Annotated in this window: 47 protein-coding genes (1 of these 47 running past the window's edge); 23 read left to right on the plus strand and 24 right to left on the minus strand. The window is 59.6% G+C overall.

Going from position 1 to position 57,671, the window contains the following annotated elements; genetic code table 11:
* From BUE38_RS11965 to BUE38_RS12020, 12 genes are all read right to left on the minus strand, one after another.
* Positions 1-1,748: BapA/Bap/LapF family prefix-like domain-containing protein (locus BUE38_RS11965; protein WP_143166298.1), on the minus strand; the 1,748-nt coding region annotated here is incomplete at its 3' end.
* A 320-nt stretch (positions 1,749-2,068) separates the two neighbouring features.
* On the minus strand, positions 2,069-4,663 hold the full coding sequence (locus tag BUE38_RS11970; RefSeq protein ID WP_143166299.1) for an Ig-like domain-containing protein: 2,595 nt from the start codon (positions 4,661-4,663) through the stop codon (positions 2,069-2,071).
* Positions 4,615-6,816, minus strand: coding sequence for a BapA/Bap/LapF family prefix-like domain-containing protein (locus BUE38_RS11975; protein ID WP_073435466.1), 2,202 nt, complete (start codon positions 6,814-6,816; stop codon positions 4,615-4,617). The genes BUE38_RS11970 and BUE38_RS11975 overlap by 49 nt, the downstream gene beginning before the upstream one ends.
* Before the next feature lie 532 nt (positions 6,817-7,348).
* A complete protein-coding gene (locus BUE38_RS11980; RefSeq protein ID WP_073435467.1) occupies positions 7,349-7,873 on the minus strand; it encodes a gamma carbonic anhydrase family protein in 525 nt (174 codons plus the stop codon).
* A 98-nt stretch (positions 7,874-7,971) separates the two neighbouring features.
* Entirely contained in the window at positions 7,972-8,982 is a 1,011-nt protein-coding gene (ltaE, locus tag BUE38_RS11985; protein ID WP_073435468.1) for a low-specificity L-threonine aldolase, read from the minus strand.
* A 134-nt stretch (positions 8,983-9,116) separates the two neighbouring features.
* Positions 9,117-12,203: an FAD-binding and (Fe-S)-binding domain-containing protein gene (locus BUE38_RS11990; RefSeq protein ID WP_084541911.1), complete on the minus strand. Its 3,087-nt coding sequence runs from the start codon at positions 12,201-12,203 to the stop codon at positions 9,117-9,119.
* A gap of 10 nt (positions 12,204-12,213) precedes the next feature.
* Entirely contained in the window at positions 12,214-13,428 is a 1,215-nt protein-coding gene (locus BUE38_RS11995; protein ID WP_073435469.1) for a pyridoxal-phosphate-dependent aminotransferase family protein, read from the minus strand.
* A 193-nt stretch (positions 13,429-13,621) separates the two neighbouring features.
* Positions 13,622-14,809, minus strand: coding sequence for a CaiB/BaiF CoA transferase family protein (locus BUE38_RS12000; protein WP_073435470.1), 1,188 nt, complete (start codon positions 14,807-14,809; stop codon positions 13,622-13,624).
* A 26-nt stretch (positions 14,810-14,835) separates the two neighbouring features.
* Positions 14,836-15,630, minus strand: coding sequence for an enoyl-CoA hydratase/isomerase family protein (locus tag BUE38_RS12005; RefSeq protein ID WP_073435471.1), 795 nt, complete (start codon positions 15,628-15,630; stop codon positions 14,836-14,838).
* A 103-nt stretch (positions 15,631-15,733) separates the two neighbouring features.
* The gene (locus BUE38_RS12010; protein WP_073435472.1) at positions 15,734-17,020 is read right to left on the minus strand and encodes a TRAP transporter large permease; all 1,287 of its coding nucleotides are present in this window, start codon (positions 17,018-17,020) and stop codon (positions 15,734-15,736) included.
* Between the two features lie 15 nt (positions 17,021-17,035).
* Positions 17,036-17,614: a TRAP transporter small permease gene (locus BUE38_RS12015; protein WP_143166301.1), complete on the minus strand. Its 579-nt coding sequence runs from the start codon at positions 17,612-17,614 to the stop codon at positions 17,036-17,038.
* A gap of 110 nt (positions 17,615-17,724) precedes the next feature.
* The gene (locus tag BUE38_RS12020) at positions 17,725-18,699 is read right to left on the minus strand and encodes a TRAP transporter substrate-binding protein (RefSeq protein WP_073435473.1); all 975 of its coding nucleotides are present in this window, start codon (positions 18,697-18,699) and stop codon (positions 17,725-17,727) included.
* Between the two features lie 499 nt (positions 18,700-19,198).
* Here BUE38_RS12020 and BUE38_RS12025 point away from each other — a divergent pair, with 499 nt between their 5' ends.
* Positions 19,199-20,236, plus strand: coding sequence for an Rpn family recombination-promoting nuclease/putative transposase (locus BUE38_RS12025; protein ID WP_073435661.1), 1,038 nt, complete (start codon positions 19,199-19,201; stop codon positions 20,234-20,236).
* Between the two features lie 112 nt (positions 20,237-20,348).
* On the opposite strand, the gene BUE38_RS12030 is transcribed toward BUE38_RS12025, so the two are convergent.
* Complete coding sequence (locus tag BUE38_RS12030; protein ID WP_073435474.1) at positions 20,349-20,810, minus strand: GlcG/HbpS family heme-binding protein; 462 nt, start codon at positions 20,808-20,810, stop codon at positions 20,349-20,351.
* Between the two features lie 259 nt (positions 20,811-21,069).
* On the opposite strand from BUE38_RS12030, the gene BUE38_RS12035 reads away from it, so the two are divergent.
* Positions 21,070-21,726: a GntR family transcriptional regulator gene (locus BUE38_RS12035; protein WP_073435475.1), complete on the plus strand. Its 657-nt coding sequence runs from the start codon at positions 21,070-21,072 to the stop codon at positions 21,724-21,726.
* Positions 21,727-21,735: 9 nt separating this feature from the next.
* Here BUE38_RS12035 and glcC read toward each other — a convergent pair whose 3' ends face one another.
* Positions 21,736-22,506 (minus strand): transcriptional regulator GlcC, encoded by a 771-nt coding sequence (gene glcC, locus BUE38_RS12040; protein WP_073435476.1) that lies wholly within the window; start codon positions 22,504-22,506, stop codon positions 21,736-21,738.
* Between the two features lie 372 nt (positions 22,507-22,878).
* On the opposite strand from glcC, the gene glcD reads away from it, so the two are divergent.
* The 5 genes from glcD (at position 22,879) to BUE38_RS12065 (ending at position 28,096) form a co-directional block, all read left to right on the plus strand.
* On the plus strand, positions 22,879-24,378 hold the full coding sequence (gene glcD, locus BUE38_RS12045; RefSeq protein ID WP_073435477.1) for a glycolate oxidase subunit GlcD: 1,500 nt from the start codon (positions 22,879-22,881) through the stop codon (positions 24,376-24,378).
* A 9-nt stretch (positions 24,379-24,387) separates the two neighbouring features.
* A complete protein-coding gene (gene glcE, locus BUE38_RS12050; protein ID WP_073435478.1) occupies positions 24,388-25,491 on the plus strand; it encodes a glycolate oxidase subunit GlcE in 1,104 nt (367 codons plus the stop codon).
* A 120-nt stretch (positions 25,492-25,611) separates the two neighbouring features.
* A complete protein-coding gene (glcF, locus tag BUE38_RS12055) occupies positions 25,612-26,847 on the plus strand; it encodes a glycolate oxidase subunit GlcF (RefSeq protein ID WP_073435479.1) in 1,236 nt (411 codons plus the stop codon).
* Between the two features lie 132 nt (positions 26,848-26,979).
* Positions 26,980-27,381 (plus strand): heme-binding protein, encoded by a 402-nt coding sequence (locus BUE38_RS12060; RefSeq protein WP_073435480.1) that lies wholly within the window; start codon positions 26,980-26,982, stop codon positions 27,379-27,381.
* Between the two features lie 385 nt (positions 27,382-27,766).
* Positions 27,767-28,096 carry a YegP family protein gene (locus BUE38_RS12065; RefSeq protein ID WP_073435481.1) on the plus strand — a complete coding sequence of 110 codons (330 nt, stop codon included), beginning with the start codon at positions 27,767-27,769 and terminating at the stop codon, positions 28,094-28,096.
* 2 nt (positions 28,097-28,098) lie between these two features.
* On the opposite strand, the gene BUE38_RS12070 is transcribed toward BUE38_RS12065, so the two are convergent.
* Both BUE38_RS12070 and BUE38_RS12075 read right to left on the minus strand, forming a co-directional pair.
* Entirely contained in the window at positions 28,099-29,055 is a 957-nt protein-coding gene (locus tag BUE38_RS12070; protein WP_073435482.1) for a 5'-nucleotidase, read from the minus strand.
* Positions 29,056-29,104: 49 nt separating this feature from the next.
* Entirely contained in the window at positions 29,105-30,010 is a 906-nt protein-coding gene (locus BUE38_RS12075; protein WP_073435483.1) for a LysR substrate-binding domain-containing protein, read from the minus strand.
* A 197-nt stretch (positions 30,011-30,207) separates the two neighbouring features.
* Here BUE38_RS12075 and betC point away from each other — a divergent pair, with 197 nt between their 5' ends.
* From betC to BUE38_RS12105, 6 genes are all read left to right on the plus strand, one after another.
* On the plus strand, positions 30,208-31,725 hold the full coding sequence (gene betC / locus BUE38_RS12080) for a choline-sulfatase (RefSeq protein WP_073435484.1): 1,518 nt from the start codon (positions 30,208-30,210) through the stop codon (positions 31,723-31,725).
* A gap of 213 nt (positions 31,726-31,938) precedes the next feature.
* Positions 31,939-34,002, plus strand: coding sequence for a choline BCCT transporter BetT (betT, locus tag BUE38_RS12085; RefSeq protein ID WP_073435485.1), 2,064 nt, complete (start codon positions 31,939-31,941; stop codon positions 34,000-34,002).
* Positions 34,003-34,307: 305 nt separating this feature from the next.
* Positions 34,308-35,213, plus strand: coding sequence for a DMT family transporter (locus BUE38_RS12090; RefSeq protein ID WP_073435486.1), 906 nt, complete (start codon positions 34,308-34,310; stop codon positions 35,211-35,213).
* Between the two features lie 145 nt (positions 35,214-35,358).
* Complete coding sequence (locus BUE38_RS12095) at positions 35,359-36,933, plus strand: carbon-nitrogen hydrolase family protein (protein WP_073435487.1); 1,575 nt, start codon at positions 35,359-35,361, stop codon at positions 36,931-36,933.
* Positions 36,934-36,936: 3 nt separating this feature from the next.
* On the plus strand, positions 36,937-37,749 hold the full coding sequence (locus BUE38_RS12100) for a M90 family metallopeptidase (protein WP_073435488.1): 813 nt from the start codon (positions 36,937-36,939) through the stop codon (positions 37,747-37,749).
* A 37-nt stretch (positions 37,750-37,786) separates the two neighbouring features.
* A complete protein-coding gene (locus BUE38_RS12105; protein ID WP_073435489.1) occupies positions 37,787-38,548 on the plus strand; it encodes a TVP38/TMEM64 family protein in 762 nt (253 codons plus the stop codon).
* A 134-nt stretch (positions 38,549-38,682) separates the two neighbouring features.
* Here the strand turns inward: BUE38_RS12105 and BUE38_RS12110 are convergent, their stop codons facing one another.
* Entirely contained in the window at positions 38,683-40,008 is a 1,326-nt protein-coding gene (locus BUE38_RS12110) for a glycosyltransferase (RefSeq protein ID WP_073435490.1), read from the minus strand.
* A gap of 214 nt (positions 40,009-40,222) precedes the next feature.
* Entirely contained in the window at positions 40,223-41,131 is a 909-nt protein-coding gene (locus BUE38_RS12115; protein WP_073435491.1) for a LysR family transcriptional regulator, read from the minus strand.
* Positions 41,132-41,309: 178 nt separating this feature from the next.
* On the opposite strand from BUE38_RS12115, the gene BUE38_RS12120 reads away from it, so the two are divergent.
* A complete protein-coding gene (locus tag BUE38_RS12120) occupies positions 41,310-42,389 on the plus strand; it encodes a tartrate dehydrogenase (RefSeq protein WP_073435492.1) in 1,080 nt (359 codons plus the stop codon).
* Between the two features lie 272 nt (positions 42,390-42,661).
* On the opposite strand, the gene BUE38_RS12125 is transcribed toward BUE38_RS12120, so the two are convergent.
* On the minus strand, positions 42,662-43,585 hold the full coding sequence (locus BUE38_RS12125; protein ID WP_234986937.1) for a class I SAM-dependent methyltransferase: 924 nt from the start codon (positions 43,583-43,585) through the stop codon (positions 42,662-42,664).
* 163 nt (positions 43,586-43,748) lie between these two features.
* Between BUE38_RS12125 and BUE38_RS12130 the strand changes: the two genes are divergently transcribed.
* From BUE38_RS12130 to msrA, 8 genes are all read left to right on the plus strand, one after another.
* Positions 43,749-44,768 carry an SMP-30/gluconolactonase/LRE family protein gene (locus tag BUE38_RS12130; RefSeq protein WP_073435493.1) on the plus strand — a complete coding sequence of 340 codons (1,020 nt, stop codon included), beginning with the start codon at positions 43,749-43,751 and terminating at the stop codon, positions 44,766-44,768.
* Between the two features lie 277 nt (positions 44,769-45,045).
* Positions 45,046-46,053, plus strand: a complete 1,008-nt coding sequence (locus BUE38_RS12135; protein ID WP_073435494.1) for a succinylglutamate desuccinylase — start codon at positions 45,046-45,048, stop codon at positions 46,051-46,053.
* 245 nt (positions 46,054-46,298) lie between these two features.
* Positions 46,299-47,069, plus strand: coding sequence for an ABC transporter ATP-binding protein (locus tag BUE38_RS12140; RefSeq protein WP_073435495.1), 771 nt, complete (start codon positions 46,299-46,301; stop codon positions 47,067-47,069).
* A 20-nt stretch (positions 47,070-47,089) separates the two neighbouring features.
* A complete protein-coding gene (locus BUE38_RS12145; protein WP_073435496.1) occupies positions 47,090-47,797 on the plus strand; it encodes an ABC transporter permease in 708 nt (235 codons plus the stop codon).
* On the plus strand, positions 47,797-48,525 hold the full coding sequence (locus BUE38_RS12150; protein WP_073435497.1) for an ABC transporter permease: 729 nt from the start codon (positions 47,797-47,799) through the stop codon (positions 48,523-48,525). The genes BUE38_RS12145 and BUE38_RS12150 overlap by 1 nt, the downstream gene beginning before the upstream one ends.
* A 160-nt stretch (positions 48,526-48,685) precedes the next feature.
* Positions 48,686-49,456: a transporter substrate-binding domain-containing protein gene (locus BUE38_RS12155; RefSeq protein ID WP_073435498.1), complete on the plus strand. Its 771-nt coding sequence runs from the start codon at positions 48,686-48,688 to the stop codon at positions 49,454-49,456.
* Between the two features lie 274 nt (positions 49,457-49,730).
* Entirely contained in the window at positions 49,731-50,177 is a 447-nt protein-coding gene (gene msrB, locus BUE38_RS12160) for a peptide-methionine (R)-S-oxide reductase MsrB (protein ID WP_073435499.1), read from the plus strand.
* A 2-nt stretch (positions 50,178-50,179) separates the two neighbouring features.
* Entirely contained in the window at positions 50,180-50,680 is a 501-nt protein-coding gene (gene msrA / locus BUE38_RS12165) for a peptide-methionine (S)-S-oxide reductase MsrA (protein ID WP_073435500.1), read from the plus strand.
* Between the two features lie 18 nt (positions 50,681-50,698).
* On the opposite strand, the gene cadR is transcribed toward msrA, so the two are convergent.
* Positions 50,699-51,148 carry a Cd(II)/Pb(II)-responsive transcriptional regulator gene (gene cadR / locus BUE38_RS12170; RefSeq protein ID WP_073435501.1) on the minus strand — a complete coding sequence of 150 codons (450 nt, stop codon included), beginning with the start codon at positions 51,146-51,148 and terminating at the stop codon, positions 50,699-50,701.
* A gap of 116 nt (positions 51,149-51,264) precedes the next feature.
* Here cadR and BUE38_RS12175 point away from each other — a divergent pair, with 116 nt between their 5' ends.
* On the plus strand, positions 51,265-53,439 hold the full coding sequence (locus BUE38_RS12175; protein WP_073435502.1) for a heavy metal translocating P-type ATPase: 2,175 nt from the start codon (positions 51,265-51,267) through the stop codon (positions 53,437-53,439).
* A 38-nt stretch (positions 53,440-53,477) separates the two neighbouring features.
* On the opposite strand, the gene BUE38_RS12180 is transcribed toward BUE38_RS12175, so the two are convergent.
* The 4 genes from BUE38_RS12180 to BUE38_RS12195 form a co-directional block, all read right to left on the minus strand.
* Positions 53,478-54,215 (minus strand): glutamine amidotransferase-related protein, encoded by a 738-nt coding sequence (locus tag BUE38_RS12180; protein ID WP_073435503.1) that lies wholly within the window; start codon positions 54,213-54,215, stop codon positions 53,478-53,480.
* Positions 54,216-54,306: 91 nt separating this feature from the next.
* Positions 54,307-55,485: an iron-containing alcohol dehydrogenase gene (locus tag BUE38_RS12185; protein ID WP_073435504.1), complete on the minus strand. Its 1,179-nt coding sequence runs from the start codon at positions 55,483-55,485 to the stop codon at positions 54,307-54,309.
* Between the two features lie 7 nt (positions 55,486-55,492).
* On the minus strand, positions 55,493-56,878 hold the full coding sequence (locus BUE38_RS12190; RefSeq protein ID WP_073435505.1) for an aldehyde dehydrogenase family protein: 1,386 nt from the start codon (positions 56,876-56,878) through the stop codon (positions 55,493-55,495).
* A gap of 293 nt (positions 56,879-57,171) precedes the next feature.
* Positions 57,172-57,671: the 3' portion of a glutamine synthetase family protein gene (locus tag BUE38_RS12195; RefSeq protein WP_073435506.1), read on the minus strand. 880 nt of this gene lie beyond the right edge of the window; 500 of the gene's 1,380 nt are visible here — the last part of the coding sequence; its start codon lies off the right edge, out of view; it ends in the stop codon at positions 57,172-57,174.

A 57,671-nucleotide genomic window follows, 5' to 3' on the forward strand; every position in this document is an offset into this window, starting at 1 on the left:
GCGGCGTTGATGAGATCGTCACCGGCAACCGGAGCGATGGTCACGGTCGGCGTGGAGGTCTCCACCGTCACCTTACGTTCAGTCTCTGCGGTGTTGCCGGACTCGTTGGTGACAATGGCCACAATGTCGGTTTCGCTATCGATCCCGTTCCAGACCTCCGCCGGAACCTCCACCGACCAGTTGCCGCCCTCATCGGTCAGCGTCTTGAGCTCCACCCTTCCGATCCTGACCACCACTTCGCAACCTGACGACTCTGATGAGGTGCCATCAACGCTAACGCTATCCGCTGCTTCAGTGGCATTGATGACATCATCCCCGGTGACCGGATTGACGGATATTGCGATATCGCCAGTGACGATGGTGACTGGATGATCGATAGTTGCTGTATCACCGTCCGCCTCAGTCACCTCAACGATGATGCTGTCGATTCCCGCCGCATCATCCAATACATCCTCAGGTACCTCCACTGCCCACTTACCACCACCATCTGCAGTAGTCGGAAATTCCTTTCCATCCACCACCACCACCACCTCGGCATCAGGCGTGGTGCTGCCATCAATGATGACTCCCCCCATCGCTTCGTCCGTATCGATGATATCGTCTCCGGTGATCGGATTGACGATAATGTGAGGACCACTCGTCTCCACGATGATCGTACGCTCGGCCTCAGCGGTGTTGCCAGTCTCATTGGTCATGACGACCACGATGTCGGTCTCACCATCGAGACCATTCCAGACCTGCGCCGGGACATCCACCGACCAGTTGCCGTTCTCGTCAGTCTGGGTCTTGAACTCCTCACCACCAATCCTGACCACCACCTCACAACCAGCTCCCTGCGCAGAGGAAGTTCCCTCCAGAGTGACACCGGCTACCGCTTCACTCACATTGACAACATCATCTCCGGTGACCGGGTTGATGAAGACATGAACTTCGTCAATATCAGTGTTCACTTTCACCGTACGATCATCCTGGGCGGTGTTGCCGGACTCATCGGTAACAACGGCCACGACTATGATGTCACCTTCAATTCCATTCCAGGTGTCCGTCGGCACTTCCACCGACCAATTGCCGTTCCTATCAGTCGTGGTGGAGAACTCACTGCTGTTCACCGTGATCACCACCTTGCATCCTGTCGGTTCCGATGAGCTACCTTCAATGGTGACACCACCAGAGATGTCCTCCCTTACGATGACATCATCACCAGTGACTGGGTGGATAACGATGCTGGGACCTTCTCTGTCATCATGATGGTTTTCTCTGTCACGCTTCCCATGGTCATGAGACTCGTCCGCAGCGACCACACCTCCCAGCAGAGCCGCTGCCATTCCTGCGCCCAACAAGGGAGCAAGAATCCCACCGTCATCATCGCTGTACAGGAGCGGATCGATGCTCGATAGAAGTTCCACATTACCCAACAACTCAACAGCATCACTTTGCCCCGCGGATACCAAGTCCTGAAAAATGACATGCACAACCGGACGGCTGTCATCTTCCGACTCGCCGAAAACCAGCTCGCTATGGTTGCCTTTCTCATCTTCCTCAAAGAACCTGGCACAACGAATGATGCCTCCACCCTTCATCTGGATAACCAGGTCATCACCCATCCGGCTATAACTCATGATATCCGCATGATTTCCTGGCAGATACACGACGCTGGACTCGGTGATATCCAGATGAATGCTGGCATCAGGTTCAATTACCTGATGGGCATGCTGCTCACGCGATATTATCTCTATTTTCCTTTCCATGGCGGCAACACTCCTTCAAACATCATCTTTAAAACATCCACAACCCAATAAACAGAAAACCCTGACACTCACAAAAAGCACTAGAAAGCTATAAAAACCCCATCAACATGACCCGCACCACCACATTGAATAAATAAAACAAAATTGTCACCAACAACTCAATAGAATTTAAATAAATATCATCCAATGATGGAAATGGCACAAAAAAAAGGTCGCCAAAGCGACCCTGATTCATCTCTAGAATCATTGATATTATCCACTATCCTGACGATAGGCGTCTCCGCCTATCGTCGACTCGATTACCAGTGCTTTGTGCAGAATCAAACAACCAGTTGGTGATTAGCCAGCAGGGTAGCCAGATCCGTCTGCACATCGGAGAGAGTCACGAGTGTGGTCATCTCGTGAGCTTTACCGGCACCATCGCGATCAATGGCGATCTCGGTGTCATTGCCCTTCACCGTAACCTTGAGGAACTCGGCCAGTGCCTCCACATCCGGCTTGCCTTCGGCGGAGTAGCTCGTATCGGCCAGCAGCTCACGCAGGTCGATGCGATCCGCATCGGCACCACTACCCACCGTAAAGCCAGCGACCCGATCAGCGCCATTGCCACCGGTAGCATCGGCGGCATTCAACAAGTGGTAGGTCAGCAGATCGCCTCCGCCATTGCCTATGGTAAAGTGATCGTTGTCAGCAGTACCAGCCAGGTGGTCATTGCCTGCAGAGCCCGATACAGCATTGTCGTCCATGGCCACTGCCGCCAGGGCTTCGAGTCCACCCGAAGTGCCTGCCTCGGTCGTCACGTTGTGCTGGTCAGCTGCCACATCATCATGATAAGTCCATCGGAAATCATCAACCGACATACCCCATTTTTCATCAGTAGCATTAATCCGAATATGGTCTATCGCCACCCCCTCCTGTGCCTCGTATGAAAACTTCTGAACGGGTAGATTGTCTTCCGGTTCACCAGTATTATTACCGTCCAGCCTGACGCGATCGATTTCATGTCCATCAGCGTCATAAATTTCGACATAACAGTCACGGTCCACAGCAGCATAAAGGAATGAAACCGAATTTACCTGGCGGCCAAAACTGAACTCGCCAATAGCCCCTCCATCAACATGAGTGACGAGATCGCCAGTACCCTCGCCCCAGTAATACCCAGTTCCTGATATATTAAACACATACTGTTCTTTTACAGCAGTGCCTTCCTCGATAACACCATTCTGGATACCAGTCATCGTCAACCCTGACTTAAGGGTATAGGAGTCTCCGGCTACCATATCTATGACACTCGGGTCCTCTTCATCCCAAGTGCCTTGAAAGTCCTCTCCCACGGAGACGATTCCGGAATGCCCCTGAACGCTGACATCAACGAAACTGCGCGCGGTATTACCAGAGGCATCACTTACATTGGCGGTGAGCCTGTGGGTACCATTTTCCAGCTCCTCTGCATACGCTTTCGGTATATCCAGAGACCAACTGCCATCCGCCGCCACCTTACCGGTATATTTCCAACCATTCAGTATGACATAGATATTCTCACCACCGGCCAGACCAGTGGTCGTCCCACTGATGGTCACCGCCTCTGTAAGCTCGGCAGCATCGATGATCCCATTTTCTGCGACAGGGTCGATGGTGATGGTCGGTGCCGTCGTATCCACCACGATGTCATGGTCAACACTGACCAGGTCGCCAATGCCATCGACGCTGGTAACAATGGTATATTTACCATTCTGGAGGGCCTGCACATCAGCCGCGGGGACTGACAGCACCCAGCCGCCATTGGCCCCGATCTCGACGGTATAGGCCTTACCATTGAGCTCGATATTCAGGATCTGTCCGGCTTCCAGCCCACCGCTGGTGCCGCTGATCTCCAGGCCCTCGCCGTGTTCCGCAGCATTGATGATATCGTCCCCGGCGACCGTGCTGATGGTCAGAGCGGGAGTCTCCACGGTGATGGAACGACTCGCATCAGCGGTATTGCCTGCCTCATCGCTGGCGACTGCCTTGACTACAACCTCGCCATAGACATTGTCCCAGACTGTCGCGGGAACATTCACCGACCACTTGCCATCATCGCCGACGGTGACATTGTAATCCTCCCCTCCGATACTGAGGACAACCTTGCTGCCTGCCGTGGCGATACCGGTGATGGCAATGCCAGCCGCCACTTCCGCGGCGCTGATCACACCATCTCCAGAGATGGCGTCGATAGCGACGGTCGGTACTCCGGTATCCACAGTAATCAGATGATCCAGGCTTTCGGTATTGCCGGCCTCATCGGTGGCGATCACCTCGACATTGACCTCACCATCGAGGGCGTTCAGCACACCCGGCAGCACATTCACCGACCAGTGGCCAGTCTCGTCGGCCACCACTACCAGTTCCTCGCCTGCCAGCTTGACCACGATGCTGCTGCCTGCCGTCGCGGTTCCGTTGATGGTCACTCCCGCCAGCGCTTCGGTCGCATTGATGAGATCGTCACCGGCAACGGTATCGATGGTCAGATTCGGCAAGCCCACGTCCACATGGATCAGGTGATCCAGGCTTTCGGTATTGCCGGCCTCATCGGTGGCAATCACCTCGACATTGACCTCGCCATCAAGGGCGTTCAGCACATCCGGCAACACTGTCACCGACCAGTGTCCCTGCTCATCGGCAACGGCCAACAGCTCCTCACCCGCCAGCTTGACCACGATGCTGCTACCAGCTGTCGCGGTACCTGTGATGGCCACACCGGCCAGCGCCTCCACCGCGTTGATGACATCATCAGCGGCAACGGTATCGATGGTCAGCAGCGGGCCATCCAGGTCCACCTTGATCTGATGATCAATACTGTTGGTATTGCCGGACTTGTCGGTGGCGATCACCTCGACCGAGATATCACCATCCAGCAACTCCAGTTGCTCCGGCAACACCTCACCGACCAGTGGCCCTTGTCATCGGCCACCGTCACCAACTCGTCATCACCCAGCTTGACCACGATTTCAGCACCCGCGGTCGCAGTGCCCGAAATGGGCACTCCCGTCAGGGCTTCCACCGCGTTGATGACATCATCAACCGCGACCGTATCAATGGTCAGCAGCGGGCCATCCAGATCCACCTTGATCTGATGATCAATACTGTTGGTATTGCCGGACTTGTCGGTGGCGGTCACCTCGACCGAGATATCACCATCCAGCAACTCCAGTTGCTCCGGCAACACCTTCACCGACCAGTGGCCCTTGTCATCGGCCACCGTCACCAACTCGTCATCACCCAGCTTGACCACGATTTCGGCACCGGCTGATGCAGTACCCGATATGGGCACACCCGTCGCGGCCTCAAGCGCGTTGACAATATCATCCCCGGCCACAATATCGAGGGTCAGCAACGGCTTACCTGTATCCACGGTGACCGCGTGGTCGACCTCGGTGACATTGCCGGACTCATTGGTCATGACGACCACGACATCGGTTGCCCCGTCGAGGCCATTCCAGACCTCCGCAGGAACATCCACCGACCAGTCGCCGTTCTCGTCGGTCTGGGTCTTGAACTCTTCACCACCAATTCTCACCACCACCTCACAGCCAGCTCCCGGCGCCGAGGAAGAACCATCGATGGTGACACCGGCTTTCGCCTCACCTGCATTGACAACATCATCGCCGGTGATCGGGTTGACAGTCACCTCGGGACCCTTGGTATCCACTGTCACTGTATGATCCACGGCCCCAGTGTTGCCAGTCTCGTTGGTCATGACGACCACGATGTTGGCCTCACCGTCGAGACCATTCCAGACCTCCGCCGGAACATCCACCGACCAGTCGCCATTCTCGTCGGTTAGGGTCTTGAACTCTTCACCACCAATTCTGACCACCACCTCACAACCAGCTCCCGGCGCCGAGGAGGAACCGTCGATGGTGACGCCATCAGCCGCCTCTCTTGCGTTAACGGCATCATCGCCAGTGATCGGGTTGACGGTGATCGTCATATCGTCGGTGCCGATGATGACCGGATGGTCGATTGCTGCAGTGTCTCCGTCCGGCTCGGTCACGATCACTGTGATGCTGTCCGCGCCACCGGCCTCATCCAGCACCTCGGCAGGAACTTCCACCGCCCACTCGCCGTTGTCACCGGCAGTCGCCGGGAACTCCTGGCCGTCCACCACTACCACCACGTCAGCCCCCGGTGTGGTGGTACCATCGATGGTCACGCCGTCAGCCGCTTCCTTGTTGGTGATGACGTCATCGCCAGTGATCGGATTGACGGTAATCGGCACCTCGTCAGTGCCGATGATAACGGGGTGATCAATCTCTGCCTTGTCCCCGTCCGGCTCGGTGACGATCACCTTGATTCTGTCTGCACCACCCGCCCCATCCAGCACCTCAGCGGGCACTTCCACCGCCCATTTACCGTTGTCATCGGCGATGGCCGGGAATTCCTTGCCGTCCACCACTACCACCACGTCGGCACCTGGTGTGGTGGTGCCATCGATGGTCACGCCATCGGCCGCTTCCTTGTTGGTGATGACGTCATCGCCAGTGATCGGATTGACCACGATGCTGGGGGTATCCGACTCTCTGTCGTGGTCATTGTCGTCCTTGTTATTGTTGTGGATCGCAATGGCTGCACCGCCAATGGCAGCGGTCGCAATGCCTGCCCCCACCAGTGTTGCCAAGAGACCACCGGCAGCCCCCGCACTCTTGGCAAGCAGCGAATCCGTATTGGCCATAGGCTCGAACTCTGCCGCCAATTCGGTTGCTCCTCCCTGGGCACTCGCGTCTGCCATCGCCGCTTCGTCAAAGGCAACATGCACGGGCTGCTTGCCCGCTTCGCTGAGCACCAGTTCGCTGTGCTTGCCCGCAGCATCCTCCAGGAAGAATTCGGAGTAATCAATGGTACTGCCATCCTTCATATGCAGGACCAGATCATCACCCACCCGCTCGTAGCTCATGATATCTGCAGGGCTGGCCTGCATCTGTACAACGCTGGACTCAGTGAGTTTCAAGGAACTATTGGCGCTATTGCCAAGACTGACCGTCTTCTGGGTCTGGTGCTCACGCGAGATAATCTCAATTGCCTTATTCATGGGGGATATCATTCCTTTGACTTAAGTATATTTACCCAAAAACCAGATATCACAGCATGCAACAAAAGAGAATTCATTACCTCCTTGCACCACTTTCAACATGAATGAATTATTTTCCATCCATGTGAAACAAGGCAACCAGGAAGAACTCTTCTTTCTCAGCCGAGTCTTCCACAACAGGAGAACAATAAAAGTAGGAATATTCCCACCCGGGAGTAGGGAAAATCTCATTATCAAAACAGCAAAAAACAACATAAGATAAATATTATCAACTCAACAGCGCACCTATCGCACCTAAAAAATCACTTCACGCTTAAAAACACTTTCCAACAAATACCAAAAAAACAATATTGTGCAGACACAAGCCAAACCACATTGATTACCAGGATAAAGGCTTACACAGGAACGAAGGCAACAGACAGCAGTAATGGCCTGACAGCTCGCAATCAGGGGTCAAGGGGCTACTGCATAGTGAAGAGACAAACCGAATATCGGCCACCACCATCGGGTAGTGGCCGGTCCAGAGAAACGATCAGCCAATTCTGGCCAGCCGACTGCGATGTAGCCTGGCCTTCTCCACGTACCCTTCAGCATTGGCCTTGAGCGCTGCGACAGCCTTGTCATCCAGTTGTCGGACCACCTTTGCCGGTGCACCGATGATCAGACTGTTGTCGGGAAACTCGGCTCCTTCCTTGACCAGAGCCCCCGCCCCTACCAGACAATTACGACCGATCACCGCACCATTGAGGATCACCGCCTGAATACCGACAAGGCTATCGTCACCGATGGTACAGCCATGCAGCATGGCCTGATGCCCTACGGTGACGCCCTGCCCGATAGACAAGGGGTATCCGGGATCGGCGTGCAGTACCGCGCCGTCCTGGATATTGCTGCGCTGTTGAATCTCGATACTCTCGGTGTCGCCACGCACCACCGCCTGGTACCAGATGCTGGCATCCTCGAATATGCGAACCCGACCGATGACTTCTGCACTCTCGGCAACCAGCACGCTACGGTGAATCTGTGGGGAATGATTACCCAGTCGATAGATGGCCATCCTATGCTCCTTCCATTCACACTCACTGATCAGTTGGAGTATGGCTGCTTTGGCGCACACCTGCTCAGGGGAAACACTGAATAAACCGCAGCGCCCCCTCAGGTGGTTGCCTCGCACCATGCACCGATCTCACTGGCCACTCGACGTACATCGGCTTCACCGATATCGAGATGGGTCACCATCCGGGTACGTGGGCGTACCGCCACCAGGATGTCACGCTCTGCCAGCCAGGCCTCCAGGGGCGCGCAATTTGGCTGGGGCACATTGATGTAGACCATGTTGGTCGCCTGCCCCTCCACCGAGATCCCCGGGACACGTGCCAGCCACTCTCCCAGCAGACGTGCATGACGGTGGTCATCGGCCAGACGCTCGACATGGTGATCGAGCGCATAGCGGCAGGCGGCGGCCAGCAACCCGGACTGACGCATCCCACCACCGAGCGTCTTGCGCCAGCGCCGTGCGCTGGTGATGAAGCGCTCGCCTCCCAGCAGTATGGCACCCACCGGGGCCCCCAATCCCTTGGAGAAACACAGTGTGACCGAGTCGAAACCGGCGCACAGCTCTGCCAGCGACTTGCCTGTGGCCACCAAAGCATTGAACAGTCGCGCCCCATCCAGATGACTGGAGAGACCACGCTCAGCGGCAAGCCCCGTCACCGTACTGATGTAGTCCTGTGGCATGACCTTGCCATGAAAGGTGTTCTCCAGCGTGATCAACCGCGTACGGGCATGATGAATATCATCGGCCTTGATCGCCCCGGCGATATCCTCCAGCGCCATTCGTCCCAGGCTGTCCTGGCACAGCGGCTGGGGCTGAATACCGCCCAGCACGGCGGCACCACCACCTTCATCGTGGTAGATATGTGACAACTGCCCAGCAATGTACTCATCACCACGCCCACAGTGCACCAGCAACGCGGTCAGATTGCTCTGGGTGGCGGTGGGGAAGAAGGCCGCGGCAGCGAAGCCGGCGCGATCCGCCACATCGGCCTCCAGCGCCCGTACACTCGGGTCATCGCCCCAGACATCATCTCCCACCGGCGCAATGGCCATTGCCTCGAGCATGGCCTCGGTGGGCCGGGTCACGGTATCGCTGCGTAGATCGATCATGCCATCGGTTCTCCCTGGTCTTGTAACACTGGTCTTGTGACAGAGACGGGTTGTCGTGGCTGACAGCATAATCCGCAAGCATCAGTCTTTTCCATGGAGCGACAATCCGAGTACATCGTCAAGATCACCTGCGTTTACACCAATGCCCGAGCCAGCAACTGCACCACATGCTCAGCCTCGCGCTGGGCGCCATCCTTGATCTGATGGCGGCAACTGGTGCCATCGGCAACGATCAGGGCGCCTTCTTCCGCCCGACGGACTGCTGGCAACAACGCGACTTCCGCCATCTGCATTGACGCTTCGTAATGCTCGCGCTCGTACCCGAAACTGCCGGCCATGCCACAACAGGAAGCATTGATGGTCTCGACCTCCAGATCAGGAATCCACGACAGCACCTGCTCCACCGGTCGCAGCGCGTCAAAAGCCTTTTGATGACAATGACCATGCAACAGCACTTTCGACTGCGGCAGCGCCTTGAGCTTCAGCTCAAGGCGTCCGGCCTCCCGCTCTCGCACGAGGAACTCCTCCAGCAGCAGACAGGCCTCGGCCAGCTTGCGGGCGGGCTCACCCAGCCCGTAGCCGAGAAACTCGTCACGCAGGGTCAATAGGCAGGAAGGTTCCAGCCCGACCACCGCAGCCCCGCGCTCGACGTATGGCATCAGCACTTCGAGGGTACGTTCTGCCTCGTCACGAGCACGGTCTACCTGCCCAGCCGCCAGCCAGGTACGACCACAGCACAGCGGCCGTCGGTCCGGCCCACGGGACAGCACCACCCGATATCCGGCCGCTTCCAGCACCCGATGCGCCGCCTCGGCGTTAGTGCCCTCCATATAGTTGTTGAAGGTATCGACGAACAGCACCACCTCGGGAAGCCCCGCCTGGTCAATGCCGGTCGCCTCCCGAGACGTTCTCGAAGACGTTTTCAAAGACAAGGCCCGCCGAAGATAGTCGTCGCTCACCACCGGCAGCGCTCGGGCGTCCGCCAGGCCCAACTGCCGTTTGATGGGCCTGGCCAGCCAGGGGAGACGTTCGACCATCCGGGTCAGCGGTGCGAGGCGCTTGAGGGTCGACGCCAGACGCGGCAGCTCGGCCACCAGGCGCTCGCGCAGAGCCACACCATCACGTGCCACGCGAGCCGCTCGCGCCTCGATCTTGATCCGCGCCATATCCACCCCGGTCGGACAATCGCGCTTGCAGCCCTTGCAGGACACGCACAGATCCAGCGCCTCCTTGACCTCATCACTGGCCAGGCCATCACGACCCAACTGCCCTGACAGCACCAGCCGCAGGGTATTGGCACGCCCCCGCGTCAGATGCTTCTCGTCACCACTGATGCGGTAGCTGGGACACATGGTGCCGGCATCGAACTTGCGACAGTGGCCATTGTTGTTGCACATCTCCACCGCACTGGCGAGGCCACCGGTGGTGTCGGTCCCGGTGCCGGGTGCGCTCTGCTCCCCGGTCAGGGGATCCCGAGTGACGTTCCATGGCGACCAGTCCAGTACCGGGGCAAGAGGGATGGTCTGATACTGCTTCGGAAAGCGGAACAGACGATCATCATCCATCTTCGGCGTGTCGACGATCTTGCCCGGGTTCATCAAATTATCGGGGTCGAACAGCCCCTTGATCTCGCGGAAGGCCTCATTGATGGCACCGCCAAACTGCCAGGCCACCCATTCACCACGGCAGATGCCATCACCGTGCTCACCGGAATAGGCCCCCTTGTATTCCCGCACCAGAGCCGCCGCTTCCTCGGCGATGACACGCATTTTCTCGGCGCCGTCACGACGCATATCGAGAATCGGCCGCACATGCAGTGTGCCGACGCTGGCGTGGGCATACCAGGTGCCTTCGGTGCCATGGCGGTGGAACACCTCGGTCAACTTGTCGGTATATTCGGCAAGGTGCTCCAGCGGAACCGCACAGTCCTCGATAAAGGACACCGGCTTGCCGTTGCCCTTCATGCTCATCATGATATTCAAGCCCGCCTTGCGCACATCCCACAGTGCCTTCTGTGCTCGAGCCTCCGGCATGTCCACCACCGAGCCAGGTAACCCCAGATCGGCCATCAGCTCGTTGAGACGCGCCAGGCGGTCGAGTAGTGCGCTGCGATCCGCGCCGGAGAATTCCACCAGCAACACGGCGGCAGGTCGCCCGATCAGCGCAGTCTCGATCACCGGGCGGAAGGACGGATTCTCCAGCGCCAGTTCGATCATGGTGTGATCGACCAGCTCCACCGCGGTCGGGGCCAGGCTCACGATATGCTGGGTCATGTCCATGGCCTGGTAGAAGGTCGGGAAGTTCACCACCCCCAATATCTTGTGTTCCGGTAAGGGCGACAGCTTCAGCTTGAGACTGCGTGTTACCGCCAGACTGCCTTCCGAGCCGATCAACAGGTGTGCCATGTTGGCACGCCTATCGGCGTCGTAGGGCAGCGGGTTCTGACAATCGAAGAGATCGAGGTTGTAACCCGCCACCCGGCGCATGACCCGAGGAAAATGCTCGCGAATGCGTTGCTGTTCACGCTCGGCAATACGCTGTACGGCCTCGGCCAGTTGGTGTTCACGCGAGCCTGTCGCCAACTCATCGACGAAACCGAAGCTGGCTTGATGACCATCGGCCAGCAGCACATCGACGCCCAACACGTTATGCACCATGTTGCCGTAGTGGATGGAGCGCGAGCCGCAGGAGTTGTTGCCTGCCATTCCCCCCAGAGTGCACTGGGCGGCAGTCGATACATCCACCGGATACCAGAGCCCATGGGGCTTGAGCCAGGCATTGAGATGATCGAGCACGATACCCGGCTCGACCACCACAGTGCGTGTCTCCGGGTCGAACTCGATCACCCCGTTGAGCCAGCGGCTGACATCGATGACCAATGCCTCACCCACCGTCTGGCCGCACTGACTGGTGCCGCCGCCCCGCGGCAGTACCGGTACCCCAGCATCACGGGCGATCTCCACACTCAGGGCCAGGTCGTTCTGGTGGCGAGGGATGACCACACCCACCGGGGTGATCTGATAGATCGAGGCATCGGTGGAATAGCGACCCCGCGAGGCGTCGTCAAACAACACCTCGCCTTCCAGTTCCCGGCGCAGACGCGTCGCCAGTTCCGTGACAGGGCGAATGCGGGCATCACCACCTGCACTACCTCCGCTCAGAGAATCACGCGGCACGGGTCTATCAGGAGCCGGGCCAGCAGGAGAAGGAAATACCGTCATTCCTGCCTCCTCAGTTGTCCAGAGCGTGAGCGGGTGCATATTCAGAAAAGTAACGCATCGCCGCCTCCACACCGCTGCCTGACAGCGGGACGCCGGACAACCTCAAGCCCATCTCGCAGCCCGAAAGGGTCGCCATCAGTGTCAGGTCATTGCAGTCGCCCAGATGACCGATACGGAACATGCGCCCCCTGGCCTTGCCGAGCCCCATGCCCAGCGACAGGTCAAAGCGCCGATAGATCAACTGGCGTACGGCGTCGGCATCGACACCTTCCGGCACGACGACCCCTGTCAGTACCGGCGAGTACACTGCCGGATCACGGCATTGAATCTCCAGCCCCCAGGCCTTCACCGCCTCGCGCACACCTGCCGCCCAGCGCTGATGACGGGCAAAGACGTTGTCGAGTCCCTCTTCCAGCAGCATATCCAGTGACTCATTGAGGCCATAGAGCAGGTTGGTGTTGGGGGTATAGGGCCAGTAGCCATTACTGTTGGCCTCGAGGATCTCATCCCAGGCCCAGAAGCTCTTCGGCAGTTCAGCCTTGCGGCTGGCGTCGATGGCCTTGTTCGACAGCGCATTGAAGCTGATTCCCGGCGGCAACATCAGCCCCTTCTGCGATCCGGAAATGGTCACATCGACGCCCCATTCATCATGGCGATAGTCGGCACTGGCCAGGCCGGAAATGGTATCGACCATCAACAATGCCGGGTGTCCTGCGGTATCGATGGCCCGACGTACCGCGGCAATATCGCTGGTTACCCCCGTGGAGGTTTCGTTGTGCACCACACACACCGCCTTGATGTGATGAGCGCTGTCTTCCTTCAGACGCGACTCGACCATCTCGGCCTGGACACCCTGCCGCCAACCGTCCGAGCCGGGCAGCGAAAGAAACTCTGGTTCCAGGCCGAGGCGCCGTGCCATCTTCTGCCACAGGGTGGCAAAGTGCCCGGTTTCGTACATCAACACACGATCTCCCGGCGACAGAGTATTGATCAACGCGGCCTCCCAGGCGCCGGTCCCCGAAGCGGGATAGATCACCACCGGACCCTGGGTCTTGAACACCTGACGCACCTTGTCGAGCAACTCACGCCCCAGCGCACCAAACTCGGGACCACGGTGATCGATGGTCGGTAGGCTCATGGCACGCAGGATGCGGTCCGGTACCGGTGACGGGCCGGGAATCTGCAGGAAGTGACGACCGGAAGGGTGAAAGTCGAGATTCAGCATGTCATTGTCCTCGTCGACGCTCTGTTTGGCGCCGCTATTTGGTCATGACCCCATATCTGGCCACGGCCCCGCCGCTGATCATGAACCCGGTTCTGATCACGAGCCCGGTTCTGATCATGAGTCCGCTGATGGTCATGAGCCTTGATTGTGTAATAATGAATTCAAATGATCGGAAAAATTTTTCCTTGCAAGATCAACGAACCGCCCCCTGCTCACGTAATTCGGTCAGCTCATCCTCGGACAGCCCCAGTTCCAGCAGTACCTCATCGGTATGCTGCGCAAACAAGGGGGCCGGCAGGCGAACGTCGAGTGGCGTGGCCGAGAACTTGGTGGGAAATCCGATGGTCTTCATACGTCCCATCACCGGATGATCGACTTCCTGCACCATGCCGCGAGCCAGGTAGTGTTCATCATGCATTGCTTCGTCGAAGTCATTGATTGGCCCGGCCGGCACCCCCGCCTGGTCACAGCGCTGCAGCCACCAGGTCCTGTCCTGCTCACCGAGAACGCCCTCCAGCACTTCCTCGAGGGCTTCGACGTTGGCACCACGCTCGAGGTTGGTAATGAAACGCGGATCCTCCATCAGATCCGGGCGCTCGATGACCTCGGTACAGAAACGCTCCCAGGTTCGCTGGTTGGCGCAGCCCAACATCATGAAACCATCCCGTACCCGCATCGCCTGATAGGGTGCTGACACGCGATGGCGCCACCCGGTGGCCGCAGGCACACGCCCTTCGGAAAAGTAGGCTGCCGCCTCCCAGGCAAACCAGGGTAGACCACATTCGGCAATCGAGACATCCAGATGCTGACCTTCCCCGGTCTTCTGGCGGTGAATCCAGGCCGCCAGGATCGAGTAGATGGCCGTGATACCGGCACCGATGTCATACACCGCCACCCCCGTCTTGAGCGGACGTCGCTCCGGCTCACCGGTCATCGACATCAAGCCGCTCATGCCCTGGGCGACCAGATCGAAACCGCCCTTGTGGCGATAGGGGCCCGTCTGGCCGTAGCCGGAAATCGAGCAATAGATGATGCCGGGATTGAGTTCCTTGAGGCTCTCATAATCGATACCCAGCGACTGGGTAACCCCGGGGCGGTAGTTCTCGACCACCACATCGGCCTCACGAGCCAGGCGATAGAACAGCTCACGACCAGACTCATTCTTGAGGTTCAGCGAAATACTCTTCTTGTTGCGATTGATCTGTGCAAAGCAGGTCGACTCATCATTGACGTAGGGGCCCATCTGGCGGCTATCGTCTCCGCCGTTGGCCTTTTCGACCTTGATCACCTCGGCGCCCATGTCTCCCAGAACCATAGTGCAGTAGGGCCCTGCCATGATCTGGGAGGCGTCAAGCACCTTGATGCCTTCAAGTGGCAACATATCGGTCTCCTTGCTGAAATCTTCTATCAGCGTCCACGCCAGCTGAACGGCGTCTTGTTGACGAACTTGTTCACTGCTGCCTTGAAGTCGTCGCTGGTATAGCAGGTGGCGATCCAGTCATCGCTGCCATCACTGGGTCCGCGCTGCTCATCCAGCACTCTCTGAATCACCTGCTTGGCGGCCAATACCGTCAAGGGGGCGCGGCGTTTGAAAGCGGTGGCCTGTTCACCGACGACCGCCTCGATCGATTCGGCCTCCACGATGTCACTGACGAGCCCTGCGGCATGAGCTTCCTCGGCACCAATCAGCTCTCCCGCCATCAGCACGCGCTTGGCTCGTGCCACTCCGGTATGCTCCACCAGGCGAGAGATATTGGTGATCGACAGGCAATTGCCAAGCGTGCGAGCAATGGGGATGCCAAACTTCAGCGACGGAGTGGCATAGCGGAAGTCACAGGCCAGGGCGATGGCCGCCCCACCACCGACACAGAAGCCTTCAAGCATGGCCAGGGTTGGACGAGGCAGCCGCTCGACTCTTCCCACCAACTGGTCGATGCGCCGTTCATAGGCAATGGCATCATCACCACTGGAGAAAGCCGCAAACTGCTTGATGTCGGTGCCGGCGACAAAGGCTTCACCACCGGCACCACGCATCACCACAGCCACAACCTGTGGATCGTTCTCGATGGCCTCGCAATGGGCATCAAGTTGGTCATACATGTGCCAGGTCATGGCATTGCGACTGGACACCCGGTCAAAGGTCAGCCAGGCAATGCCGTCCTCGACCCGGTAATGGACCTGTCCCTGATCACTATCACTCATGATTACCTCTCCTGATTTCACAGTCCCCGGGGTTCACAACCCTTGATTTCAAGATCCCTGGTTTCACAACCGCGGGCAGGCGCCATTTTTCAAGTGCCGTTCTTCAAGTTCCATAGATCAGATTGACCAGTGCCAACGCCACCGCCGGTACATAGGTGTTGATCATCAGGATCACGAACAGCACCGCGAGGAACCACAGGTTGGTTCGACTGGTCGCCCAGATGTCGGACCTGGCAATCGAGCACGAGGCAATCAACACGCTGGCTACCGGCGGCGTCTGCTGCCCGATGGCAAGGTTGAGCGTCACGATCAGGCCGAAGTGCAGTGGATCGATGCCCACGGCCGTGACCAGTGGCAACACGATCGGCACCACCAGGATGATGGCTGCAGCCGAATGCAGGAACACGCCGAGAATCAGGAAGACAACGTTGAGCAGCGCCAGCACGATATACTTGTTGCTGGTCATATCGGCGATGGAGTTGGCCAGTTGCTGCGGAATCTGGGTCTCGGTGAGGTAATGGCCGACCACTGCAGAGCTGGCAACCAGCAGCATCACCACCGCGGTCTGCACTCCGGCATCGAGACAGGCCTTGTAGAAGTTCTTGAGGGTGAACTCCCGGTACACCACGGCACTGATGAAGATCGCCACGATCACTGCCAACGCCGCCCCTTCGGTCGCGGTCACAATGCCGCCGAAGATGCCGCCGAGAATGATCACCGGGATCAACAGCGCCCAGATCGCGCCCTTGAAGGCCTTCCACAGGCGACTTGCCTGAAAGCGCTCCTCCGCCGGCAGGTTGTAGCGCCGAGCCAGGAAGTAGCACATTACTGCCAGGCCGAGAGCGCCGAGCAATCCAGGGAAGATACCGGCGACGAACATCTTGACCACCGACTCCCCCGACATGACCGCATACAGGATCATGGGAATCGACGGCGGCAGAATGATCGCCAGACTCGCCGCAGACGACGAGATCGCCGCAGCAAACTCCTTCGAGTATCCCTTGCTGCGCATGGCCGGGATCAACAGACTACCGATGGCCGAAACCCCAGCCACCGCCGAGCCGGATATCTCGGCGAAGAAGATCGAGGCGCCGATGGTCACCATCGCCAACCCACCCTTGACGAATCCGACCAGTGCCGAGGCCAGCTCGATCAGACGCCGCGAGATGCTCGAGGCATTCATGATCGCCCCGGCAAGGATGAACAACGGAATGGCGATCAACGGAAAGTTGGTGGCACCGTCGAACATCACCATGCCGATATTGGGCAGCGCATAACTGCCGTAGCTGACAATGGTAGCGAGGGCGCCAACGATCCCCAGCGCGATGGCCACCGGGACATTGATCAGAATCAGTCCGATCAGGCCGATGAACATGGATGCAATGATCATGGGTCACTCTCCTGTTCAAGTCGCCTGACGAGACGATGCGGCAGTCTCGTGGTGCGCAGTGGTGGATACGCTGTCGGGCTTGATACCGGCCTCTTCCAGTTCGTGGTCAATGAAACCGGCACCACGGGCGCTGGCAATGACCTCAGGCAGGCGCAGCAGTTGAGCGATGATGAACAGTGCCGAGCCGATCGGTATCACCGATTGCGTGAGCTGCAGCGAGACACTGGTCAGGCTGATCATGGTCGAGCCTTCGAGAATCTGTACGACCTGATAACCGGTGATGCCCAGCAGCACAAAGAAACCGGCGGTACACAATTCCCCCAACAGAGCGACCGGCAGGCGAATCGATGGCGGCGCCATATTGATCACGCTGGGGCAGGCAATGTGCGCGCCCTTGAGCGCCGCCAGCGCGGCACCATAGTAGGTCAGCCAGGCGAGACAGACGGACGCCAGCTCGTCATACCAACTGAACGGCGACCCCAGCAGACGCGACAGAAAGCCCACGGAAATAATGAGCGTCAACGCCAGCACATTGAGAAAGACGATCACTTCAAGGAGACGTTGATAGGCTCGGGCGAATGACTTGAGGGACACGATGCGAACCTCCCGCAGGATGGTCGCCTCTGCAGAGCCGGGCGCTACAGAGGCGTGTGGAGTCAACGAGGCTGAACGTTATGGACCCAGTACGTTATGGACCCAGTACGTTATGGACGTAGCGCCTCGATCTGTTCGAGCAGCTGCTGACCACCTTCCACCTCGGCTGCGAACCGCTCATAGATGGGCGCCGAGCCATCAACGAAGGCCTGGCTATCGACCTCATTGATCTCCATGCCTGCCGCCTCGAAGTCTGCCAGCAGGCTGTCATCCAGCGACTCGCCCTGCTCCAGAGCAAAATCCTCGACATCCATTGCCGTCTGCTCCAGCACTTCACGCACGTGCTCGGGCAGTCGATTCCAGCTCGCCCCGGCCAGCACATAGGCCGGCGTATAGACATGATTGGAAAGGGACAGATAGTCCTGCACCTCCTGGAAACGCTGGGAGAAGATCTGCACCAGGGGGTTCTCCTGCCCGTCCATGGCACCGGTCTGCAGCGCGACGAACGCCTCTGACAGCGCCATTGGAGCCGGATTGGCGCCATAGCTCTTGAACATCTCTACCCGCCAGACGCCGTTCGGTGTGCGCAGTTTGATTCCTTCCAGATCCTCAGGGGTCACGATGGGCCTGACATTGTTGGTGATCTGGCGAAAACCGTTTTCCCAGATGCCGATCAGGCGATAGCGATTTTCCTCGGCGGCCTGCCCCAGCACATCACGGAGCACGTCATCCCGTACCTGGCGGAAATGATCACGGTTCTCGATCAGGTAAGGCATTTCGAACACCGAGAACTCCGGTGCGACGCTGGACATCACCGATGATGGCAAGGCCAGGTCGATGGTGCCGAGCTTCAGCTTGTTGAGCATCTGTGAATCATTGCCCAACTGGCTGGAGCCATAGACGACCACTTCAGCCTCGCCCTCCAGTCGTTCATTGGCCAATCGTGCGAATTCCCTGGCCGTGGTCTCGAACAGCGAACCCGGCCCACCGACGTGCCCGAACTTGACTTCAATCTCATTGGCCTGAGCACTGCTGACACCCAATACGAGTGCGGAAGCGGCCAGTACGGTCTTGAGTAGCTTCATCTCAACTCTCCGAAGCGTTGTTGTTCTGCAATAGCGTTCTACAACAGGATTTGCTGTTTGCACGGAAGATTGTTTACGCGAGAAGACTCAGGCGGCCTCTGCCGGTCGGTGACACTTTCCGTTGGTAAGGCTGCAGCTGATGGCACTGGATTGCCGCCTGACCAATGGAATATGGATACATAATTCAAAATTAGGTATTATACTTTTGTCGTTGAAAGCGCAGTCAGAAATAGCGTTTTGTTATTAAAATTCAATGAATTAAAATAGAAAACCCCTCTCCAGATGCTCATCACCATGACCTGAGTCATCGCCATCAAACTTGAGCTCCCCGAGAGCTTCGGTGCTGCACCATCCAGGCAAAGGCGGCGATGATTTCTCCCTGTTCGCGCATTCCCGTGGCAACTTCATGCCGTTTCGCTCAACCTTCTTTTGTCTGTTCGAGGGCCATTGCCAAGCTGGGTCGACAGTGAGTGGTGTCACTCGATCTCAGCGAGGAGCCATGGCCAGACACGACAACAGCTATAAACTGCTTTTCAGTGAACCGAGCATGGTCAGGGATCTGCTACTCGGCTATGTGCGCGAAGACTGGGTGGAGCGACTGGATTTCAACAGTCTGGAGAAGGTCAGCGGAAGTTATGTGTCTGACGACCTGAAGGACCGTGAGGACGACATCATCTGGAGAGTACGCTGGGGTGATGAGTGGCTTTATGTCTACCTTCTACTCGAATTCCAGAGCACTATTGACCCCTTCATGGCGGTGCGGGTGATGGCTTACGAGGCATTGCTCTACCAGGACTTGATCCGCCAGAAGGCACTCTGCCGAAACGGTAACCTGCCTCCAATACTCCCCATTGTGCTCTACAATGGTGAAAGGCGTTGGAACGCAGCCTGTGATGTCGCGGAACTGGTTGAGGACGTTCCCGGTGGATTGTCTCGATTTCGCCCGTCCCTGACCTACCTGCTGCTGGACGAGCAAGCCCTCGTCAGTCAGGAGAGCTTACCGGCAGCCACCCACAACCTGGTGACAACGCTGTTCAAGCTTGAGCGCCAGCGGCATCCAGAACAGTGGGTGGACCTGATCCGGCAACTCGTCGAATGGTTGAATGCCCCTGAACATGCGTCGCTGCGCCGCGCATTTACGGTATGGATTCGACGAGTGCTGTTGTCCAGTCGTCTGCCGAATCTCGATAATGACGAAATAAACGCACTTCAGGACCTCCATGAGGTGAACCATATGTTGGCAGAAAACATCAAGAGGTGGCCGGAATACTGGCGAGAGGACGCTCGTCGGGAGGGGTTGAAGGAAGGCCGAGAGCAAGGACTGGAGCAAGGACTGGAGCAAGGACTGGAGCAAGGACTGGAGCAAGGACTGGAACAAGGGCTGGAGCAAGGGCGAAGGCAGGGACAGGAGCAAGCAACACTCGAGACGGCATGCAATCTCATCACCCAGACCTCACTGGATGATGCCACCATTGCCAGCGCCACAGGTCTAAACCTGAGAATGGTCGAGACACTGAGACAGTCATTGCAGGATTGACCTGGACACCACGCAGTCAGGGTGTCCGGCCATCAACACTATCTTCCTCTCCCCTTCCCACCAGCGCAGCCTGCCGGGCTACACACTTCTGTGGCCTTGCTGGTTGCGCTGTTCAGTCCGGCGCCAGTCCCGGTTTCCACTGCCGGGACTCGATACCCCGGATTGCGATCTGCTGATCCTCATCCGAGGAAGCACCGCTGACACCCACGGCGCCGATCACCCGGTCATCACTGTCCAGAATCAGCACACCTCCAGCAACCGGCACGAAGCGTCCCTCTGCGGCAGCAGCCACCGAGGACAGAAATGCCGGGCGCAGTGCATTACGCTCGCCGATGGTACCGCTGGAGATGCCCATTCCCAGAGCCGCATTGGCCTTGCCCATGGCGACTGGAGCACGCAATGGACTGCACCCATCCTCGCGCTCAGCGACCACCACATGGCCACCGGTGTCCAGCACCACGATCGATAGCGGTGGCAATGCCCACTCACGTGCCAATGCCAGGCCGGCATCGATCAACTCCCTCACCTGCTGGCGCGGCAACTCCACCTTCGCTGCAAACACCTGTCCGGCCATGGTCTGTCCTCCAATGCATCGCTTGTTGTTGTGCAGCAGTCGTTTCCGAAAGGATCCCGGACTGCTGGAGAAAATGGATTGGACTGAATGAATTTTGAATTCATAATACCAAAAACCAGCAACGTCAAGCCCCTTGATATGGGGAAAATCGTCGTTATTACGCTGTTTCAGCGATGAAATTGCCGTATTGTTCCGCGCCTCAAGATGCGGCAAGGTACAGCGAACGGCTGTGACGCCGATACGACTCAGGAAATACAACATGGAAAAGATTCAGCCGCGCAGCCTGTATCTCGAAGTGGCCGACAGGGTCCGCGACCTGATCGAGCAGGGAGCACTGCTTCCCGGGGAAAAGATCGCCGAGAAGGAACTCTGCGAGCGCTTCGGCGTATCGCGCACTCCCCTGCGCGAGGCCCTCAAGGTGCTGACCTCCGAGGGCCTGGTGGAGAACCTGCCCAACCGGGGGTCGCGGGTGGTACGCCTGACACGCGAAGGCGTGCAGAATACCTATGATGTCATGGGCGCTCTGGAGGGGCTTTCCGGGGAGCTGGCCTGCAACTCCATCAGCGATGCCGAGATTGCTGCCATCCGCAGGCTTCACCAACGCATGCTGGGCCACTACCAGCGCAAGGAGCTCAAACCCTACTTCCAGGTCAATCAGCGGATACACGAGGCCATCCTCGCCGCGTCACGCAATGAAGTACTCAGCGAGATGTACAACAATCTCAGCCAGCGAGTGAAACGTATCCGCTACAGCGTGGAAATGGGTGAAGACAACTGGGCCCAGGCCGTTGCCGACCATGAAGCCATGCTCGAGGCACTGGAAGCCCGTGATGGCCCGAAGCTGGGTACGATCCTGCGCAAGCATCTACGCCACAAGCTGGAGGTGGCTGCGGTATCCGGCATCATCGACGACTGAACACTGCCGTCACCAGTCCTCCAGTCGCATGGCAGCACGTTCGAGCCGCTGCCCTTCCGCATCGATCTCGCGCAACTGTTCACTGATGGTCGACAGGTGCTCGAGGGCGATGCGACGCGCCAACTGTGGCTTGCCCTCGACCACGGCACGGTGCAAACGCGCATGTTGACGATTGATCATGTCTCGGGAGTCGGGACGGTGATACAGGTGGCGGACCGAGGCAAACACCGAACTCAACAACAGGTCGGTGAGGCTGGACAAGGTGTGCATCAACACCGGGTTGTGTGATGCCTGACAGATGGCCAGATGGAAGGCGTGATCCAATCGTGCCAGGCGCCCGACATCAATACTCTCGGCCTGCTCCACATAGTCGGCCATCTCCCGATAGCGGCGGGTGATCAACACTCGATCGGACGGCGTGCCACGGTTGGCCGCCAGGCTTGCCGACTCGCCTTCCAGCAGGGCCCGGACTTCCAACAGATCGTAGAGTGTCCTCGGATGCTCACGAAACAGGTGCATCAACGGCGTGACATGCGGCGCTTCCACCAGCGGAGCCACTTCCGACCCCCGCCCCTGACGTGTGATGATGATGCCCTTGCTGCGTAACGTTCCCAGGGCCTCGCGCAGCGATGATCGTGCCACCCCCAGCCGCTCACAGAGACGGCGTTCGGATGGCAGCAACTGACCAGGCCGAAAGACACCGTCGAGAATCAAGGTTTCCAATCGCGAGGCAATCGCCTGAGGAGTACTCGACGGTTTCAGGCGTTCGGTATCATCCATCCTGTTGCTCCCCCCTCTTGTCTCCAGCAAGCTCTCTGGTTTACAGCCTCACCACAGCACCTGCGAAAGGTCTGTAATACTCTGAATCAATGAGGAATCATCCGCTACAGGGCGTAGATCTCGTACCCAACGGACGGAAATAACTGGTCAGACCAGCAAACCAGAATCTGGACAGCATCGTCAAGGACGCGCAGATTGGAGTCTGCTGGCAACGATCGATTTCACAACAATCAGTTCAACAACCAGCAATTCCACGACAACCATGTCTCGACGACCATGTCACGAAAACAGGCGTTGTCTGGCCAGAGGTGTCCTCACCGGCCGCCTTTCGACAAAAACTGACGTCCAGTACAGATCAGAATGGGGAAGCCCATGAACATCCTTCACGACGCCCGCCTTGATGGCGAACTCGTGCAGCATGACCGTGCCGAAGTGCTGGCAGCGCTCTCCCGGGCGGCCCCCGGCTTGACACTGCTGCACCGGGAGGAGGACCTGCGCCCCTTCGAATGTGATGGCCTGGCCGCCTACCGAGTGCTGCCGATGCTGGTGGCCCTACCCGAGACGCTCGACCAGGTCGAGGCGCTACTGCGCAAGTGTCATGAGGTCCGCGTTCCTGTGGTCACCCGCGGTGCCGGAACTGGGCTTTCTGGTGGCGCTCTGCCCCTTGAGCAGGGCGTGCTGTTGGTCATGTCACGCTTCAACCGGATTCTCGAGATCGATGCCGATGCGCGCATTGCTCGCGTTCAACCCGGTGTGCGCAATCTAGCAATCTCCGAGGCCGTAGCACCCCATGGGCTCTATTACGCCCCGGACCCTTCCTCACAGATCGCCTGCTCGATCGGTGGCAACGTGGCCGAGAATGCCGGCGGCGTTCACTGCCTCAAGTACGGATTGACGGTGCACAATGTTCTGAGCATCGACGTCATGACCATCGAAGGGGAGCGCATGACCATCGGCTCCTCTGCACTCGACAGCCCCGGCTTCGACCTTCTCGCACTGATGATGGGCTCGGAAGGTATGCTCGGAGTGGTCACGGAAGTGACCGTCAAACTCCTGCCCAGACCCGAGACAGCGAAAGTGCTGATGGCAAGCTTCGATGACATCGAGAAGGCCGGCTCCGCCGTCGGAGCGATCATTGCCGCCGGCATCATTCCCGGTGGACTGGAGATGATGGATAACCTCGCCATTCGCGCCGCCGAGGACTTCATTAATGCTGGCTACCCCGTGGAAGCCGAAGCCATTCTGCTGTGCGAGCTGGATGGCGTCGAGGCCGATGTCCAGCAGGATATCGACACGGTTCGCGGCGTGCTCGAGACTTCCGGAGCTACCGGCATCCAACTGGCCCGTGATGAAGCCGAACGTGCACGCTTCTGGGCCGGACGCAAGAATGCCTTCCCCGCGGTCGGTCGCATGTCGCCGGACTACTACTGCATGGACGGCACCATTCCCAGACGCGAGCTGCCCCGTGTGCTCAAGGGCATCAGCCAGCTGTCCGAGGAATATGGCCTGCGGGTGGCCAATGTCTTTCATGCCGGTGACGGCAACATGCACCCACTGATCCTGTTCGACGCCAACCGCGAAGGCGAGCTGGCCACCGCTGAAGCGCTCGGCGGCAAGATCCTCGAGCTATGTGTTGAAGCCGGCGGCTCGATTACCGGGGAACACGGCGTCGGCCGCGAGAAGATCAATCAGATGTGCGCCCAGTTCGGCAGCCTGGAAATCACCGCCTTCCATGCGGTCAAGAGAGCCTTTGATGCACATGGATTGCTCAACCCGGGCAAGAACATCCCCACCCTCGCCCGCTGCGCCGAATTCGGCGCCATGCACGTCCACAACAACGAACTGCCGCACCCGGAACTGCCGCGCTTTTGAGGAAATCCCATGTCAGTGACTGCACCCTCCATGGCCCCGCACGACGACCTCGTCAATCTCGCCGAGCGTCTTCAGCAGGCGGATCGTGACGGCAGCGCCATTCGCATCGAAGGTGGCGGAACGCGATACTTCACCGGCCGCCAGGTGACGGGAGAAGTGCTCAGCACACGCCAGCATCGCGGCATCACCAGCTATGACCCGGTCGAGCTGATCGTTTCCGTACGCTCCGGCACCCTTCTGCAGGAGCTCGAGGCCAGCCTGGCCGAACAGGGCCAGATGCTGCCCTTCGAACCACCCCGGCTGGGCGAGCAAGGCACCATCGGAGGCATGGTTGCCAGCGGGCTGTCCGGCCCGCGGCGCCCCTGGGCTGGTGCCGTGCGTGACTTCGTACTTGGCATGCGAGTGCTCGATCACCAGGGCCGCGAGCAACGCTTCGGCGGCGAAGTGATGAAGAATGTCGCCGGGTATGACCTGTCTCGACTGATGGTCGGCGCCCAGGGAAGCCTGGGGTTGATCACCGAGGTATCCCTCAAGGTACTGCCGATCGCCGGCACCAGTCGCAGCCTGCGCCTCGAGATGTCCCGCGACCAGGCCATGCAGAAGCTATCCGTCTGGGGGCGCAAACCACTGCCGTTGAGCGGCGCCACCTGGCATGACGGAGCCCTGCACCTGCGTCTGGAAGGCGGGCCGGGCTCCGTGACAGACACCGCGGCCATGATCGGTGGAGACAGGCTCGATGACCGTTACTGGCAGCAACTGCGGGACTGGCAGCTGCCACTCTTCTCGCGGGAATCTCTCCACACGGACCCACGTCCACTGTGGCGATTGTCCCTGCCCGCCCAGACACCACCGCTGCCGTTACCGGAACTCGAGGATGCCATACAGATTGATGACTGGGCCGGCTGTCAGCGCTGGCTACGCACAGACATCGACGCCACAACACTGCGTGAGGCCTGTACTCGGGCAGGCGGCCATGCCACCTGCTTCACCCCGGGACACACCACCCCCTTCACGCCCCTGGCCTCAGCAGTAGCGCGCTATCACCGCCAGCTCAAGCAGCAACTGGACCCCAGGGGCATCTTCAACCCCGGTCGGTTATATCCCGACCTCTAGAGGGTATGCCCCCCAACGCTCCCGTGCTCTGTCTTCAATTGCCTGTCTTCAGCCATCTATCTTCAACGACAAATAGCCACCGGGCCAACGCAGCCCGAGAGCCATCAGGACCAGCACAAGATGCAAACCAACTTCAGCGACAGCCAGCGCCAGCAACCGCACATACGCCAGGCCGAGAAGGTTCTGCGTACCTGCGTACACTGTGGCTTCTGCAATGCCACCTGCCCCACCTATCAGTTGCTCGGGGACGAACGCGATGGGCCTCGCGGACGTATCTATCTGATGAAGGAGCTACTCGAGAGCCACGACGACGATGACCAGATCACCGACGAGACGCGTCTGCACCTCGATCGATGCCTGACCTGCCGTAACTGTGAAACCACCTGCCCATCCGGCGTCGAGTATCACAAGCTGCTGGATATCGGCCGAGCCGAAATCGAGCGTCGTGCACCACGTTCGATGGCAGACAAGGCATTGCGCTTCAGCCTGCGCAAGGCGTTGGTCGAGCCGGCTCGCTTCAAGTCGTTGTTGGCCATGGGCCAGATATTCCGCCCGTTGGTACCAGGCGCGCTCAAGGACAAGATGCCAGCCCCTGCGGCGACTCCCGGAAAGCGCCCTGATGGACGTGGCCAGCCGCGCCAGATGCTGATTCTCGAAGGCTGCGTGCAGCCGGGACTATCCCCCAACACCAATGCCGCCACCGCCAGAGTGCTGGAACGCCTCGGTATCGGCCTGACACCAACACCCCAGGCCGGATGCTGCGGCGCCATCGACTACCACCTCAGCGCGCTGGAGGCTGGACGTGAGCGCGCACGCCGCAACATCGACGCCTGGCTGCCACAGCTTGAGGCGGGTTGCGAGGCCATCATCCAGACCGCCAGCGGTTGTGGTGCCTTCGTCAAGGAATACGCCGAAATCCTCGCCGATGATCCGCAATATGCCGACAAGGCACGCCAGGTCAGCAACGCCACCCTGGATCTGGTCGAAGTGCTCAACAGGGAGGCTCTGGACAGCCTGACCCTCAAGGCTGACCAGCGTCTCGCCTTCCACTGCCCCTGCACGCTTCAGCACGCCCAGCAACTGGGCGGTGCAGTAGAGCAGGTGCTCGACAGATTAGGCTTCGAACTCACCCCGATACAGGATGCCCACCTGTGTTGCGGCTCTGCGGGTACCTATTCGATCACCCAGCCCCAGCTATCGAAGCAGCTGCGTGACAACAAGATGGCAGCGCTCGAGGCAGGCAAGCCCGAGATGATAGTGACCGCCAACATCGGCTGCCAGACGCATCTGGCCTCGGCCCGCCGGACACCGGTACGTCACTGGATCGAGGTCGTGGATGAAGCGCTGGTCAGCTAGTCGGCTGTCGGAATTCAGCTTGCTGGCAGAGGTGCGACAGGACGCCACTGTGCACAACCGGACAAAGAGTGACTAGACTGCAAATGCAGAAATAATTTCCATTAAACAATTCATGCTGCTGGAGACTCACCAATGCCAACAAAATCCTACCTCGACCAACAACAGGTCAGCGCCATCCTCGATGCCGCCGAGCGCGAGGCACAAGGCAACAATTTCGCCGTTACCATTGCCGTAGCCGACGATGGTGGCTACCTGCTGGGCCTGCGCCGCCTGGACGGCGCGGCCCCCTTCAGCGCAGAAGTCGCGGCTGCCAAGGCCCGTGCCGCCGCTATCGGACGCAAGGAAACCCAGATCTTCGAGGACATGATCAACAACGGACGTAACGCCTTTCTCTCCGCACCGATGCAAGGGCTGATGTCCGGCGGACTGCCGATTCGTATTGATGGCCAGGTGGCCGGCAGTGTCGGGGTCTCGGGCGTCAAGCCGGAGCAGGATATCCAGGTGGCCAGAGCCGGCGTTACCGCCGTCGCCTGATATTCTGTCCCACTAGTTTCTTCCACGACTTTCTCCCACGACTTTCTCCCACTACCCCCTCCCACCGTTTTCGACATACTCTGAACGCCCCCTCCTGGGTTGGACACTGATCCAGCCCAGGAGGGGTTTTTCATGGCAGTCTGCTGCATGGCTGCACTTTCCATGCAAGCCAAAATTATCTTTATAAACAGTCATATGAACTTAATCACCCGATGCATAAAGAATATCTTATGTGGTCAGAAAATATTCCCGAAAAAGTCACGAAACTGAACTAGCATGATCATCTGTAACAACTCACCTTTCCTTGGCCGCAGGCCAGGCCCATGAAGACACGCAGGCCCGGCTTGTTCACAGCCCCACGCGACAATCACAGGGAGTCAGCGATATGCCGGGTTATTACGAGTTGAAGAAGACCGATGCCGACAAGTACCACTTCACTCTCAAGTCGGGGAACCATCAGGTCATCCTCACCAGCCAGCAATACAAGACGCGCAAGTCTGCCGAGAACGGCATCGAGTCCTGTCGCAAGAACAGCGAGATTGACGAGCGTTTTGAGCGAAAAGCGGCGAAGAATGGACAGCCATACTTCAGCCTCAAGGCCAGCAATGGCCAGATCATCGGCAGCAGCGAGATGTACAACACTGAAGCTGCGCGCGACAAGGGGATCCAGTCGGTCAAGACCAACGGCCAGGCACCCACCAAGGTAAAGGAGTAGGATCAGTCCTCCTCGCCTTCGGCCAGCGTCGGAGGCGAGTTCAGCCGTCCCACCGGCACATGTACGGAAGGCAGGATGTCGCTGGTATCCGTCAGATGGGACGACTGATCATCAAAGAAGATATCGGGCTGGATGATACCGAGCACATGGTGCTTGGCAATGCCGCCGAGAAAATAGGCTTCATTGACCGTGACACCCCAGTCACGCAGGGTATGCACAACGCGCTCATGAGCAGGCGCATTGCGCGCCGTGACGATCGACACCCTCATGCGCGGCTGATAGCCCCCTCCCGAGTCCCTGACATGATCCTTCTCACGCTGCTGGACCACAGCCAGTCTGCGGATCAGATCCGCCAGTACCCCAGGCGCGGCAGGCTCTTCCGCATGCTCTCTCTCATGCTCGAGAAAGGCTTCCAGCCCCTGCTTCTGGAAGATCATCTCCGAGGCATCGCTGGCCAGCACGCCATCGAAATCAAAGGCGATATGCAACTCCTCGCGCTCATCGACCAGCGGATTGCGTGAAGGCATGACCCGCCCCGCCGGATACCCCGCAGCAATGGCATGATCCACATCTTCCCGGTTGGCCGATAGAAACAGGCTGATGTTCAGCGCCGGAATGAAGCGATGAGGATAGCGGCCCTGCAGAAAGATGGCACGGGTGATGCCCAGTTGATGATGTTCGATGGAGCGCATCACGCGTAGCCCGGTATCGGGATCATTGCGTGACAGCAACACCACCTCGATCAACGGATCCTCGGGAGCCAACTCATTCAGCGACAACAGTTTGCGGATAAAGGCGAAAGCCACTCCTGGCGCCAGTGTCTCACTCTCATGTTCCCGCTGATGGAGACGATAGGCCTCCTCCCCCTGCTCACGAAAGACACGGTCAGAGGCCGAGAGGTCGAACAGCGCACTGGATGCCAGGCCGATTACCAGGCGATCAGCGAGTTCATAAGGCATGGTCTTCTCTCCCTGTGATGCCGCATTGGTCCCATTTATCGCCTCGAACTCAAGGCGTTATGCGCTCTCCGGCGATCCAGCTCAGAAAACGCTGCTTGGCGCGAGTGGGCGTCGCCGGATGCGTGTCGACAACGTCATAGCCCAGTTTCGTGGCAACACGGTGCCCCTCGACCTCGACCAGAAATCCCTGTGCAATGAGATCATCCACCAGTCCCTGCCATCCCAGAGCAATGCCCTGCCCGGCAATCGCCGCCTGAATCAGCAACGTATAGTTGTCGAAGGTCAGCGCCGGAGTCGGATCCTTGCGCCCCTCGCCGAGGCGCTGGAAGAACGCAGGCCAATCCAGCCAGCGCTGCCCGGCATTGACACTCAACGCCAACAATGGCGCCTGCTGCAGAAGCTTCGACTCACTCGTGCCTTGCGCTTCCTGCAGCAGTGACGGACTGCACACCGGGAACACCTGCTCGCCCATCAGCCTGAGTCGTCCAGCCTGGTCAGGTTCGTTGCTGAACACAATAGCCACATCGGCGGCACTGTCACGCCAACTGACATCACCATGGTTGGTCAGCAATTGTACGTCGATATCCGGGAACTCACGCCGGAAGCGTGGCAGACGCGGCAACAGCCAGTAGGAAGCTACCGAGAAGTCAGTCATCAAGGACAGGCTCGATTGCTGCCGTTGCTGCTGAATTCTCTCCAGTGCCTGCTCAATACGGCCGAACCCCTCCTCAACCCCGATCTGCAGAAGGACGCCCGCATCCGTCAGGCGCACTCCGCGATAGACCCGCTCGAAGAGCTTGACGCCCAGCACGTCCTCCAGCGCCTTGACGCTCTGACTGACCGCCGACTGTGTCGAACGCAGTTCACGCGCTGCAGCGGTGAAGCTCAAATGGCGGGCGGCAGCCTCGAACACCCAGAGCCCGTTGGGCGAGAGACGCTTCTGCTTCAACAGCATTAACTCACCTTATGTCAGTCATTAAAAAACAGGGAATTTACAGCAGTACAGATTAGCTAGAAGAATGTAATACCGCATCCCTCAGAGAGCGGATGGACGTCGGTAACCGAGTCGCTCAGCCCGAAGACCCTGCCGGACCGACACAAGCGCATCAGCACAGGGCCTGTTGACGAGCCCAACCACCCGAGGAGTAATGCATGACTTCACGACCTCACATCCTGTTTCTCATGGCCGATCAACTGGCAGCATCCAGCCTGCCATTTCACGGCCATCCTCTGGTCAAGACGCCCAATCTGTCGCGCCTTGCCGAGCAGGGCGTGGTGTTTGATTCGGCCTACTGCAACAGCCCCTTGTGCGCGCCCTCACGCTTTGCCTTGATGACCGGCCGTCTGCCGTCACGCACGGGAGGCTTCGACAATGCCGCCGACCTGCCGGCAGATACTCCAACCTTTGCGCACTACCTGCGGGATGCCGGCTACACAACCGCGCTATCCGGCAAGATGCACTTCTGCGGACCGGATCAGTTGCATGGTTTCGAGCGCCGGCTGACCAGCGACATCTACCCCGCGGATTATGGCTGGTATGTGGATTGGGACCACCCGGAAGAGCGTCCGAGTTATTACCACAACATGTCCTCGGTACAACAGGCCGGCCCTTGCGTACGTTCCAACCAGCTCGACTTCGATGATGAAGTGACCTTTCAGGCGCGTCGTTTCCTGCATGACTATGCGCGCAGCAAGGAAACCCGTCCCTTCTGCCTGACGGTATCACTGACTCACCCCCACGACCCCTACACCATTCCGCGTAAATGGTGGGATCGCTACGATCATGACGCCATCGACATGCCATCGCTGAGCTGGCAGCAGGTGCCCCATGACCCGCATTCCGAGCGACTGCGCCATGTCTATCAGCTCGACGCCAACACGCTGAACGACGAGCAGATCCGCAATGCCCGGCACGCCTACTACGGAGCCATCAGCTATGTCGATGACCAGTTGGGGGCAGTGCTCGAGGCGCTGGAAGAAAGCGGCCTGGCCGAGGACACGATTGTGGTGTTCTCCGGTGACCATGGTGACATGCTGGGTGAGCGCGGCCTCTGGTACAAGATGAGCTGGTTCGAGGACTCCGCCCGGGTGCCGATGATCGTTCATGCCCCGGGGCGCTTCAGCCCCCACCGCGTCTCACAGTCCGTCTCCACTCTCGACCTGCTGCCGACATTCGTCGAGCTGACCCACCCGCAGGGCGCTCCTGATTATCCGGTACCGATTGATGGGCACAGTCTGCTGCCACACCTGACAGGCTCGGGCGGCCACGATGAGGTCATTGGCGAGTACATGGCCGAAGGAGCCATCGCACCGCTGATCATGATTCGTCGTGGTGAATACAAGTATGTGCATTCTCCCTGCGACCCGGATCAGCTCTTCAATCTCGCCGATGACCCACAGGAACTCGACAATCTCGCAGAGCAGCCGGCCCAGGCCGAGCGCGTAGCGGCATTCCGCCGCGAAGTCGAACAACGCTGGGATCTCGACGCTCTACACCAGCAGGTACTGGAAAGCCAGCGTCGACGGAGGATGATCGCCCGTGCCCTGAGTCGCGGAGAGGTCAAGGCCTGGGACCACCAACCGTTCGTTGATGCCAGCACTCAGTACATGCGCAACACCATCGATCTCGATGACCTGGAGAAACGCGCGCGCTTCCCGCAGGTTGAGTGAAGTCATCAACCCGGCAAGCTCTGGTGTCGGGTTGATCGCAGCACAGGGAAGTGTCGCCATCGGCCACCAGGCCGAGGCGTGCCCTTGCCACACCAGCAGACCCTCGCATCTGCGCCAGTGTGGCAAGGGTGACAATAAAATCGATCAGGGTAACCCGTTTGATTGCCACGTTAATGAGACATGCTCCCCTGACAACAACAATACGAGGTAGCCATGACCGTTTCCGATAGAGATGCCCAACCGGGCAATCGCCTCAACAGTGCCGTGTTCCACGGCTCTGTTGCCGGCATTGTGGTGTTCCTGGCCTATACCATGCTGTTCACCGAACATGCCACGGCCTTCTTCAATGCCGGTCTCAACTGGATCGGCAACACCTTCGGCTGGTACTACATGCTGGCCGTTGCCGCCTACCTGGTGTTCGTGATCGTCATCGGGTTGTCGCGCTTCGGGCGCATTCGACTTGGCCCGGACCACTCACGGCCGGAGTTCTCGCTACTCTCCTGGTCGGCGATGCTGTTCGCCGCAGGCCTGGGTGGTGCGATCCTGTTCTTCGTGGTCTCCGAACCGCTGACCCATTATCTCAACCCCCCTTTCGCTGAAGCCTCCACCGAGGCCGCGCGACGCCATGCCGTAGTACAGACCTACTTTCACTGGGGCATGTCCGGCTGGGGGCTCTACGTGTTGATGGGAATGGCGCTGGCCTATTTCAGTTATCGCCACCGCCTGCCGTTGGCGATCCGCTCCACGCTTTACCCACTGCTCGGCCAGCGTATCCATGGACCGATCGGTAATGCCGTCGATATCGCCGCCGTGCTGGCTACTGTGTTCGGTATCGCCACCGCTCTGGGGATCGGCGTGATTCAGATGAACTATGGCCTGACCTGGCTGTTCGGGGTCCCGGAAGGACTGGCTGCGCAGAGCGGTCTGATTGTGCTGGTGGTGGTCATGGCCACTCTATCGGTGGTCAGCGGGGTCGACCGCGGTATTCGCATGCTGTCCGAGTTCAATCTCTACCTGGTCGGCGCGCTTGTACTGTTCGTGCTCTTTCAGGGCGATACGCTCAAGGGCCTCAACCAGTTGGTGCAGAATGTCGGAGACTACCTGGTGAGCCTGCCGGGAATGTCTTTCCACACCTACGCCTACGATGATGACAAGAGCGGTTGGTTCAGCGCCTGGACCGTGTTCTTCTGGGGCTGGTGGATTGCCTGGGCCCCCTTCGTCGGACTGTTTCTCGCGCGTATCTCGCGGGGGCGTACCATTCGCCAGTTCGTTGCCGGAGCGCTGTTCATTCCGCTGATCTTTGTCATGATCATGATGTCGGTGTTCGGCAATAGCGGGATCAATATGGTTGATCAGGGCCTTGTCGAACTCGGCGAGCAAGCGATCAACATGCCCCAGGCAACCATCTATACCTTTCTCGAGCAACTTCCCTGGGTCAAGCTCACCGCCAGCCTGGTGACATTGCTCAGCATCGTGTTCTTCGTCACGTCCGCCGACTCCGGTGCTCTGGTGTTGTCGAACTTCACCTATCTGCTGCGCGACGTGAACCACGATGCCCCTATCCCGCTACGCATCTTCTGGTCGGCGGTGATCGGCCTGATCACTCTGGCGCTGCTGATGAGCGGAGGTCTACGCACCCTGCAGAGTGCCGTGGTAATCACCGCCCTGCCGTTCTCGTTGGTCATATTCATGACCATGTTCGCGCTGGTTCGCTCACTGAAGAGCGAAGCCAGCAAAGCCGACAGCCGGCTGCATATTGCCTCTCATCAGGCATCACGCAGTGACTGGCGCGAGCGTCTCGACCGCACCCTGGACGCCTCCACTCGCAACGGCGCCGAGGCCACCCTCCAGTACGCCATTCGCCCGGCACTGGCCGAGTTCGCCGAGGAGATGCGCAACCGCGGTATGGAGGCCGCTCTCGAGGAAGGTGAACAGTCGGACCACCAGCCAGCCTGCCCCACGCTACGTGTCGACTTCGAGGGAGCACCGCCCTTCATCTATGCCGTCAAACCGCTAAGCATGAAGCCACCAAGTTTCCTGCCCGCTGATGATGACTACTATCTGCGACTCGACGTACACCTCAGCGAAGGCGGCATCGGCCAGGACCTGAATGGCTATACGCGCCAGGAAGTGCTGCATGACATTCTCAATGAATATCAGCGTCACCTGCACTTCCTCACCGATCAGCAGGATCAACTGGAGACGCTGCCGGGCATGGCTCACCTGGGACAACCCGAGCCAGCGGAAGAGGCGCCCTCAGCGCCAGTGAAGATGTAGGGCATCCAGCTGCGAGCTTCGAGCCGCGAGCCACGAGCTCGCTCCGTGCCAAACTGGCAATTCCACGCCTTTCTTCGGGAACCGGGGTTCGGGGTTCGGGGTTCGGGGTTCGGGGTTCAAGCTCGAGCGTAGCGTACTCGTAGCTCGTCGCTCGTAGCTGGGGTCCATGCTCGAGCGTAGCGTACTCGAAGCTCGCAGCTCGTAGCTGGGGTCCATGCTCGAGCGTAGCGTACTCGAAGCTCGCCGCTCGTGGCTGGGGTCCCGTATGATGGCTTCTGCTTCCATCATGGCTACAGGGATGTCTCATGCCTCCTCTTGCGCTACTGGCACCGCTTGGTGCGGTGCTGATCTGGTCCGGCAACATGACCATCAACCAGTTGGCGGTAGATACCATTGCGCCGAGCAGTATCGCCTTTCTGCGTTGGGTACTGGCCCTGCTGGTGTTGACGCCTTTCGTGCTACCTCGAGTCTGGCAGGAGCGCCGTGAGGTTCGCCGTCAGTGGTGGCGGCTGGCCATTCTGGGGCTACTCGGCATGGCCCTTTGGCAGGGACTGGCCTATATGGCAGCCGCGACTACCAGTGCCACCAACATGGGGATTCTGGCAGCGATGGTTCCACTGTTGACCATTCTGATCAGTGCTCTGGTGCTGCGTGAGGCCCCTACCTGGGGTGGTATCATCGGCGGGATCGTGGCGCTGGCAGGCGTGCTGTGGCTGCTCAGTCGAGGCAACCTCGGTGCCATGAGCCGCCTGGAGGTGGCCAGTGGGGACGGCCTGATGGTGGTGGCAGCGATCTGCTACGCCCTGTATGGCGTGATGCTCAAGCGCTGGGCCATGCCCCTTTCTCCCTGGGTCATGCTGTACATGCAGGCAGTCTTTGCGACACTGCTGCTGTTGCCGGGTTACCTGTCGGGACCGATGACGCCCATCAGTTCGGCCAATATCGGCCTTATCCTGTATGCCGGTATTCCAGCTTCGATCATTACCACCTACCTATGGATGACCGCCATTCGGCACCTCGGTGCCAGCCGCTCGAGTATTTTCATCAACCTGATGCCAGTATTCAGTGCCTTGATCGCCATGCTGTGGCTGGACGAACGTCTAGCGGCCCATCACCTGAGCGGTGGTGTGCTGGTGCTGTGTGGTGTCCTGCTGGCACAGTTGGTCAATCGTCCACTGACACGATCGCCGACCCATTCCTGTGCTGAATGATAGCTGTGCCGAATAGCTCGTTCAGGTGACCCTTGTTGCTTCCGCCCCATCCACTTTGCCAAAGTGGCGGCGTACACTCTGTTTTCCAGCCTCGTCAGAGGATCATGGTAGACTTTTCGGTCCCCTGAAGGAGGAATTCTCTCCCATGCCGCTCGAAGATCTTCAGCTCAACCTTCGCAACCTGGCCCCCGAGGACTACCCACAACTCAAGCAGTTGATGGACCGGGTCTACCATGACATCGGCGGCGCCTGGCCGAAGCTGACCATCGACCGGCTGATAAACGAATTCCCCGATGGGCAGATCGTCATCGAGGACGATAACAAGGTCGTCGGCGTGGCCCTGACGGCACAGGTTGATTACGAACAGTTCTCCAACCCACATCGCTACGATGACCTGATCGGCCATCGCGAGACCATCCAGAACACTGCCGATGGTGATGCCATGTACGGCATCGATGTACTGATTGATCCGGAGTACCGCGGCTACCGCCTGGGCCGACGGCTCTATGAGGCGCGCAAGGAAGTCTGTCGCCAGCTCAACCTCAAGGCCATTCTGGCTGGCGGGCGCATCCCCGAGTACCACAATGTGGCCGATGAGATGTCGCCCACTGAGTATATCGACAAGGTGTCCCGCAAGGAGCTGCACGACCCGATCCTGTCGTTCCAGTTGTCCAACGACTTCCAGGTCAAGCGCCTGTTGCGCAAGTACCTGCCCGAGGACGAAAAATCCCAGGGCTTCGCGACGCTGCTCGAATGGAACAACATCCTCTACGAGCCGGCGGAGCTGATGCTCGAGAGCCGCCCGACTCAAGTGCGTGTCGGTGCGGTGCAGTGGCAGATGCGCGAATTCGCCTCCGTCGAGGCGGTGCTGCAGCAGGTCGAGTACTTTGTCGATGCCCTGGCGGACTACCAGAGTGACTTCGCAGTCTTCCCGGAGCTGTTCAACGCGCCCTTGATGGGCCTGCAGGAGCGTGCCCATCAACAGGACCCGCTCACCGCGATCCGTTTCCTGGCAGAGTTCACCGAACGCTTCAAGACCGAGATGTCGCGTATGGCGGTGGCCTACAACATCAACATCATCGCCGGCTCGATGATCGAGGAAGGGGAAGAAGGTCGACTCTACAACGTCGCCTACCTGTGTCACCGCGATGGCAGCATCGAACGCCAGGCCAAGCTGCACATCACGCCGCAGGAGCGGCGCGAATGGATCATCGAAGGAGGTGATGATCTACAGGTCTTCGACACTGATGCCGGACGTATCGGTATTCTGATCTGCTACGACGTCGAGTTCCCCGAGCTGGGCAGACTACTTGCCGACCAGGACATGGATCTGCTGTTCGTGCCCTTCTGGACCGATACCAAGAACGGTTATCTGCGCGTAAGACACTGCGCCCAGGCCCGCGCCATCGAGAATGAGTGCTACGTCGTGCTGTGCGGCAGTGTGGGCAACGTGCCATCAATCGATAACCTCGACATTCAATACGCCCAGTCCTCGGTCTTCTCGCCGTCCGACTTTGCCTTCCCCCATGATGCGGTGATGGCCGAAACCACGCCGAATACCGAGATGATCATGTTCTCCGACCTCGACCTGTCGCGACTGACAGTCGTGCGCAACGAAGGCTCGGTGACCAACCTCAAGGACCGCCGCAAGGATCTGTTCGATCTGCGCCTGCGCGACTGGTCACACAGGCTGGGGTCACTGGATACGGAAGACGCCTGACCGATGCTGTCTCGATTCAAGCGCTGGCGGTCACAACGCTTCGATGCCCGCCATCCATTCCCTGACGCCACCTGGCGTCAGGCCTGTCAGCGTTATCCATTGCTGGAAATACTTCCCGAACACCAACAATCACGCCTCGGTCGGCGCGCCTGGCAGTTTCTGCATGACAAGCGTCTGAGCCTGCACAACGAGCTTGATCCCGAGACGCTGGATGATACTCAACGTCTGGCGATTGCCGCCCAGGCCTGTCTACTGACCTTGGGCTGGAGTGATCACGAGCACCATGAGGCGCTGGCCAATGTCCGCGAGATCCTGATCCTGCCCGGGGCCTTCAGCCGCGAGGTAGAGGAAGTTGATGAGGCCGGCGTCGTACATCACTTCATCGATGAACGAGCCGGCGAGACCTTCCACCAGGGCCCCGTCGTACTGGCACTGTCGGAAGTCATTGCCAGTGGCGGCCTGGATGGTTTCAATGTGGTGATTCATGAATTCGCTCACAAGCTGGATATGGGCAATTCGGTGGACGCCGATGGCTTTCCACCCCTCCCGTCGGATATTGCCCCCCAGGACTGGTATCGCGAGTTCATGGCCACCTGGGAAGACCTCCATGAGCGAATCGCCAGCGGTCAGCCCACTCCCATCGACGACTATGCCGCCAGTCACCCTGGCGAATGCTTCTCGGTGTGCTGTGAGGCCTTCTTCACCGCCCCCCATCAATTGCGTGAGGCCTGGCCGGGCCTGTACTCGCTACTGTGTCGCTACTTCCACCAGACACCGGATGGCTGGTGGAATACCAACGTGAGTGAGACTTCATGACGGCCAGTTCCCCGCGCTCTTCATGGCAGGTTCTGTGATGGCATTTCCCTTGAGAACCAGGCGCTGGATGATTCCCGCCGCAGTGTTGCTGAGTCTGGTGGTCCTGGGAGGCATGTGGCAGTGGCTGGCCATGCATGATGTGCTGACCGTGGATACCCTGCTGGCCCTGGCGAAAGGCAGCCTGGCCTGGCGCGACGCCCCTTGGGCAGTGCTGGTGGTAATGCTGATCTATGCCGGGCTATCGCTGGTGATGTTCCCTCTCAGCCTGCTGGTGGCGGCGACCGGCCTGATCTTCGGCCCCTGGTGGGGTTTTGCCTACGCCCTGGCAGGCACCTTGAGTGCTTCGGTGCTGAACTGGTGGGTCGGGCGCTGGATCGGTCGAGACGCCCTGCTGCGCTATGGCGGCAAACGGTTGCACGGCCTGTCGCGGTACCTGTCGGGTCGCGGCATTCGCACCATGACGCTGGTCAACCTCCTGCCGCTGGCCCCCTTTACCCTGACCAACATGATGGCGGGCGCTTTCCACCTGCGCTTCGGCGACTACATGATTGGCTCGGTCATCGGTATCGTGCCGGGGCTCGCGGGAGTTACCCTGTTGGGTAGCCAACTGGGAGAGCTGATCACCGCCGACAGCGGTAGCGATATCTTCTATGCCCTCGGAGGGCTGGTGGCAGGTGTGGCGGTGCTCGGCGCGCTCAAACTGTGGGCAGACCGGCGCAAGCGACGACGTAATAGTGCCAACCCGGGTAATCGTGCCAGCCTGGCGGATGATGCCACCCACAGGGCTGATGGCCGGTAGCCGGCTGCGTTTTGGTGCCAGGATCTTGATGTCAGAAGATTGATGTCAGAAACTTGATACAAGCCCCTCGATTCCAGTCTCCCCGGGACCGGCCTCCCGGGTGACGCGAGGTCTTGAGCATCCGGCGTCTTCCCTCACTCCTCATGCAGCTCGGTTTCATCCTCTCGCTTTCCGGGCCACCAGGAGGGGCGCTCTTCGCGCCACTGCTCACGTACCAGGTGCCGCAGCAGACGACCACGATGGCAGATCATATGCCACTCGGCACCGAGACGACTGCGCACGCGGTCCCAGCCACCATCATCGGCATGGGTGAAGGGACCACCGCGGGCAACAGCCAGCCGGTAGACATGCAGGCAACGTTGAGCACAACGCGCTTCGTCGTACATTGCAGCAGTTGCCAGCGCGGCCTCGCTCATTGCCATCCTGCTCGCGCCACTCATGCACTCCAGCAACGCCCGGGCAAAGGCCCCGGAGTCGGGGTGCTGCAGTAGACGACCATTGCATCCATCCTCGACCACCTCTCGCACACCGGGAGCCTCCAGCGCTACCACTGGAAGTCCCGCGGCCATGGCCTCGGCAACAACCATACCCTGGGTTTCACTGCAGGAGGCAAAGGCGAAGACATCCATAGCATGGTAGGCATCAATGACATCCTGCCCCTGGAGGCGGCCAGCGAAACATACCCGCTCGGCGACACCATGGTGGGACGCGATATCCTTTATCTCGGCCATGGCCTCACCTTGCCCTACCACCAACCACCAGCTCTGCTCATCCTGCTGAAGCGCCTCACATACCGCTTCGGCAAGAAATGCCAGATTCTTTTCCCGAGCCAGTCGTCCCAGATGCCCGACCACACGCGCCTGTTCGGGAATGCCCAGTTGTTGACGCCAGCGGAGACGATCCCCGATGGCAAATCTCTCGGTATCGACACCGCTGGGGACCACCGACACATCCGGATTGGCCGCACGTGCCGCCAGCAGGTCGCGAATGCTCTCGCTGGGCGCAATGACCTCGTCGCAAAGCCAGGTGTACTGTGTCGCCAGAGCAACTGCAAAGCGCTGCATGCGCGGCGAATCGCCGGGCACATAATGGGTGTAATGCTCGTAGAGCGTATGATGGGTAAAGACCAGCGGCAGGCCATAGGTATCTGCTGCTCGAGCTGCGGTATCGCCGAGCAGAAACGGATGGTGCGAATGGACGATATCCGGTTCGAAGGCCTCGATGGCATCGAACAGTTGGCCGGGAATCGGCACCGGTATCGAGAAGTCGCTACCATTGAACTGTTGCACCGCCGCGACTCGGACCACATCACGCTCATGCCTGGGCTGTCCTTCCAGGCGTGGAGCCACCACCAGTACCTGGTGGCCCGCCTGCTGCAGCTGCTGCTTGAGACGCTGAACCGACTCGCTGACCCCACCGACGATCGGCAGGTAGGTGTTGGTAAACATCAACACATTCACGGTCGTGCTGGTCTCCTCGTGCTGGAAATGGGCCGTTCACCGCAATCAACATGAGACTGGTGGCCATTCAGGCCATGGCTCGATTACGGGTTACGGCGTTTGTCCGCGGATCATACACCCGGCAATCAAACTCGCCCATCGCTCTAACGAGAGTTCTGTGCCCACACGATAAAGGCTGCACCAGGGTGCATGAATCCGTAAAGTTCTCATCAATTCACGACACCGTATGTACGCGCTCGTCCAGTCCCGCCACCAGAAAGTCCACAAAACCTCGTAGCCGAGCAGGAATATGGCGCCGCTGGGGATAAACGGCAAAGAAGTCAGCGCGTACCCCGCGCCAGCCCGGCAACAGTGCCTGCAAACGGCCCTCCGCCAACTCCTCCTGCACATCCCATGAGGAACGCAGCATCAGACCGTGACCATCAAGCGCCAGTTGCTTGATCACTTCCCCGTCATTGCTCGCCAGGTGACCGGAAATCTTGACCGAGACCTCCTCCTGCGTATCAGCATTGACGAATCTCCACTGAGTATAGTCACTGTCATTCTCGCGCAGCACCAGGCAGGCATGGCGTGCCAGCTCCTGAGGAACCACTGGTGCCGAGTAACGCTCGAGATAGTCTGGCGCGGCACACAGCACACGGCGGTTGACCACCAGGCGCCTCGCTACCAGACGCGAGTCCGGAGGCTGTCCGACTCGAATTCCCAGGTCCACGCCATCCACCAGAGGCTCGGGGAAATTGGACAACTCCAGGGAGGCTTCGATCGCCGGATGCTGTCGGCAGAATTCTGATAACAGTGGCGCGATATGACGTCGCCCGAAGCCAAAGGTCGCGTTGATACGCAGCGGTCCGGCAAGGGCCTCACTATCCTCACCAAGCCCCTCTTCCAATTCAGCGAGTTCCTCCAGCAGTTCACTGCCCCGTGTCAGATAGCGCTCGCCCTCGGCTGTCAGCGTCAAGCGACGCGTCGTTCGCGTCGCCAGCTCCACGCCAAGTCGCGTCTCCAACTGCTTGAGACGTTTACTCACCGCCGAGACAGACAGCCCCAGCTCTCGCGCCGTGGCGGTGAGATTGCCGGCCCTGGCCAGCTGACGGAAGAAGGCCAGATCATCGAGCGATGCCATTATTATCCACTCATGAGAAACAATGATTTGAACCCTAGCTTGATTATCGCCCTCTGGTAAAGCGCTAGACTGCTCTCCAGCGTCGTCTTCAGTCGCTCGAATGATCCCAGCACTCGAGTGATCCCAACACTCGAACGATTCAACAACGGCTGGCCGAAACGGCCTCAGGAGTCCATCAATGGCATATCACATCGCAGTACTGGCCGGCGACGGTATCGGCACCGAAGTCATGCCCGAAGGGGTACGCGCTCTGGAAGCCGCAGCGCGTCGCTTCAATATCGATATCGAACTGACCCACTTCGATTTCGCCTGCTGTGACTACTATCTGGAGCACGGCAAGATGCTGCCGGATGACTGGCGCGACATGCTGATCGACTTCGACGCCATCTACTATGGCGCCATCGGCTGGCCGGAAAAGGTGCCGGATCATATCTCGCTGTGGGGCTCGCTGCTCAAGTTCCGTCGAGAATTCGACCAGTACGTCAATCTGCGGCCCTGCCGCCTGCTGCCGGGCATCAAGAGCCCTCTGGCGGGTCGAGTTCCCGGCGATATCGATTTCTATGTGGTGCGCGAGAACACCGAAGGGGAATATTCCAGCGTCGGCGGCACCATGTTCGAGGGCACCGAGCGTGAAGTGGTGATTCAGGAAACCGTGATGACCCGCCATGGTGTCGACCGGGTACTCAAGTACGCCTTCGAACTGGCGCAGACTCGCCCCCGCAGAAAGCTGACCTCGGCAACCAAATCCAACGGCATCGCCATCACCATGCCCTGGTGGGACAAGCGTGTTGCAGAGATGGCCGAACAGTACCCGGAGGTGAGCGTCGACAAGTTCCATATCGACATCCTGACCGCCAACTTTGTCATGCACCCTGACTGGTTCGATGTGGTGGTGGCCAGCAACCTGTTCGGCGACATCCTCTCCGACCTCGGCCCGGCCTGCACCGGCACCATTGGCGTAGCGCCCTCGGCCAACATCAACCCGGAAGGCAAGTTCCCCAGCCTGTTCGAGCCGGTGCATGGCAGCGCCCCGGATATCGCCGGCAAGGGCATCGCCAACCCCATTGGCCAGATCTGGTCCGGCGCCATGATGCTGGAACACCTGGGCCACAAGGACGCCGGCGACGCCATTCTCGCCGCCATCGAAACGGTCCTCGAGGAAGCCGACAGCAGTATTCTCACACCGGACGTCGGTGGCCACGGCAATACCGCCAGTCTCGGTCAGGCCATCAGTGAGCGGATTGAGGGGCGGCTGTAAGCTGCGAGCTTCGAGCTTCGAGCAGGTCAGTGGCGCCCCGTGGGTCACAGACAAACCCAGCCTCGAGATTCGAGCTGCGAGTCACGAGCTGTCCAGTGCCAACCTGATGGACCCAGCTTCGAGACACGAGACACGAGCAACGAGTGGCGAGCTACCCAGTGCCAACCTGATGATTACGCGCCTTGTCTCGGGGTTCGGGGTTCGGGGTTCGGGCTCGAGCGTAGCGTGCTCGTAGCTCGCTGCTCGTGGCTGTGGTCCATGCTCGTAGCTCATCACTCGTGGCTGGAGGGCACGGCCCTCCTCCATACCCCCTGGATCACCCGGACGCGATCATTGGCCAGGTTGGCCTGCAGATTGCGTCCCATGGTGGTGAAGTCATCTCCGAACAACAGCTGGGCGCCGGGCAGTTCCACTTCCTCGATAGCCGCGGCCTGCTGCTCTCGCCGTCCATGATGACGTCGCCAGGACAGGGCCTGTTCGGTGACATCGATCAGCCTCAACTGGCGGAAACCGGCATGCTGCAGGCGTTGCTCCAGTGCCTGTCGCGACTCGAGATGACTGTGCTCGGGCTGTCGAGCCCAGGGCACCGGCAGACTCAGGGGCTCCGGGTTCGTTCCGGCCACGACTTCATGCAGCAGTACCAGCCCTCCGGGTATCAACACTCGCCGCCACTCATTCAGTACTGCGTCCCGGTCAGGCATGTTGAGCAGGGCGTGCTGACACCACAGCGCCTCGATGGAGTCAGATGCCAACGGCAGTTCGGCGGCGTCGGCACACAGGAAATCCGTTTGCGTCGAGAGGCCGCAAGCCTGGCTCAGCCAACGTGCCACATCAATGAAGGCCGGAATAATATCGACGCCCACCACCTTGCAGCCCAACGCCTGCGCCAGCAGGCGACTGGCTCCACCAGTGCCACACCCCACATCCAGCATCCGCGTGACGCCCGACAGCTCACCCAACTCCAGCAGGCGGTAACTGGCACCGCGTCCCCCCAGGTGCAACTGGTCGAGGCCCGCCATCTGCGCCGGTGTCAACTGATCGGGGTCGATACTCGCCTCCGTGAACGCCTGACGCAGTCGTTCCTTCAATGATGGCACAGCCCCCAGTGCACCAGTGTCCGATTCACCTGCGCAGGCATAGTGCCCGACCAGAGCATCAGCCCCATGCCTGTTGCCTCTGTTCAACTCATTCGTCACCAAGCTGCTCCCATGGATGGCTATCCGTTGTTGGTCTCATGGTATCGACGGACCAGGATAGCCGGCACCATCGTCAAAATGTATAACATACAGAATCGTGGATAACACATATCTTGAAGAGACGTTCAGATACCTGTCACTCCACCAGTAGAAGGATAGTGTCATGTCCCTTGCAAGACGCCAGTTCCTCGCCGCTTCCGCCGCCCTGGGTGCTGCGGCGGCGGCCCCGAACCTGTTCGCTCACGCCGGTGCCCCATCACGCTATCCGGATAATGCCTGGCAGGTGATCGATGAGCGTTTCCAGAAGTATGTGCTGTTCAACACTCCTCTGGAGCGTCAATGGACAGGCGGACTGTGGCTCGAAGGTCCCGCCTGGAATGCCGTGGGGCGCTATGCGGTATTCAGTGATATACCCCGTGCACTACAGATGCGCTGGGACGAGGCAAGCGGGGAAGTCAGCATCCTGCGCCACAAGGTGGGTCATTCCAACGGCAATGCCTTTGACAGCCAGGGGCGCCTGGTGGCCTGTGAGCACTCCCCCGCCCGGGTCGTGCGTTACGAGTGGGACGGTAGTCTCGACGTGCTTGCCGAAAGCTACGACGGCAAGCCGCTCAATGCGCCCAATGACCTGATCTGCCTGGACAGTGGCGGCATCATCTTCACCGACCCTGGCTATGGTGCCCACTTCGAGTATGAGGGAGCGGTTCGCGAGCTGGAACTGGATACTACGGTCTACTACTGGGAAGACGGCATGGCCGAGCCCCAGCCACTGACCACCGAGTTGTTCAAGCCCAATGGTATTGCCCTGGGGCCGGACAAGCGCAGCGTCTATATCGCGGATACTGCGCCCTCCCACCACCCCGATGAGCCTGCGACCATTACTCGCTTCACCCTTGGCGATGACGGCAGGTCATTGACCGATCCGACGCGCATCGTGGAAAGCCGCGAAGAAGGCTATGACGGGCTTACCTGCGACCAGGATGGCAACATCTGGGCAGGTACCTCGGGAGGAGAAGGCCGGGATGGGGTGACGATATTCGCTCCGGACGGCACATTGATCGGGCGTATCCTGTTGCCGGAGGTCTGCGCCAATGTGTGTTTCGTTGGCGAGGACCGCAATCGCCTACTGATGACGGCCAGCCAGTCCATCTACACCCTCTACACCAACACCCGTGGCGCCTGACTTCCCTTCCTTCCCTGTCTCCGATTGCGCTCGACGGTCCTGCCGTCGAGCCTTTCATTTTCTCACCGATGGTTTTCAACAGTCCGACGCTCTCGCTTGCAGCCAGCGTATTCTCGCTGGATGGTGATCCTCCAACATGAAGGCTTGGCGCTACATAGCACCCGGCCACACAACACCTGCATGATCAGGAGACACGCTAATGACAGTGAAGAGCGCGGACAGCGAAGGACGTAGACAGTGAAGGACATGCTACCGGCATCCCATTCGAGAGGTCGCCATGCTTGCTGATTGGCTGACCGTCAGCCTCGACCAGGGCCAACCGAACTCGCTGCAGGGGACAATCCCCGGAGGCCGCTACAGTATCGAAGGTTCCGGCATTCTTTCTCTGACGCCCGATCAGCTCAGTGACGATGCCAGAGCCGTTGTACTGTCGGTCGGTATCCACGGCAACGAGACCGCCCCCATCGAACTGCTGGGTGAATGCCTGGCGCGCCTGGAGGCTGGCGTGAACCGGCTCGGCGCACCGCTGCTGGTGATTCTCGGTAACCTCGAGGCCATTCGCCGCAATACCCGCTTCGTCGAGACCAACCTGAACCGCCTGTTCCGTCGCGACCTCGAACAGCAGGGAGCAGAGGCCGAACGCGCCCGGGAATTGATGACAGCGGTGGATCGCTTCTACGACCGACACACCGACCTGCCCCGGCTGCACTACGATCTACACACGGCGATTCGGGACAGCCAGTACCCACGCTTCGTCGTTGATCCGTTTGCGGAATCGCGCACCGAGGAGCAACAGTGGCACTGGCTGGCCGGCGCCGGTATTCAGGCGGCGCTCAAGCAGCATCAGCATAGCTGGACGTTCTCCCACTACAGCAAGCATTACCATCAGGCCCAAGCCTTTACCTTCGAACTCGGCAAGGCGCTGCCTTTCGGCCACAATGATCTCGGCAGTCTGGCGGCCATGGGCGCCCTGCTGGATGCCTTGATGGCTGGTCGCCAACCCGAAGCAGGCGATGGCCGGAAAATGGCCGGCTTCCAGGTCGCCGTCGAGGTGTTCCGCGAAAGCGAGGCCTTCCGTCTGTGTTTCGCCGACGACATACCCAATTTCACCGAGTTTGGTTGCGGAGAGACGATCGCCGAGGATGCTTCCGCAGGTCCCACGGTGGTGGGCGAAACCCCTCTGCGAGTGGTGTTTCCCAATGCCAGAGTGGAACTCGGTGCCCGCGCCGCGCTGTTGGTGAAGCCGACACAGCTCATGACGCAGATATCATCAGAAACTACCTGATGCATACCCACCGACCGTTACACATTCCATTACGAAAAGTACAAATTTATAACATTTATTAATAACAACAAGTTGGAGATAAACCATGCACGCAGAAACGCAAGGACTATACGAAAGTCTAATTAGCCGCTTCCGGTGTCGCGGTGTTGCACCGCGACAAGCCTGATAGAATCCCCCCCTTTTCGCGCCAGCCTGCGCTTGACGGTTCACTCTCCCGTGAACCGATCTGATCTGGAGCCCGATTCATGGCTGATACCCCTATTCCGCTGGAAGTGCGCAATATCCACAAGAGTTTCGGCGATAACCATGTTCTCAAGGGACTGTCGCTGGAAGCCCGCAAGGGCGATGTCATCACCCTGATTGGCTCGTCCGGCTCGGGAAAGAGTACCTTCCTGCGCTGCATGAACCTGCTGGAGCAGCCAGACTCCGGCGATATCATCGTTCATGGTGAACCGATCACCTTCAAGCAGACCCGCCACGGCTACGAACCCTCCGACTGGAAGCAGGTGGTGCGCATGCGCGCCAAACTGTCGATGGTGTTTCAGAATTTCAATCTATGGTCGCACATGACGCTGTTGGAGAACGTCATTGAGGCCCCGATTCAGGTGCTGGGCAAACCGAAAGCGGTTGCCGTACAGCATGCCATGGAGCTGCTGGACCGCGTTGGCCTCGCCGAACGCGCCCACTACTATCCGGCCCAGATGTCTGGTGGCCAGCAGCAGCGTGGAGCCATCGCCCGAGCCCTGGCCATGGATCCGGAAGTGATGCTTTTCGACGAACCCACTTCGGCCCTTGACCCCGAGCTGGTCGGGGATGTGCTCAAGGTCATGCGCGACCTGGCCGAGGAAGGCCGCACCATGATCGTGGTGACCCATGAGATGGCCTTCGCCCACGATGTCTCCAGTCAGGTGATCTACCTGCACCAGGGAGAGGTCGAGGAAGCCGGACCGCCCGATCAGGTATTGGGTAATCCGAGCTCTCCGCGCCTCAAGCAATTCCTCGCCCCCAATCGCTGATTCGCGGCAAGGAGACTGCCATGACCGACCTGATGCAATACGGTCCTCGCCTGTTCGAGGGCGCCATGCTGACCATCGCAGTGGCATTGCTGTCGCTGCTGCTGTCGCTGCTGCTGGGCCTGCTCACCGCCAGTGCCAAGATGTCACGCAACCGCCTGATACACGGGATCGCCACGCTCTACACCACCATCATCCGCGGTGTCCCGGATCTGGTGATGATGTTTCTGCTGTTCTTTGGTGCCCAGATCGGCCTCAACATGATCACCGATCTGCTCTACGAACTCTATGGATGGGATCTGTACATCGAGATCAACTCCTTTGTGGCTGGCGTGGTCACTATTGGACTGATCTTCGGTGCCTATATGGGCGAAACCTTCCGCGGCGCCTTTCTTGCCGTGGATCGAGGCCAGATCGAAGCCGGACGTGCCTACGGCATGAACCACGGCCAGGTATTTCGTCGCATCCGCTTCCCGCAGATGATGCGCCATGCCCTGCCGGGGCTTTCCAACAACTGGATGGTCCTGCTCAAGACCACCGCGCTGGTCTCGGTAATCGGCCTGACCGACATGGTGCGTGTTGCTGAGGAGGCCTCCAAACAGACCGATCAGCCCTTCCTGTTCCTGGGCATCGTCGCGCTGGTCTATCTGGCCATCGCCAGTGTTTCCGAGTGGGGGTTCAGCCGCCTGCAGGAACGCTATGACACAGGCTTTGTGGGAGGAGAGGACTGATGGAATGGTTAACTACCCTGCAGGCCGCACTGACCGACCACACCGTTCTCTCCGCGGATAATCTGGCTCGCTACGGGGAAGGTCTGGTCACCACCGTACAACTGGTATTTGCCTCGCTGGTGATCGGCCTGTTCCTGGCGGTCCCGCTGGCCATCGGACGCAGTTCGAAGCGTCGCTGGATCAGCCTGCCGATCTATGCCTACACCTATGTATTCCGCGGTACACCGCTGCTGGTCCAGCTCTACTTGATCTATTACGGGCTACCCAGCATCGATGCGCTAAGGGACTGGCAATACTGGGAATATATCGACAGGGCCCATGTCTGGGCTCTCGTGGCATTTACCCTCAATACGGCGGCCTACACTACCGAGATCTTCCGTGGCGCGATCAAGAATACCCCCCGTGGCGAGATCGAGGCGGCCAAGGCCTACGGCATGGGCTACTGGTTACGCATGCGGCGCATCGTGCTGCCCAGCGCCTTCCGTCGCGCCCTGCCGGCCTACGGCAATGAGGTGATCTTCATGCTTCACGCCAGCGCTGTGGCCAGTATCGTCACCATCATGGATCTGACCGGCGCTGCACGCTTTATCGTTGCCCGCACCTATTCAGCTTTCGAGCCCTATCTGTGGGTAGCCTGCATCTATCTGTGCCTGACTTTCGCGATCCTGTATCTGTTCCGCTATCTCGAAAAACGCCTGCTGGCCCACCTACGCCCCGCCGGCGAATGAAGCCACCATCCATGAACGTCAGCGAGTTCAACGTCAAACAACCGTTGGAAATCAGCAACCGACAGCGCTGGTCTTCCTCTTCCGCAGGGCAGACCCATTCGCTATGGTGGATGGGTTGCGTCCCACCGACGCTCCATCAACAACAAGGGATCCTACCCACATGACATTACGCAAGGTTTTCACCGCAGGCCTACTCGGTACCGCTCTCCTCGCATCCACTGCCCAGGCAGAGGTTCGCGACATTCGCATCGGCGTCGATGTTCCCTATGAGCCCATGGAGTACCGCACCGCTGAAGGCGAACTGACCGGTTTCGATATCGACCTGGGCAACGCCATGTGTGCCGAGATCGGCATCCAGTGTGAATGGGTCGTGCAGGCATGGGACGGCATCATTCCCGGCCTCGCCGCGCGCAAATACGACGCCATCATGTCGTCGATGACCATCAACGATGAGCGCCGCGAACACGTACTGTTCAGCGAGCCCTACTTCACGCCGCCTTCCGCCTGGTTCGCTCCGACCGATCTCGACATGGAAACGCCGGATACCGCCAGCCTCGAAGGCCTGACCATTGGTGTCCAGCGCGGCACCCTGCAGGACAACTATGTCACCGATCTGTACGGCGACGTGGCCGATGTGAAGCGTTACGGCACCGCCGACGACCTGGTCCTCGACATGGATGCCGACCGTGTCGATATCGGCTTCCTCGACTACCCGGTCGGCAAGTCCACCCTGCTCGACAGCGATTCCGGCGAGTACAAGGTGGTAGGTGAGCAGATCACCGAGCCCAAGGAGTACTTTGGAGACGGCTTCGGTATCGCCTTCCGCCAGCGTGATCAGGACCTGGCCGATGCCTTCAACCAGGCGCTCGCCGCGCTGAAGGAAAACGGTACCTACGACGAGATCTTCAACCGATACTTCGGCGAAGAGTAACGTCTTCGGCCTCTGGCATCTTGAACTTGCCGGAGGCCGACTCCCTGCCCCGCCAGCCCCTCCCCCCGATTGAGCATCTGCAATAACGCTCGAGTTTCTGCCATGCCGCTGTACTCAGATACTCAAAACAACTGAAATACCCATCCAGAGCAGGATATTCTCCCAAGGTGTAAGGAATTCTCTTCCCGGGACACTAACCATTGTCCCACGAGGAGCAGCATTCCTCCCTGCCGTTTCCACCGAGTCGTTTCCACCGATGGAATGAGGAGAGCCCATGAAGCGCTACGAGAAATCCCCTGAAGCGATTGCCCGCCTTGACCAGGAGCAGTACCGTGTCACCCAGGAGTCCGGCACAGAGCGTGCCGGCACGGGAAAGTATCTGCACAACAACGAGCCCGGCATCTATGTTGATATCGTCTCCGGCGAACCGTTGTTTGCGTCCTCGGACAAGTATGAATCGGGCTGTGGCTGGCCAAGCTTCACCAAACCCATCGAGCCCGCTCACATCAATGACCTGACCGATACCTCGCATGGTATGGTGCGTACTGAAGTGCGCTCGACCCATGGGGACAGCCACCTGGGCCATGTGTTTCCCGATGGGCCTCGGGAGCAGGGCGGTTTACGCTACTGTATCAACTCTGCCTCGCTGCGCTTTATCCATCGCGACGAAATGGAAGCCGAAGGCTACGGCGAGTATCTGAATCAAGTCGAGGAGGTTTGACCATGGCACACGAGCGAGCAGTACTGGCAGGTGGATGCTTCTGGGGCATGCAGGACCTGATTCGCCAATTGCCCGGTGTGGAGGGAACCCGTGTCGGCTATACCGGCGGTGATGTGCCCAATGCCACCTATCGCCACCATGGCACTCACGCCGAAGGCATCGAGATCATTTTCGATCCCGAGGTCATCAGCTACCGTCGCCTGCTGGAATACTTCTTCCAGATTCACGACCCGACCACGGTCAACCGCCAGGGCAATGACCGGGGAATGTCCTACCGTTCGGCGATCTACTATGTCGACGAGGCTCAGAAGGAAGAGGCACTACGCACCATCAAGGACGTCGATGCCTCCGGCCTGTGGCCAGGCAAGGTCGTCACCGAGGTCGAGCCGGTAGGTGACTTCTGGGAGGCCGAACCCGAGCATCAGGACTACCTGCAGCGTCTGCCCAATGGCTACACCTGTCACTTCCCGCGCAAGGACTGGGTGTTGCCATCCAGCCACTGAAAATTGCCGGGGCTCTGCTCAACCTCTCATGTCATGAGTCCCCGGCACATGCGGCGCTGGTGCAGCAGCTTCCTTCACCGGCTGCGCCAGCTCCTGCAGGATGCCACATTCCGCCGTAGTTCCCCTTCCCGTACAACGCTGGCGCAAAGCGATAAGCTGGTGCTCGAGGCGCTGCAACTGGTCAATCCGCAACGCGACGTGCTGAAGGTGCGCCTCGATCAACGTGTTGGCCTCATCACAGGGCTGATCGGGACGATCGTGCAACTCGAGCAGCGTGCGCACCTCATCCAGCGTCATATCGAGGGCACGACAATGGCGGATGAACGCTACCCGCTCAGCGTGCTCGACGCTGTAAAGGCGATAATTCCCGGCACTTCGCGCCGGCTCCGGCAGCAGCCCTTCCCTTTCGTAGTAGCGCAGCGTTTCCACCGCGCATCCGGTACGGCTGGCCAGCTCTCCAATCTTCATCTGTCTCACCTCGCTCCATCCATCTTGTTTCTCTTCATCTATCTCGCATGGGGGCTTGACTCTGTAGTAACTACAGAGTGTTTCATCAGCACAGCCAATGCAAATGGAGAAGAATCATGGCCAGTCAGACTTCACATTCCGAGGCGCATACCGACTCGACAGTAGGCTCCTGCGGTGGATGCTGTTCATCACAGGCCTCTACTGCATCCGAGCCAGCACCCCAGGTGAACAGCCAGCGACTGGTTCTGATCATTGACGAGCTCTGCTGCCCGAGCGAGGAACGCCAGTTGCGCAAGGCTCTTGAAGACATGCCGGGCCTCGTCGAGCTGCGTTTCCAGTTCATGGAACGCCGACTCGAGATCCTGCATGACGGCATTGATACCGCCGATGCCATGGCACGTATTCGTCAACTTGGCATGAGCCCACGCACACAACACGACCAGCAGACAGCACCTCAGCAGTCCTCCATCCCATGGACAAGGCTGGCCATTGCCGGCGCCATGGCCGTGGCCGCCGAGGTGCTCAACTGGGGCGGAAATGTGCCGCAGTGGGTACTGGCGGCGCTGGCCCTCTGCGCCATTGCGCTGGTCGGGCTCGACACCTGGCGCAAGGGCTTCATTGCCTTGCGTCAGGGAAGCCTTAATATCAATGCGTTGATGAGTGTTGCCGTCACCGGTGCGCTGCTGATCGGCCACTGGGCCGAGGCCGCCATGGTGATTGTGCTGTTCACCATCTCTGAGCATGTCGAAGCACGCTCACTACACCGCGCGCGTCAGGCCATTCGCGGACTACTCGATCTGGCACCACCACGCGCCCGGGTGCAACAGCAGAATGGCGAGTGGCGTGAAGTCGCGGCCGAGCTCGTTCAACCCGGCGATCTGCTGCGTGCCCGCGCTGGAGAACGACTGGCACTGGACGGTGAAATTACCCGCGGCCATCCCTCTCTGGATGAGTCGGCCATCACCGGGGAAAGTCTACCCCGCGACAAGCAACCCGGCGACCAGGTCCATGCCGGCAGTATCAACCTGAACGGTGATATGGAATATCGGGCAACCCGTGTGGCGTCGGATACCACCCTGGCGCGTATCATCCACGCCGTGGAACAGGCCCAGGCGAGCCGTGCACCGACCCAGCGCCTGATCGACCGCTTCGCGGCCATCTATACCCCCGGTGTTTTCATCCTTGCCCTGGCCACTGCCATCGCCTGGCCATTGCTGGGCCTGGGCCCCTGGTTGGATGGTGTCTATCGTGCTCTGGTGTTGTTGGTCATCGCCTGCCCCTGTGCACTGGTCATCTCAACGCCGGTCACCATCGTCAGCGGCCTCGCCGCGGCGGCGCGCCAGGGGATTCTGATCAAGGGCGGGGCTTATCTGGAGCAGGCCCAGCGTCTGAAACAGGTGGTACTCGACAAGACCGGCACCCTGACCATCGGTCGCCCCAAAGTCAGTGACTGGCAGGCCACCGGCTCCCTGAGCGTCGAGCAATGCGCCAGCCTGGCGCTATCGCTGGCCAGCAGTTCCAACCACCCCATATCAAGAGCCGTCGCCGAACATCTGCAGGGCACACCGCTGAGCGACCTTGAAGGTATCGAGGAGCGCGGGGGGCGCGGCATGATCGCCACCCATGAGGGACAGACCGTCTGGTTGGGCAATGCCCGTATGGCCCGCGAGTATGGCGCACAGGTGGATGAGCAAACCACTCAGGCACCGCTCTGGCTGGGCCGCGGTGAGCAAGTACTGGCCACCTTCCAGGTCAGCGACAGCCTGCGTTCCACCAGTCAGGCAGCCATTGACCGTCTGCATGAACTGGGACTCAAGGTCAGCATCCTGAGCGGCGACAGCAAGCCGCGTGTGCAGGCAATCGCCGAACAGTTGAACATCGATGAAGCCCACGGTGAACTGCTGCCCGAGGACAAGCTACAGCATCTCGAGAAACTGACGCGCCAGGCGCCCACCGCCATGGTCGGCGATGGCATCAACGACGCACCGGCGCTGGCACGCGCCGATCTTGGCATTGCCATGGGGGTTGCGGGCAGCGATGTCGCCATCGAGACCGCCGACGTGGCCTTGATGGATGACGATCTCGGCAAGCTGGCGCGACTGGTGGAGCTGTCACGCGAGACCCGGCGCCTGTTGGTCCAGAACATCAGCCTGGCCATCGGCATCAAGGTCGTGTTCCTGACCCTCGCCCTGACCGGCCACGCCACGCTGTGGATGGCAGTCTTCGCCGATATGGGTGCCAGCCTGCTGGTGGTCGGAAATGGACTACGGATTCTGCGCACGGCCCGTTGAATCCAATCCACTGCTCAGGTCTGAATCACGGCCCGAGCCTAACCCGCAACCCGTCCGGCCATGGCCTGACGCATAAAGCTCAATATCCACCGCGCCATGACATCATCGTCGATAGGTGCTGTAAGCGAGGTCAGGCCTTCGCGGACTCTGGCCTCGCCGACCAGCTCACGGCGCAGTTCCATCAGGTCACGGGAATATTCAGGACGGAACTCCGGATGTCCCTGGACGCCAAGGAAGCACTCGCCCATCTGAAAGAGATAGTTGGGGCAGAACGGGCTCCCCCCCAGCACACGGCTATCGGGGGGCAACCTGATCACCTGATCCTGGTGGCTGACCAGTAGATCAAGACCGTTGCTGGCTGGTGTCATCCAATCGGTCTGTTCACTGACCTGATTGAACGAAACCCCCACACCCCAGCCCTTTGGGCTCTTGATCACCTCGCCCCCGAGGGCTCGGGCAATAAGCTGATGACCGAAGCAGATACCGACCAGCGGCTTGCCGGCCTGCCACAGATCACACACGAAGTCCTCAAGCCGCGCAACCCAGGCATGGCCATCGTTGACACCGAACTTCGAGCCGGTGGTCAGCCAGGCGTCCACGGCCTCGATATCATCGGGTATATCGCCATCCAGGCAGCGCCACACCCGCCATTGCAGTTCGATGCCCTGCTCGGCTGCCGGTCGCTCCAGTAACTCGGCAAACATCTGCGGATAGTTGCCATGGCGCTCGCGCAGTTCCTCGGCAACATCATCACACTGCAGCAATCCAATTCGCATGCCTGTCTCCCGGCCTCAATGGTCAGCACGTTCGCCGACGACCCACACCAATCACCCCTTGCACTTGCAACACGCCGTTATGGCAATCTTCCTACAGCTTCCCGTCAAGCGCGGCGAGGAATATATCGCGATACCCTCTGGCATCGAAGGCCATCGGATTGGTGGCGGCGGAAGGATCCACCACGGCCATCTCGCCGACCTTCTCTGCCTGGCGATCATCAATGCCCAGCGCCCTCAGGTCGTGAGGAATCTGCAGGCGCTCACGCATGTCCAGCACCCAGTCAATAACGGTCGCCGTGCCGGGCTGACACAGATCCAGGTAACGCGCCAGGCGTACCATTGGTTCGCCAATGGCGGTTTCGTTGGCCCTCAGCACATAGGGCATCAAGATCGCATTGAGGGTGCCATGATGAGCGTCGAACAGAGCCCCCAGCGGGTGCGCCAGCGCATGCATTGCGCCCAGCCCGCGCTGGAAGGCAGTCGCTCCCATACTCGAGGCCACCAGCATGTTGAGCCGTGCCTCGAGGTCTTCGCCGTCGCGCCAGGCACGGGGCAGGTAATCACGCACCCGGCGCATTCCCTCGACGGCGATGCCCTCGGCCATGGGGTGATAGGTCGGCGCACACCAGGCCTCGAGACAGTGGGACAGTGCATCCATACCGGTGGCGGCCGTTACTGCAGGCGGCAGCCCTGTGGTCAGGGCCGGATCCAGAATCACCCGAGCAGGCACCATCCGCGGATGGAAGATGATCCGCTTCACATGGACGCTGTCATCAGTGATCACCGAGGCTCGCCCCACCTCCGAGCCAGTCCCCGCCGTGGTGGGCACCGCCACCACCGGTACGATGGCCTCGGCATCGGCGTTCTTCCAGTTGTCACCAACATCCTCGAGCGACCACAGCGACAGGCCTTCGCGCTGGTTGGCCATCAATGCAATCGCCTTGGCGGCATCCAGTCCCGAGCCACCACCGAAGGCGATCACCCCGTCATGGCCACCCTGGCGGAAGGCCTCCACGCCATCGATCACATTGGCCCCGGTAGGGTTGCCCTTGATATGGCTGAACACCGCCACATTCAAGCCCTGCTCACGGCACCGCTCAACCACATCACTGACCATCGGCAACGCCGCCAGGCCAGGGTCGGTCACCAGCAACGGTGATGCCATGCCCAGCTCACGGCACTGGCTGGCCAGCTCCGCTATACGACCGGTCCCACAGAGAATCGACGACGGATAGTTCCAACTGGTGGTGTAACAGGAGATATCACTCATGGTCACCTCAGGCGTGTTTAAGATGGAAGGACTTGGGCCGAGTCAGGCTGTCGAAGCCGAGACGAGACAGTGAACAGCCGCGCCCCGACTGCTTGATACCCGTCCAGGCCAGCTCCGGATCCAGATAGTCGCAGCGGTTGGTAAAGACGGTACCGGCCTGAAGGCGCCGTGCCATCGCTTCTCCCGCCTTTAGGTCGCGGGTGAATACCGCCGCAGTCAGACCGAAGTGGCTGTCGTTCATCAATGCCAGCGCCTGTTCATCATCGACAACCGGCATGATCCCGACCACCGGCCCGAAACTTTCCTCATGCATGACCCGCATGGAATGGTCGACACCGGTCAGCAACTGCGGTGCCAGGTAGGCACTGCCGGGCGCCGACAACGGATAATCACCAGGATCGATCCAGGCTCGCGCGCCAGCAGCCACGGCTTCCTCGACCTGCCCTCGCACGAAGTCTGCCGCTGCAGGTTTGACCACGGGACCCAGCGTGGTGATGGGGTCGGTCGGATTGCCCAGTTTGAGCTGCCCGAGCCAGGCCACGGCACGCTCGACGAAGGCGTCATGAATATCCTTGTGGACATAGATACGCTCGATACCACAGCAGCTCTGTCCGGAATTGAAGAAGGCGCCATCCATCACTCCGTCCACGGCGGCATCAAGATCGACGTCGGCGCGAATATAGGCCGGGTCCTTGCCGCCCAGTTCCAGGGCGGTGGCGATGAAGCGTCCGCGCGCATTGCGCTCGACCATCTCGCCGCCAGCCACCGAGCCGGTGAAGGACACATGATCGATACGTGGGTCCCGGATCAATGCTTCGGTGGCCTCGTGGCTCATGTGCAGATACTGGAAGACACCCTCGGGTAGTTCTGCCTCACGAAACGCGTCGGCGATGCGTTCGGCACACAGCGGTGTCTGTGCCGAGTGCTTGAGAATCACGGTATTACCGGCGAGGATCGCCGGAACCACCGCATTCACTGCGGTCATGAAAGGGAAGTTCCAGGGGGCCACGATCAGTGACACCCCCAACGGTTCACGGGTGATGTAGCGCGTGAAGCCGGGCTTGTCTGCCAGTTGGAGTGGTGCCAGAGCCTGATCCGCCAGCGCAATCATGGCTCGAGCACGTTCCTCGAAACCACCGATCTCTCCTCCTGCCTGCGCAATCGGCCGTCCCATCTGCCAGGTGAGTTCCTTGCTCAACTGGTCTCGGCGCGCCACAAAGGCATCCACCATCGTCGAACAGTATCGACAGCGCTCGCCCACCGGCACTTGCTGCCAATCGCGCTGCGCTGCCACTGCCCTCCCCACCACCTTCTCGACTTCTGCGGCATCGGCCAGCTCGCGCTCGACATAGACCGAACCATCCACCGGAGAAATCGTCTGCTGAATTGCCATTGCCTGTCTCCCGGGGGTACGTTGAATTTTCCTGACATTCTGGGAAAACTGCCAGGTTGTCATGCAGGAAATCGCAAAATGCATCCTTGTTTACCTGAGAGGAAGCGCTGAATAAATGTCGCGAGCGATGGAAGGCTGATTACCGCCGGAACGGAAAGGCCGGAGTTTACAGAGCGTAAATGAGGACCTTGAGTACCGCCGGTGGCCAGGATGGCTATGTTCGTTCCAGACGAACAATCGCATTTCCCACATCCATGTGGGCCATCGAGCACAGCAATTTATCCAGAGCTTTCCTAGATGATCTCGAAGTAGCGATCCAGCTCCCAGTCGGTGATATGTCGCCGGAACTGCCGTTCTTCCCACTCCCTGGTCGCGGCGTAATGCTCGACGAATTCATCGCCGAACAATTCCCGCGCGGGGCTGGATGCCTTGAGACGCTGGGCCGAATCCCAAAGGGTACGTGGTAGGGCCTGATGCACCGGATGCTCGATCTCGTAGGCATTGCCGGTCACGGCCTCATCCGGCTCCCAGCCCTGCTCGATCCCGTACAACCCGGCGCCAATGGCGGCGGCCAGCGCCAGATAGGGATTGGCATCGGCGCTACCGAGGCGATATTCGACCCGCTGGGAGTTGGCACTTCCGGGGATGACGCGCAGCGCTGTGGTACGGTTCTCGACTCCCCAGGTAGCATCTGTCGGCGCCCAGAAACCGGGTATCAGACGTGTATAGCTATTGATGGTCGGTGCGAATAGAGAAAGAAGCTCAGGCATCAGGCGTTGCTGGCCGGCCACGA

The organism is Halomonas cupida (assembly GCF_900142755.1).
Taxonomy (GTDB): domain Bacteria; phylum Pseudomonadota; class Gammaproteobacteria; order Pseudomonadales; family Halomonadaceae; genus Halomonas; species Halomonas cupida.

What these genes read in the sequence shown, in the direction of transcription:
- BUE38_RS12120 (WP_073435492.1), top strand. Translation starts at nt 41,310, where the DNA reads ATGGCATATCACATCGCAGTACTGGCCGGCGACGGTATCGGCACCGAA.
- ltaE (WP_073435468.1), bottom strand. Translation starts at nt 8,982, where the DNA reads ATGATCGATCTACGCAGCGATACCGTGACCCGGCCCACCGAGGCCATG.
- betT (WP_073435485.1), top strand. Translation starts at nt 31,939, where the DNA reads ATGACCGTTTCCGATAGAGATGCCCAACCGGGCAATCGCCTCAACAGT.
- cadR (WP_073435501.1), bottom strand. Translation starts at nt 51,148, where the DNA reads ATGAAGATTGGAGAGCTGGCCAGCCGTACCGGATGCGCGGTGGAAACG.
- BUE38_RS11990 (WP_084541911.1), bottom strand. Translation starts at nt 12,203, where the DNA reads ATGACGGTATTTCCTTCTCCTGCTGGCCCGGCTCCTGATAGACCCGTG.
- BUE38_RS12190 (WP_073435505.1), bottom strand. Translation starts at nt 56,878, where the DNA reads ATGGCAATTCAGCAGACGATTTCTCCGGTGGATGGTTCGGTCTATGTC.
- BUE38_RS12075 (WP_073435483.1), bottom strand. Translation starts at nt 30,010, where the DNA reads ATGCTGTTGAAGCAGAAGCGTCTCTCGCCCAACGGGCTCTGGGTGTTC.
- BUE38_RS12185 (WP_073435504.1), bottom strand. Translation starts at nt 55,485, where the DNA reads ATGAGTGATATCTCCTGTTACACCACCAGTTGGAACTATCCGTCGTCG.
- BUE38_RS11980 (WP_073435467.1), bottom strand. Translation starts at nt 7,873, where the DNA reads ATGGCCATCTATCGACTGGGTAATCATTCCCCACAGATTCACCGTAGC.
- BUE38_RS12140 (WP_073435495.1), top strand. Translation starts at nt 46,299, where the DNA reads ATGGCTGATACCCCTATTCCGCTGGAAGTGCGCAATATCCACAAGAGT.
- BUE38_RS12060 (WP_073435480.1), top strand. Translation starts at nt 26,980, where the DNA reads ATGCCAACAAAATCCTACCTCGACCAACAACAGGTCAGCGCCATCCTC.
- BUE38_RS12020 (WP_073435473.1), bottom strand. Translation starts at nt 18,699, where the DNA reads ATGAAGCTACTCAAGACCGTACTGGCCGCTTCCGCACTCGTATTGGGT.
- BUE38_RS12115 (WP_073435491.1), bottom strand. Translation starts at nt 41,131, where the DNA reads ATGGCATCGCTCGATGATCTGGCCTTCTTCCGTCAGCTGGCCAGGGCC.
- BUE38_RS12130 (WP_073435493.1), top strand. Translation starts at nt 43,749, where the DNA reads ATGTCCCTTGCAAGACGCCAGTTCCTCGCCGCTTCCGCCGCCCTGGGT.
- msrA (WP_073435500.1), top strand. Translation starts at nt 50,180, where the DNA reads ATGGCACACGAGCGAGCAGTACTGGCAGGTGGATGCTTCTGGGGCATG.
- BUE38_RS12025 (WP_073435661.1), top strand. Translation starts at nt 19,199, where the DNA reads ATGGCCAGACACGACAACAGCTATAAACTGCTTTTCAGTGAACCGAGC.
- BUE38_RS12030 (WP_073435474.1), bottom strand. Translation starts at nt 20,810, where the DNA reads ATGGCCGGACAGGTGTTTGCAGCGAAGGTGGAGTTGCCGCGCCAGCAG.
- BUE38_RS12010 (WP_073435472.1), bottom strand. Translation starts at nt 17,020, where the DNA reads ATGATCATTGCATCCATGTTCATCGGCCTGATCGGACTGATTCTGATC.
- BUE38_RS12035 (WP_073435475.1), top strand. Translation starts at nt 21,070, where the DNA reads ATGGAAAAGATTCAGCCGCGCAGCCTGTATCTCGAAGTGGCCGACAGG.
- msrB (WP_073435499.1), top strand. Translation starts at nt 49,731, where the DNA reads ATGAAGCGCTACGAGAAATCCCCTGAAGCGATTGCCCGCCTTGACCAG.
- glcE (WP_073435478.1), top strand. Translation starts at nt 24,388, where the DNA reads ATGTCAGTGACTGCACCCTCCATGGCCCCGCACGACGACCTCGTCAAT.
- BUE38_RS12000 (WP_073435470.1), bottom strand. Translation starts at nt 14,809, where the DNA reads ATGTTGCCACTTGAAGGCATCAAGGTGCTTGACGCCTCCCAGATCATG.
- glcF (WP_073435479.1), top strand. Translation starts at nt 25,612, where the DNA reads ATGCAAACCAACTTCAGCGACAGCCAGCGCCAGCAACCGCACATACGC.
- BUE38_RS12090 (WP_073435486.1), top strand. Translation starts at nt 34,308, where the DNA reads ATGCCTCCTCTTGCGCTACTGGCACCGCTTGGTGCGGTGCTGATCTGG.
- BUE38_RS12100 (WP_073435488.1), top strand. Translation starts at nt 36,937, where the DNA reads ATGCTGTCTCGATTCAAGCGCTGGCGGTCACAACGCTTCGATGCCCGC.
- BUE38_RS11995 (WP_073435469.1), bottom strand. Translation starts at nt 13,428, where the DNA reads ATGCTGAATCTCGACTTTCACCCTTCCGGTCGTCACTTCCTGCAGATT.
- BUE38_RS12005 (WP_073435471.1), bottom strand. Translation starts at nt 15,630, where the DNA reads ATGAGTGATAGTGATCAGGGACAGGTCCATTACCGGGTCGAGGACGGC.
- BUE38_RS12095 (WP_073435487.1), top strand. Translation starts at nt 35,359, where the DNA reads ATGCCGCTCGAAGATCTTCAGCTCAACCTTCGCAACCTGGCCCCCGAG.
- BUE38_RS12155 (WP_073435498.1), top strand. Translation starts at nt 48,686, where the DNA reads ATGACATTACGCAAGGTTTTCACCGCAGGCCTACTCGGTACCGCTCTC.
- BUE38_RS12065 (WP_073435481.1), top strand. Translation starts at nt 27,767, where the DNA reads ATGCCGGGTTATTACGAGTTGAAGAAGACCGATGCCGACAAGTACCAC.
- BUE38_RS12180 (WP_073435503.1), bottom strand. Translation starts at nt 54,215, where the DNA reads ATGCGAATTGGATTGCTGCAGTGTGATGATGTTGCCGAGGAACTGCGC.
- glcD (WP_073435477.1), top strand. Translation starts at nt 22,879, where the DNA reads ATGAACATCCTTCACGACGCCCGCCTTGATGGCGAACTCGTGCAGCAT.
- BUE38_RS12105 (WP_073435489.1), top strand. Translation starts at nt 37,787, where the DNA reads ATGGCATTTCCCTTGAGAACCAGGCGCTGGATGATTCCCGCCGCAGTG.
- BUE38_RS12070 (WP_073435482.1), bottom strand. Translation starts at nt 29,055, where the DNA reads ATGCCTTATGAACTCGCTGATCGCCTGGTAATCGGCCTGGCATCCAGT.
- BUE38_RS11975 (WP_073435466.1), bottom strand. Translation starts at nt 6,816, where the DNA reads ATGAATAAGGCAATTGAGATTATCTCGCGTGAGCACCAGACCCAGAAG.
- BUE38_RS12175 (WP_073435502.1), top strand. Translation starts at nt 51,265, where the DNA reads ATGGCCAGTCAGACTTCACATTCCGAGGCGCATACCGACTCGACAGTA.
- BUE38_RS12135 (WP_073435494.1), top strand. Translation starts at nt 45,046, where the DNA reads ATGCTTGCTGATTGGCTGACCGTCAGCCTCGACCAGGGCCAACCGAAC.
- glcC (WP_073435476.1), bottom strand. Translation starts at nt 22,506, where the DNA reads ATGGATGATACCGAACGCCTGAAACCGTCGAGTACTCCTCAGGCGATT.
- betC (WP_073435484.1), top strand. Translation starts at nt 30,208, where the DNA reads ATGACTTCACGACCTCACATCCTGTTTCTCATGGCCGATCAACTGGCA.
- BUE38_RS12150 (WP_073435497.1), top strand. Translation starts at nt 47,797, where the DNA reads ATGGAATGGTTAACTACCCTGCAGGCCGCACTGACCGACCACACCGTT.
- BUE38_RS12145 (WP_073435496.1), top strand. Translation starts at nt 47,090, where the DNA reads ATGACCGACCTGATGCAATACGGTCCTCGCCTGTTCGAGGGCGCCATG.